This window comes from Holdemanella sp. MSK.7.32 (assembly GCF_024460475.1).
Taxonomy (GTDB): Bacteria; Bacillota_I; Bacilli_A; order Erysipelotrichales; family Erysipelotrichaceae; genus Holdemanella.
Genome location: NZ_JANFYN010000005.1, coordinates 1 through 57,671, shown reverse-complemented (window position 1 = coordinate 57,671; position 57,671 = coordinate 1). Strand labels below are relative to the sequence as shown.

At 34.6% G+C, this 57,671-nt stretch carries 45 protein-coding genes, 1 pseudogene and 1 riboswitch (1 of these 47 running past the window's edge); of the genes and pseudogenes, 31 read left to right on the top strand and 15 right to left on the bottom strand.

Going from position 1 to position 57,671, the window contains the following annotated elements; translation table 11 throughout:
• The 10 genes from NE544_RS02170 to NE544_RS02125 form a co-directional block, all read left to right on the top strand.
• Positions 1–312, top strand: the 3' portion of a protein-coding gene (locus NE544_RS02170) for a hypothetical protein (protein ID WP_256268168.1). It extends 135 nt beyond the left edge of the window; only the last 312 of its 447 coding nucleotides appear in the window; its start codon lies beyond the left edge, outside the window; its stop codon occupies positions 310–312.
• An 18-nt stretch (positions 313–330) separates the two neighbouring features.
• Entirely contained in the window at positions 331–1,494 is a 1,164-nt protein-coding gene (locus tag NE544_RS02165) for an IS66 family transposase (protein ID WP_256268167.1), read from the top strand.
• On the top strand, positions 1,470–2,216 hold the full coding sequence (locus tag NE544_RS02160) for a hypothetical protein (RefSeq protein ID WP_256268166.1): 747 nt from the start codon (positions 1,470–1,472) through the stop codon (positions 2,214–2,216). Before NE544_RS02165 ends, NE544_RS02160 begins: the two co-directional genes overlap by 25 nt.
• Positions 2,209–6,621: a hypothetical protein gene (locus NE544_RS02155; RefSeq protein ID WP_256268165.1), complete on the top strand. Its 4,413-nt coding sequence runs from the start codon at positions 2,209–2,211 to the stop codon at positions 6,619–6,621. Before NE544_RS02160 ends, NE544_RS02155 begins: the two co-directional genes overlap by 8 nt.
• A 39-nt stretch (positions 6,622–6,660) precedes the next feature.
• A complete protein-coding gene (locus tag NE544_RS02150; protein WP_256268164.1) occupies positions 6,661–7,809 on the top strand; it encodes a hypothetical protein in 1,149 nt (382 codons plus the stop codon).
• A 73-nt stretch (positions 7,810–7,882) separates the two neighbouring features.
• Positions 7,883–8,047 (top strand): hypothetical protein, encoded by a 165-nt coding sequence (locus tag NE544_RS02145; protein ID WP_256268163.1) that lies wholly within the window; start codon positions 7,883–7,885, stop codon positions 8,045–8,047.
• Positions 8,048–8,347: 300 nt separating this feature from the next.
• Positions 8,348–8,444, top strand: a riboswitch (TPP riboswitch).
• A 186-nt stretch (positions 8,445–8,630) separates the two neighbouring features.
• Complete coding sequence (gene thiW / locus NE544_RS02140; RefSeq protein ID WP_040466267.1) at positions 8,631–9,164, top strand: energy coupling factor transporter S component ThiW; 534 nt, start codon at positions 8,631–8,633, stop codon at positions 9,162–9,164.
• A complete protein-coding gene (gene thiM / locus NE544_RS02135; protein ID WP_256268162.1) occupies positions 9,145–9,915 on the top strand; it encodes a hydroxyethylthiazole kinase in 771 nt (256 codons plus the stop codon). The genes thiW and thiM overlap by 20 nt, the downstream gene beginning before the upstream one ends.
• A complete protein-coding gene (gene thiE / locus NE544_RS02130) occupies positions 9,912–10,541 on the top strand; it encodes a thiamine phosphate synthase (protein WP_256268161.1) in 630 nt (209 codons plus the stop codon). The genes thiM and thiE overlap by 4 nt, the downstream gene beginning before the upstream one ends.
• 46 nt (positions 10,542–10,587) lie before the next feature.
• Entirely contained in the window at positions 10,588–11,955 is a 1,368-nt protein-coding gene (locus NE544_RS02125) for a GGDEF domain-containing protein (RefSeq protein WP_256268160.1), read from the top strand.
• A 38-nt stretch (positions 11,956–11,993) separates the two neighbouring features.
• Here the strand turns inward: NE544_RS02125 and NE544_RS02120 are convergent, their stop codons facing one another.
• The 8 genes from NE544_RS02120 to NE544_RS02085 all read right to left on the bottom strand — a co-directional run bounded on the left by NE544_RS02120 (position 11,994) and on the right by NE544_RS02085 (position 24,403).
• The gene (locus NE544_RS02120; protein ID WP_118114251.1) at positions 11,994–12,278 is read right to left on the bottom strand and encodes an HU family DNA-binding protein; all 285 of its coding nucleotides are present in this window, start codon (positions 12,276–12,278) and stop codon (positions 11,994–11,996) included.
• 23 nt (positions 12,279–12,301) lie between these two features.
• Positions 12,302–12,847, bottom strand: coding sequence for an NUDIX hydrolase (locus tag NE544_RS02115; protein WP_256268159.1), 546 nt, complete (start codon positions 12,845–12,847; stop codon positions 12,302–12,304).
• A 68-nt stretch (positions 12,848–12,915) separates the two neighbouring features.
• A complete protein-coding gene (locus NE544_RS02110; RefSeq protein ID WP_040466264.1) occupies positions 12,916–13,551 on the bottom strand; it encodes an ECF transporter S component in 636 nt (211 codons plus the stop codon).
• Between the two features lie 149 nt (positions 13,552–13,700).
• A complete protein-coding gene (locus NE544_RS02105; RefSeq protein ID WP_118114254.1) occupies positions 13,701–14,696 on the bottom strand; it encodes a S1C family serine protease in 996 nt (331 codons plus the stop codon).
• Between the two features lie 61 nt (positions 14,697–14,757).
• Positions 14,758–16,212, bottom strand: a complete 1,455-nt coding sequence (locus NE544_RS02100) for a glutamate synthase subunit beta (protein ID WP_256268158.1) — start codon at positions 16,210–16,212, stop codon at positions 14,758–14,760.
• Between the two features lie 15 nt (positions 16,213–16,227).
• On the bottom strand, positions 16,228–20,667 hold the full coding sequence (gene gltB, locus NE544_RS02095; protein ID WP_256268157.1) for a glutamate synthase large subunit: 4,440 nt from the start codon (positions 20,665–20,667) through the stop codon (positions 16,228–16,230).
• Positions 20,668–20,683: 16 nt separating this feature from the next.
• Entirely contained in the window at positions 20,684–22,267 is a 1,584-nt protein-coding gene (gene asnB / locus NE544_RS02090) for an asparagine synthase B (protein ID WP_256268155.1), read from the bottom strand.
• Positions 22,268–22,312: 45 nt separating this feature from the next.
• Positions 22,313–24,403: a glutamine synthetase III gene (locus NE544_RS02085; RefSeq protein ID WP_256268153.1), complete on the bottom strand. Its 2,091-nt coding sequence runs from the start codon at positions 24,401–24,403 to the stop codon at positions 22,313–22,315.
• Positions 24,404–24,590: 187 nt separating this feature from the next.
• Between NE544_RS02085 and NE544_RS02080 the strand changes: the two genes are divergently transcribed.
• The 4 genes from NE544_RS02080 to NE544_RS02065 are packed head-to-tail and all read left to right on the top strand — an operon-like array spanning position 24,591 to position 28,105.
• On the top strand, positions 24,591–25,760 hold the full coding sequence (locus tag NE544_RS02080) for a glutamine synthetase family protein (protein WP_256268152.1): 1,170 nt from the start codon (positions 24,591–24,593) through the stop codon (positions 25,758–25,760).
• 6 nt (positions 25,761–25,766) lie between these two features.
• Positions 25,767–26,315 carry an ANTAR domain-containing response regulator gene (locus tag NE544_RS02075; RefSeq protein WP_256268151.1) on the top strand — a complete coding sequence of 183 codons (549 nt, stop codon included), beginning with the start codon at positions 25,767–25,769 and terminating at the stop codon, positions 26,313–26,315.
• Entirely contained in the window at positions 26,312–26,797 is a 486-nt protein-coding gene (gene ybaK, locus NE544_RS02070) for a Cys-tRNA(Pro) deacylase (RefSeq protein WP_118114261.1), read from the top strand. The genes NE544_RS02075 and ybaK overlap by 4 nt, the downstream gene beginning before the upstream one ends.
• A 6-nt stretch (positions 26,798–26,803) precedes the next feature.
• Positions 26,804–28,105: an alpha-amylase family glycosyl hydrolase gene (locus tag NE544_RS02065; protein ID WP_256268150.1), complete on the top strand. Its 1,302-nt coding sequence runs from the start codon at positions 26,804–26,806 to the stop codon at positions 28,103–28,105.
• On the opposite strand, the gene NE544_RS02060 is transcribed toward NE544_RS02065, so the two are convergent.
• Complete coding sequence (locus tag NE544_RS02060) at positions 28,102–29,652, bottom strand: AAA family ATPase (protein ID WP_256268149.1); 1,551 nt, start codon at positions 29,650–29,652, stop codon at positions 28,102–28,104. The genes NE544_RS02065 and NE544_RS02060 overlap by 4 nt on opposite strands.
• 74 nt (positions 29,653–29,726) lie before the next feature.
• Between NE544_RS02060 and NE544_RS02055 the strand changes: the two genes are divergently transcribed.
• From NE544_RS02055 to NE544_RS02010, 10 genes and pseudogenes are all read left to right on the top strand, one after another.
• Positions 29,727–31,451 (top strand): DUF5696 domain-containing protein, encoded by a 1,725-nt coding sequence (locus NE544_RS02055; protein ID WP_256268148.1) that lies wholly within the window; start codon positions 29,727–29,729, stop codon positions 31,449–31,451.
• 23 nt (positions 31,452–31,474) lie between these two features.
• Complete coding sequence (locus NE544_RS02050) at positions 31,475–31,732, top strand: hypothetical protein (RefSeq protein ID WP_256268147.1); 258 nt, start codon at positions 31,475–31,477, stop codon at positions 31,730–31,732.
• A gap of 15 nt (positions 31,733–31,747) precedes the next feature.
• Complete coding sequence (locus NE544_RS02045; protein ID WP_256268146.1) at positions 31,748–31,999, top strand: hypothetical protein; 252 nt, start codon at positions 31,748–31,750, stop codon at positions 31,997–31,999.
• Positions 32,000–32,150: 151 nt separating this feature from the next.
• Positions 32,151–34,907 (top strand): transporter substrate-binding domain-containing protein, encoded by a 2,757-nt coding sequence (locus NE544_RS02040; RefSeq protein WP_256268145.1) that lies wholly within the window; start codon positions 32,151–32,153, stop codon positions 34,905–34,907.
• Positions 34,908–35,107: 200 nt separating this feature from the next.
• A complete protein-coding gene (locus NE544_RS02035) occupies positions 35,108–35,422 on the top strand; it encodes a hypothetical protein (protein WP_256268144.1) in 315 nt (104 codons plus the stop codon).
• Positions 35,423–35,538: 116 nt separating this feature from the next.
• A complete protein-coding gene (locus tag NE544_RS02030) occupies positions 35,539–36,684 on the top strand; it encodes a hypothetical protein (protein ID WP_256268143.1) in 1,146 nt (381 codons plus the stop codon).
• Positions 36,685–36,766: 82 nt separating this feature from the next.
• Complete coding sequence (locus tag NE544_RS02025) at positions 36,767–38,632, top strand: DUF2075 domain-containing protein (RefSeq protein WP_256268142.1); 1,866 nt, start codon at positions 36,767–36,769, stop codon at positions 38,630–38,632.
• Positions 38,633–38,752: 120 nt separating this feature from the next.
• Positions 38,753–39,076 (top strand): hypothetical protein, encoded by a 324-nt coding sequence (locus NE544_RS02020; RefSeq protein WP_256268141.1) that lies wholly within the window; start codon positions 38,753–38,755, stop codon positions 39,074–39,076.
• 260 nt (positions 39,077–39,336) lie between these two features.
• Positions 39,337–39,621, top strand: a pseudogene (locus NE544_RS02015) (winged helix-turn-helix domain-containing protein); the annotation flags it as partial.
• Positions 39,618–40,883, top strand: a complete 1,266-nt coding sequence (locus NE544_RS02010) for a HAMP domain-containing sensor histidine kinase (RefSeq protein WP_256268140.1) — start codon at positions 39,618–39,620, stop codon at positions 40,881–40,883. The pseudogene NE544_RS02015 and the gene NE544_RS02010, both read left to right, overlap by 4 nt.
• Before the next feature lie 165 nt (positions 40,884–41,048).
• Here NE544_RS02010 and NE544_RS02005 read toward each other — a convergent pair whose 3' ends face one another.
• Entirely contained in the window at positions 41,049–41,936 is an 888-nt protein-coding gene (locus tag NE544_RS02005) for a tetratricopeptide repeat protein (RefSeq protein ID WP_256268139.1), read from the bottom strand.
• Between the two features lie 5 nt (positions 41,937–41,941).
• The gene (locus NE544_RS02000; protein WP_256268138.1) at positions 41,942–43,105 is read right to left on the bottom strand and encodes a hypothetical protein; all 1,164 of its coding nucleotides are present in this window, start codon (positions 43,103–43,105) and stop codon (positions 41,942–41,944) included.
• A 185-nt stretch (positions 43,106–43,290) separates the two neighbouring features.
• Here NE544_RS02000 and NE544_RS01995 point away from each other — a divergent pair, with 185 nt between their 5' ends.
• Positions 43,291–44,805, top strand: coding sequence for a hypothetical protein (locus NE544_RS01995; protein ID WP_256268137.1), 1,515 nt, complete (start codon positions 43,291–43,293; stop codon positions 44,803–44,805).
• A 10-nt stretch (positions 44,806–44,815) separates the two neighbouring features.
• Positions 44,816–45,739, top strand: a complete 924-nt coding sequence (locus tag NE544_RS01990; protein WP_256268136.1) for a hypothetical protein — start codon at positions 44,816–44,818, stop codon at positions 45,737–45,739.
• 46 nt (positions 45,740–45,785) lie between these two features.
• Here the strand turns inward: NE544_RS01990 and NE544_RS01985 are convergent, their stop codons facing one another.
• The 4 genes from NE544_RS01985 to NE544_RS01970 form a co-directional block, all read right to left on the bottom strand.
• Positions 45,786–46,955, bottom strand: coding sequence for an amidohydrolase family protein (locus NE544_RS01985; RefSeq protein ID WP_256268135.1), 1,170 nt, complete (start codon positions 46,953–46,955; stop codon positions 45,786–45,788).
• Positions 46,952–48,112, bottom strand: coding sequence for an amidohydrolase family protein (locus tag NE544_RS01980; protein ID WP_256268134.1), 1,161 nt, complete (start codon positions 48,110–48,112; stop codon positions 46,952–46,954). The genes NE544_RS01985 and NE544_RS01980 overlap by 4 nt, the downstream gene beginning before the upstream one ends.
• Positions 48,113–48,208: 96 nt before the next feature.
• Positions 48,209–50,296, bottom strand: a complete 2,088-nt coding sequence (locus NE544_RS01975) for a glutamine synthetase III (protein WP_256268133.1) — start codon at positions 50,294–50,296, stop codon at positions 48,209–48,211.
• A 364-nt stretch (positions 50,297–50,660) separates the two neighbouring features.
• Complete coding sequence (locus NE544_RS01970) at positions 50,661–52,274, bottom strand: CTP synthase (protein WP_227992576.1); 1,614 nt, start codon at positions 52,272–52,274, stop codon at positions 50,661–50,663.
• Between the two features lie 132 nt (positions 52,275–52,406).
• Here NE544_RS01970 and NE544_RS01965 point away from each other — a divergent pair, with 132 nt between their 5' ends.
• From NE544_RS01965 to NE544_RS01945, 5 genes are read left to right on the top strand one after another with little or no spacing between them, the layout of a single operon-like run.
• A complete protein-coding gene (locus NE544_RS01965; protein WP_256268132.1) occupies positions 52,407–53,564 on the top strand; it encodes an AI-2E family transporter in 1,158 nt (385 codons plus the stop codon).
• Between the two features lie 60 nt (positions 53,565–53,624).
• Entirely contained in the window at positions 53,625–53,963 is a 339-nt protein-coding gene (locus NE544_RS01960; RefSeq protein WP_117924810.1) for an ankyrin repeat domain-containing protein, read from the top strand.
• Between the two features lie 14 nt (positions 53,964–53,977).
• Positions 53,978–54,937, top strand: a complete 960-nt coding sequence (locus NE544_RS01955; protein ID WP_154556349.1) for a YafY family protein — start codon at positions 53,978–53,980, stop codon at positions 54,935–54,937.
• 33 nt (positions 54,938–54,970) lie between these two features.
• Positions 54,971–56,440: a DUF2779 domain-containing protein gene (locus NE544_RS01950; RefSeq protein ID WP_256268131.1), complete on the top strand. Its 1,470-nt coding sequence runs from the start codon at positions 54,971–54,973 to the stop codon at positions 56,438–56,440.
• Positions 56,433–57,407 (top strand): zinc dependent phospholipase C family protein, encoded by a 975-nt coding sequence (locus NE544_RS01945; RefSeq protein WP_256268130.1) that lies wholly within the window; start codon positions 56,433–56,435, stop codon positions 57,405–57,407. The genes NE544_RS01950 and NE544_RS01945 overlap by 8 nt, the downstream gene beginning before the upstream one ends.
• The last annotated feature ends 264 nt before the right edge of the window (positions 57,408–57,671 follow it).

Genomic DNA, 57,671 nt, shown 5'->3' with positions numbered 1-57,671 from the left:
GCGAACAGCTATCGTTTCGGAATACACGCAGAAACACTGGATTCCATAGACGGTCAGCTGTCCTTCTTTGATGAGGCAGAAAGCTGCTGTGATCTGTCTGTCCCGGAGCCTGCTGCGGAGAAAGTACTTCCATCCCGACGTAACCATAAGAAAAAAAGGCAACGGGAAATGAATCTGAAAGATTTTCCGGAAGAAATACTTCCTCCGTATCAGGTATCCACAGAAGAACTGGATACGTTTTATGGTGCAGGCAACTGGCGCAGAATGAAGGATGAAACCTACAAAAGGCTGCGTCATGAACCGGAATCCTGAACGGTGGAAGTCCATACCGTGGAAGTCTATGTAGGCACCGGCGGAGACCATCAGGATGAATTCTTACGGGGAAAGCGTCCCAGGAATCTTCTCCGGGGAAGTATCGTTACTCCTTCCCTGCTTGCCTCCATTCTGAATGTTAAATATGTGAATTCCTCTGTCCTGCACAGAGTCGAGCAGGAGTTTCAACGCAATGGTGTAAATATCTCCAGACAGACCATGTCGAACTGGATTATCCGGTGTGCTGAGAAATATTTCGCACCGTTTGTGGAACACATGAAGCAGGAGCTGCTGTCCCTGCCGGTGACACAGTCGGACGAAACACCTACGCAGGTGATCGGTGACAGTGACCGTCCGACCAGTAAATGCTACATGTGGGTACACCGTTCCGGGGAGTTCTATAAGGAACGTCCTGTGGTGATTTACGAATACCAGAAAGGCAGGGGTCACGAAAAGCCGCTGGAGTTTTACCGGAGCTACAAAGGAGTTTTGGTCACGGACAGTCTGGAGCAGTATCATCTGCTGGACAAAAAACTGCCGGGAGTGACAAACGCAAACTGTTGGGCACATGCAAGAAGAGCCTTTGCAGATGCCGTAAAGGCAGCGGATAAAAAGGGTCCCGGGGCAGTAAAAAGTTCCGTGGCATACCAGGAATTACAAAAGATTGCGGAATTCTACCGGATTGATACTGAACTGAAAGAACTTCCTGCAACGGATCGCCTTACACAGCGGCAGACAAGGATAAAACCGCTGGTTGAGGATTTCTTTGCGTGGGCAAAACAACAGGTTACAGAGTGCGCAGTACCTCCGAAATCCAGGACCGGACAGGGACTAAATTTCGTTATCCGTCAGGAAAAATATTTGAAAATATTTCTGACCGATGGGGATATCCCAATCTATAACTCCGCTTCCGAGCGGGCTATCCGGACTTTCTGTATCGGCAAGAAGAACTGGATGTTCCATAACACAGCAAAAGGTGCCGGAGCCAGCGCTCTTGTTTACAGTATTTCAGAAACAGCAAAGCTGAACAATCTGCGCCCATACTACTACTTCAGGCATTTCCTCACGGAGCTGCCTAAGTATTGTGACGAAAAAGGAAATATAGATCCGGCAAAACTGGACCATCTGATGCCTTGGGCAGAGGAGCTTCCCGAGGAATGCCGGAAACCACGCCGCTCATAAAAGCGGCGTTAAATTTAAGGGTAGGCGCAGGATTTGACGTTTACACAAAGAAGGTAATTTATATGGATTCAATATTAGTTTTTGATGATTTTAAGCATTGTTTTAGGGAATTAGACACCTCAAATTATAATGATGATTTAGTTGTAGGATCTGTTTTTTTTACAAGAGATGCTATAAATGTCATTGAAAAATATTACAGAATAATTGGTTACATAATATGCGATGAAAAGGGCGTTTATTATCCGATTGATGTGAGAAAAAATGATATAGCCATATTGGAAGGAACTTATAATTGCATAGAGGATGAATTAAAGAAGGAATTGGTGCCATATAATATAAAGATCGAACCAGCAGAGGTATGGAGTCCTTTCTTTTTTCGTTGGCAGTTCATGTGTGATTGGAATGTTTTTGAAACTTGTGGAGATTTTATAAATATAGCCTCAAAAATAATAGGAAATGAGAGGCTGATGAAGAAGATTATTGATGACAAAATTGATTATGTTCTTCCAGTAAATTATAAAGAATTATCTCAAATGGTACGAGGCTTGAATAAATTATTTGGAGTTGAATTTTATAATAAGGATTATTACGAAGAGATAAACTATTTATTTGATTCGCTTGTGAATGGATACCATATAAATATGTCTACAGAAGAAGTTGAGACGTATTGTTATCAATTATGTAATTACGTTTTGAAAAGAATAGAGGGAGAACATGTATAATTCGGGAATAGGTACACCTTATTGGTTTGAATGGGAAATTGGAATACTAGAATGCTTGAATATGCTACAAGATACATCGATTGAATCAGTAACACTTCAATCAACTGATTTTCAGGCATTAGATGATGTCGTAGTAAATTATAGTGATAAAAGCATTTTAAATATTCAAGTAAAACATACAGATGAAGATGCTAATTTCACATATTCTTTTTTAGCTTCTGGGAAAAAGCCTTTACTGAATGCGTTGGCTTTAGAATGGAAGAATAATAAAGATAATTATAATTTTAAAGGTATTCAAATTGTAACAAATAAAAAATGGGGTCCGCAGGAAACAGATGGAAAGTGTTCAATGGATGACTTTATTTCCAAGGTGTTTCCATGCTTACAAGATAATTATAATTATACTTCGGCAAAGCCTAATGAGCAGAAGGCTATCGAATGGTACAGAGAAAATTTGGAGATAAATTTAGATTCTAATGAGGCGGCGTGTTTCACTAAAATTTTCTCTTTTAGAAAAGAGTCGTGTCTTGCTGATGTGGAAGAAAAAATACGTGTGAAGATTGGCAAAATACTAGGAACAGATAATAGTGATGCGATAGATTTTTGCTTAAATAGTCTTCTTTCTAAATTGAATATATGGGCAACATCAAGAAGAGAGAAGCAGGAAATAACAAAAGAAAGTGTATATGGAGCATTATGCTATACCGAGCCGGATGTTCCTTCATATGAACTATGTCCAGAAAAACCGATACTTCCTTCTCGACAACGGTTTGGGGAGACCTTTATAGATGACATTAAAAAAAATGATAATCATATCATATTCTTAGAAGGATTACCAGGCTGTGGAAAAACAAATTTTATAAGTTATTTATCACAGATGAATGAGTCTATAGTTGATTTTAGATTTTACACATATCTCCCAGTAAATAAAGTAGATGGTTCATATAGTGATGATGAAGGCTTTTATTTGGGTAATATTTTGTGGAGAAGTATTCTCGTACAGCTTAAGAAAAAATTTGAAGAGAATAATTTATTATCTGTTGTAAAGTTTCCACTTATATACCAATTTATGTCTGTTTCTGAAATGCGGGAAACGGTAATACATTTCCTACCGGAATATGCAAAATGTATAGGAAGGCCTTGCTACTTTTTTATAGATGGATTAGATCATGCTGCAAGATCAAAAGATGCACGAAATTCATTTTTATCTCAATTGCCAAGACCAGAGGAATTCGGGGATGATTTTTATTTTGTCTTGGTCGGACAGCCTATAAATGATGGTTATCCGTCTTGGATGAAAGATAATAAAGGTATTACATATTACAGCATGCCGGCTTTGGATACAGATGATGTTGTTATATTATTAGAGCAAAGCGGTGTAGCAGAGAATACAGTCGATATGGAAAACTTGGCGAAAACCGTTATTTCAGTTATTGGGAACAATGTTCTTAATATAATATTTGCAATTCTGGAATTGAAGAAAATGGTATTGCCACTTTCCTTCGAGGCAATAGAGAAGGAACTAAATAGTAGGTTTTTAAATAAACAAATTGATAAATATTACGAATGGATTATTAGTTCGCAGGAAAAAAGCCTTTTGCTATACAAAATTAAGGCAATTATGGCGTTTTCAAGTAAACGTATTAACGCTTATGATGTGGCTCAAATGTGTGGAGTTGAACACGACGAGGCGGCGTTTGTTTTAAATGGCTTATATCCAATTATTGTATGTGAAGGCGATAGATACTTCGCTTTTCATAATGATGTAAGGCTTTTTTTACAGAATGCAGTTATTCACAATTCAAATATAAAAGGAATTACCGAATCAATAATTAATCGAATTAAACAGGATAGAGAATTATGGAAATATCGATATGATATCTCTTTTAATTTACTAGTATCTTGTAAGGCCACTGATGAGGTGTTGAAACTGATTGATGTTGAATATGTAATGGATTCAGCATTATATGGGATATCGTTTGATAGGATACTTCAGCAGTTTATACTAGCGCACCAATTGCCAATGGATAATCTTGAAGAAGTATGCATTCATTCAAGTGCAGTGTCTCTTTGTTTGGCACAGTATGCAAATTGCATACAGTATTATGCAAAAGAATCGGATTATTTTGAAGCACAAAGTATCAACAAAAAGACTAAAGCGGAAAAATATTGTTTGAATGTTAAAAATGATATAGAGCAAATCATTTTAGATATTGATTTTGCTGCTAAGGCTGGATTTGAACGAGGACATAAACTTTTCGATGAATACCTCAGTGGATATAATATAGAGGCATTGTTAAGTGGGGAGCTAAACAAAGAAACGCTTGTTAAGGCTGGATATATATTTCGATGCTATGGTGCAGATCATATGGATGCTCTTACTAGAAATTCTAACGATTATGTTTATTTTGTAGATGGATGGTTAGATGCCAGTGTAAGTCTTACATCAAAAGAAGATATCAGGCAAACATTCACTTTTAAATGGTATAATCCAGATTCATTGTATGCATATATTCATCAGATTACAGAAGAAAAGAATCTTGAAAAAAAATCATTTGACGAATTGTTGAATATTCTTTTAGGAATGTCTGCATCTATAGAAATAATTATAGAGACTTGCACATATGGACTGTTAAACTCATATAAATGCGAAGCTGGGATAGAATATATTGGCAACCATTTAAGTGATATTATAAAAATAGATAGAGATTATAAATACGAAGATTTAAGAATAATTTCTTTGATTAAGGCTAACTTGTGCCTGTTTGGTAGGATTGAGGAATCGTTAGTTGAAAAATGTTATAAAGAAATATTGAATCTAACTCATAATGGTGAATCACAAAGAGGTTATAAACCAGCATTGGCACAGTATGATATTGCAAAGCATGTTAGTGAACAATTTTATTCGGTGGACAGAAATGATGTATTATCTAAAGATGATATCTTTTCATTGATTTATTTTGCGGATAAGTACGGTGTTGGATCTGCTCATGATTGTAATGGATATACTGTTATGAGATTTTTACGTAAAGTATTGGTGAGCTTTTCCGAGCATAACCCCAAGGCAGGAATTATCGATACTATTTGTAAAGCGGTTGTTCAATGTTTGGAATGGGATAAGACTCGATTTATTCCGGAGTTTAACAAGTTGTTCTGTATATCAAATGCGCATGCTGATTTTCTAAAAGTTGCAGAATATTGGTGTGGCGAAGATGGAGTGGCTTGGAGATCAGAATATGATGAGATGGAAGATTTATGTAAAAACATGATACCTGCATTAGAATACTTTGGAGAAAACAAGTTTATAGAGGAAGTACGTGAAAAACAGAAATATAGAATGTTTGGCTATGTGGGAAGAAAAGACTATTCGTTAAATGGTTTACTTGATTGTTATAAAAAACTTCCTCTGAATGAAGAAAAATTATGCTGTTATGGCATGAGACTGTTTTCCGTTTCAAATTTAGCGGATTCTATTGGTGATAATAGGTTTTCAAGTGAAGTTGACCGAGAGTTGATAGAGGATGCCGTTAAATTGGGGTACAAGTACTGTAATGCATTATTTGAACTAAAAAATACTCCTAAAGATTTAGTTTATTGGAGAATGAAAGTTCTTGATTCTCTGTATTGCAATATAGATTTGATTTCTGATGATTCTGAATTAATTGCGTTATACAGACTTACAAATTCATGGATTAAAGAGTATATAGAGAATGATAGAGAATACAATCGATTGGAAACCTTAAGAAGTTACAATTATGAAATTATTTCTCGCATTTCAAGTTCTGAAATTCGGGAAAAGCTTATGGCAAAAGGATTGTATGATAAAGCGGAACATAAAGTTTTCTCTGTAGAAACAGGAAGGGACTATAATCTCGAAATTATCAATCTTTTAAAAGAAGATGGATATAATGAAAAGGCGGAAGGAGTAATTCTTACACAAATAGATAAAAGAGAAATCGGATTACATAAGCTGATTATGGAGGCAGGAGATATTATCGCCCAAAAACATGTGGAAGAATATGTAAATAGATGTGTTGTTAAATTTATTCTATCTGAAAGCAAGTATGGTTATATAGGCAGCGGAATTAGCGATGTATTTGAACGTTATTATGAAATGTTCAATGATAATACATGGAATCTTTTATTTGAAAATATAGTAACTCGATTCGCAGAAAGTGATTATGGCATAATTGCCTCGTTGTGGGGAGATTTTACAATTTTCTCAATTTATTATCTTTCAAGAATAGATAAAGATAAAATAAAAGCTTTATTCGATTGTTTATGTAAAACACATGAAAGTCTTTCTTCGGCGAATGGAAGAGTAAAAATAAAAGAAGAAAAACTGATTTTGGATGAGAATATTGCGTCGCTCTCTGATATGGTAAATTTTCAGCTTAATATATGACTTTGGGTAAAATACTTATTCTTAGAAAGGAGGGATTTTGTGCCAAAGCAGAAAAAAAGAAGGCTTGCTGATTATTCGACTTCAGAGATGGTAAAGCTTTGCGGAATGAAAGCCAGCAGTACTTTTGAAAACAAAAGAGATAAAGTCTTTGAGCGATATGAAATAGATCCAACTCTTTTTAAAATGGATTCTAGCATTGAGGGAGGAGAAAACTTTTATCCTGTTGTTTGTGCTGAATTATTGGCAATTCTAATAAAAAATTGGGATAAAAACCCTTCAAGTAGAAAAAATGCTAACAGAGATAATGTTACAGTGACTCAGATTTGTGATTTTTATAGGGCATTATTAAAAGATGTAGATGATCTTCCAAAAGAATTGAGAGGACTTATATATAAATCTTGCCAGAGTCATTTTACTACAAAGTGTCTTGTAATATGGGCGGAAAGAGTAGTAAATGTATTGGCATTATTTACAGAAACGCATATGGATCAACCAGAGGAAAATATAGGTAAGCTTTGTCAGGCTCTTGCTATTAATTTGGATAAAATGACATACATGGAATACATGAATAATAAGCTTATAGAGACTGTCCCTTGGATCGCTCAATTTGGTGTATTTCCAAATCCTTTTAACATGAGTTCTATGCAAAAACCAGCAATAGGTACTCAAAATGTTGGTCTAGACGTTGGCTTGGCAGAGTTGATTAAGGCTATTGCATTAGAGATGAATAGCGATAAGGAAGAAATACAGTATGAGTCTATAAAAGATGAGGAATCTGATGTTGGCGCTGTAAGGGATGTGTATTACAAAATGGTACAGTCATGGTATGTCTCGTCAGAGTTTGAAGAATATACAACAAATACATATTCCAAAGGAGCTTCTGCTTGGAAAAACTGGGCCGAAAAAATTGAATCTGGCGAGATGGAGGGTAAAGATGCAATTGTAGCATTTTATGAGAAGCAACTTGCGGAAGCAAAACTAGAAGTTATGGCATTGGAGCAGCGTTTAGAGGCAATAAAAAATGACGAGCCAGCTATTTTTCCAGTGACTGCTGAGGAAATAGAGGATATCAATGACGCATATGTAGAGTATTTTCATGATAAGTATGGTAAGCAAGCAAGTTATCAGCGGTATGCAGATGTATATGTTGGTCAAATGTTATGGGCTTTTTTAACTCAAGATTCTTAATAAATGTTGGAATTAAATATAAAGATAGTTTTCTGTTGTAAACTCTTTTTATAAAAACAGGAAAGGAGAGCTTATGATTGTAAAATTAACTACAGTTCAGGCAAAATCTGCTGTAAGAAAGTATGCTGATCGTCAAAAGACAATCAGGCAACTTGCAATCGAATATGATGTAACGTATGAACAAATGCACAAAATCATGGTTAAAGCTGGGTATTCGAATGGGCTGAAAGTAAGATGAGCGATTGCATATAAAGCCTGTCCTTATTATTTGACATTATGGCTTTGAATAATAGATACAATAAATAAATTGTATTAAGTACAAATGGGACAATGAGATTTGTAGTAATCATACTTTCAAAGAATAGAATACGCGAAAGTGAATTATCATATCCACTCACAATCACGTATGGAGATATTGCTAAAGTTAAAAGGATAAGTAGATATATGGTTAGGATAATCAAAAAATTCATTTTGATGTTTTCATGAATGAATTCCTCCTTGCACTTTAGTGTGTTTTGTACTAAAATTCTAAATGTAGTAAATAAATCTGGGGAGCTATTGCTGAGAGGAAGTTCGACTTCGACCCATTAAACCTGACGGATAATGCCGGCGTAGGAAGTATAGATGTTTTTTTGACCTGTCTTTTTACGTTGCAGGTCTTTTTATTTTATTGCCTTACTGTAGGGGAGCGCCTAGAGTATAGAAAACAAGCGAGGGAGCCTGAATTGACAGGATGAGAGAGGACTGTTTGTCTAATACCGAAACCACAGATGGTTTTTTGCGTGTTTTCTAGGCCATCTGTATCTGTAGGAGGTAGTATTATGAATAAACACAATTACTTATTAAGCTTAGTCTTTTTTTCAATGATGGTAGCTGTTGGAGTAGTCATTTCTCCAATCTTACGTGTAGAAGGAATGTGTCCTATGGCACACTTGATTAATATCACTATGGCTGTATTTATGGGGCCTTGGTATTCATTTCTTTGTGCTTTAGCTATTGGTTTAATTCGTATGACAGTTATGGGAATTCCACCATTGGCTTTAACGGGTGCTATTTTTGGAGCTACGCTATCAGGCATCTTATATCGTGTAAGTAAAGGAAAAATCTGGGCTGCCGTACTAGGTGAAGTCATTGGTACAGGTTTAATTGGTTCTGTTCTTTCATATCCAGTGATGACATATTTATGGGGAAGAACCGGACTTACATGGATGTTCTATGTACCTAGCTTTTTAATGGGTACAATCATCGGTGGAAGTATTGCGTATGTTTTATTAAAGTCGATGTCACGTAGTGGAATCCTAGAAAATATTCAAAGAAAGTTAGGAGTGCAAAAATTTGTTGAAACAAACGAATAATTTGATTCACTGTATCACAAATCCGATTTCAATCAATGATTGTGCAAATCTTATATTAGCTTTGGGTGCGAAGCCGATTATGGCTTGTCATCCGGATGAAGTTGATGATATCACTTGCCATTCTGCGGCTTTGGCATTAAATTTAGGTAACTTTGATGATGTAAGAGCTAAGTCTATGATGATTAGTGCTCAATGTGCCAAAGAAAATAAAATTCCATTCATTTTAGATTTGGTTGGAGTGGCTTGTTCAACATTAAGATTGAATTATGCCAAAGAACTTGTTTCTTTATATTGTCCAACCGTCATTAAAGGGAACATCAGTGAATGTAAAGCTTTTTATGGAATGACAAGTCATGCGCATGGTGTAGATGCGGATGTTCTTGATGAAGAGAATATCTATGAAAGTGCGAAATGGCTAAAGGACATGGCTTTACATCTTGGTTGTGTAGTTGTTTGTAGCGGCAAGGTGGATGTCATTACAGATGGTAAAGAAGTGAATTTAATTTCAAATGGTTGTGAAATGCTTTCAAGAATTACGGGGACTGGATGTATGTTAAATGTGGCAATCGCTACATTTTTAGCTAGTTATTCTCCATTATTGGCTTGTATTAAGGCAACTTGTTATTATGAAGTAGCTGCAGAAAAGACGAAATGTGAAGGTCCTGGAACTTTCCATATGCATTTTATGGACGAAATCTATAAGCTTACCAGTTTTGATGAATCTTTGTTTAAAATAGAGGTGTTAGAATGAAAAAAGTAGATTATACATTATATTTTATTACCAATTCAGATGGGTATGATGAAGAAACTTTTTTAAATAAAGTAAAAGGGGCATGTCTTGGTGGAGCAACCATTGTCCAGCTTCGTGAAAAGAATAAATCCACATTGGAATATTATGAATTGGCATTAAAGGTAAAAAATATAACGGATGCTTATAACATCCCATTAATTATTGATGATCGAATGGATATCGCAATGGCTGTAGGATGTGGTGTTCATTTAGGAAATGAAGATATGCCAATTTCTGTAGCTCGTAAAATCATGGGAAAAGATTGTATTATTGGGGCTACCGCAAAAACAGTTGAAGTTGCGAAAAAAGCAGAGGCTGATGGTGCTGACTATTTGGGTTGTGGTGCCATTTATCCGACAAAGACGCATGTGAAGACGAAGATTACAAGTGTTGAAACACTGAATGATATTTGTTCGGCTGTCAAGATTCCGGTTTGTGCCATTGGAGGATTAAATAAAGACAATCTTTCTGTTTTAGAAAAGAGTCCTATTCAAGGTGTTTGTGTTGTATCGGCTATTATGGATCAAGAGGATACAAAAAAAGCAGCTGAAGAATTGAAAGAATCGATTCAAAAAATCGTGGCATAAAAAATGCCACTTTTATTTTTGAAAAATATAACCTAAAATAGTAATTATGAGAAAAAGAAAAATATTAGTGCTTTCAATCACTATTGTTGCCATCGCTCTGATTCTTGAAACATGTATATTAAGATATGTAAATGAAAAGAATGCGCAAACAACATCCAATGTATTATTGGATCGTGTGATTGCGGTTCTTGATAAAAATGAGTCGAGTGAAGAGCGGTTTGTGAAATCATTGAAAGATGATTATATAGTTCGTGCTAAGGCCATATCTTATATTGTGGATGCTAAACCGGAAGTAGAATATGATATTGATGAACTTCAAAAAATCGCATCTTTAATGTCCGTGGATGAAATTCATTTAATTGATGAAACAGGAACGATATATTCGGGTTCAATACCTAAATATTTTGGATATAGCTTTGATTCTGGTGAACAAATGGCTTTCTTTAAACAAATGTTAAACAATTATGATTTAACATTATGCCAGGATGTAACACCAAATACGGCCGAAGCTAAAGAGATGATGTATGCGATCACTTGGAATGAATCTAAAACGCATATGGTTCAAGTGGGTATTACGCCAAAGCGTCTTTTAAAAGAGTTGAAACAAAACCAAATTTCAAATGTCGTAGCTGATATGCCTGTGTATAAGGGAATGGAAATTTATGTTGTAAATTCAAAGACGAATATAATTGAGGGAGCTACTGACAAAAATAAAATCGGGAAGAAGATTCTGACTTCTAATAAAAACTATCAATATATAACTCGAAAACACGGAAATTATAATGTATCTGTATCCATATCTGAATCGATGTTTTCTCAAAATAATATCGTAGCGATATTGATTGTCGGTATTTATTTAACTTTAGCTTCATGCTTACTTGTTCTTATGCTTTCTAGAGTATTAAAAGAGAAGTATGAAAAAGAAAAATATATGTATACTTCGAATACGGATGGACTGACGAAATGTTTCAATCGACGTGCGTATGATTCGGATATGGAAAAGTTAGATTTAAATACGGAATGGGCTTATATATCTTTAGACTTAAACGGTCTAAAACAAGCCAATGATTCACTTGGACATAGTGCTGGGGATGAGCTTATTTGTGCGGCTAGTAACTGCATGAAGTTTGCGTTTGCCTCTTATGGAAAGATCTATCGTATTGGTGGAGATGAATTTGTCGTATGGATTCAAAATTCTGTTTCTAATCTAGATTCTATATTACAAGTATTTGATGCGACTGTTCATGATTGGCATGGCAAGTACTCAAATTCGATATCTGTATCGTATGGTGTCGTCAAGTCTTCAGAAAAATCTTTTGATTCGGTTCAAGAAATAAGTAAATTAGCCGATGAAAGAATGTATCAAAATAAAAAGGATTATTATACAACGAGTTGTAATGATGGAAGAAGCTAATGAAAAAGCATCTCTAGGGATGCTTTTTTGTTTTGATATTATTTATTTACGGCTTCTTTTAGAGCTTTGGCAACTTTGAACTTAACAGATTTGCTAGCTTCAATTTGAATCTTTTCTTTCGTTAGAGGATTGAATCCTTCTCTAGCTTTTCTTTCAGTGATTTCAAATTTTCCAAATCCTGCAAGATCCACCGTTTTTCCTTCACTTAAACCTTCAAAGATTTGTGTTAATGCCAAGTCAACAACTTCAGTGATGTCCTTTTTAGATAAGTGAGAATCTTCGGCAATGTTTGAAATGATGTCCTTTTTAGTTAATTTTTCCATGTTTATAAGTCTCCTTTATATCCCTATAATACGCCTTTTTTCACCATTAGCCAACCCATTAGATGAATTGGTTGAACAAATTCGTTGTTTTTAATTAAATCATTGATTTCATCTTCTGTATATTCTTTGACTTCTAAAAATTCTGTCGAATCTAGATGCTGCTTCGATACTTTTTCACAATCATCGGCATAATATAAATACGCATAATTATCCGCTATTGTAGGATTACTAGGAATTGTATAAATATGTTTCCAGTGATCTGAAACGTAGCCTGTTTCTTCTTGTAATTCACGTTTGGCTGCAAGTAATGCACTGTCTTTTTCATCACCCTCAATGCCACCGGCACAAAATTCAGTGGTTACAGATTTAAGTCCATGTCTAAATTGACGAACTGTTATATACTTATCATCTTTTGTTCTTGCGATAATCACGACAAAGTTTCTTCTTGAATAGTTATAGAAAGGGGAGAATTCCTTTCCATCTGGAAGGATAAAAGATTCTTTACGAAAGTCGATCCATTCATCTTGTACAATATGTTCTGTTTTATTTAATTTCCAATTTAAATCCATTTTTATCACCTAGGTAATTATAAACCAAATAAAAAAAATAGTGCAACCAAAGTTACACTATTCATTGACTATGCTTGTTGTGCAATTCCAACGTATCTTGAACTTAATGCAGTCGCTAAAGCCATGTTTGAAACAACGGCTACGATGACTTCAGGAATCATATTTGTTCCGATGACACCAGCCATAACACCGTTCAATGCAGCTTGGCTAATGCCTAAAGCTTGTGAGTATTGAGGACCGAATAAGATAACGATCAATCCTAATACCATGATTGTATGGCATACTGTCGCAACAGCGGCTGCAATACCTGCAGCGACTGGCGTATTCTTTGCGTATTTTTTCGCAAATTTAAATACATAACCAGCAATCACACCTAATAAAATACGTGGAACTAAAGCTATAACTAAACTAAAGAAGTTACCAGAAATACCACCAACTGTGATAAATGGAGAGAAGACAAAGCTTGTGATTCCAGGTGTCATTGTAGCTCCAATGACTGAGGTACATCCAAATACAAATCCTAAGAAAGCACCGGCTGCAGGTCCCATTGTGCTAGCCAAAATAATAACTGGCACGTGCATTAATGTAACACTTAATGCGTTGATACGTAAGTATCCAATTGGTGTTAAATACATGATGATTTCGATGGCTAAAAATAAAGCCAACACGCACATCTGGCGTACTGATAGTTTTGATTTGTTCATATTTCCTCCTACTTTCGTTTCTTTTAAGAATACGATGTAACTAATCAAATGGATGCCTTCATACATAGATTATGGTCCTTAGATCCATATCCACAAAAAAACATCTTTAATAGTTTACAATAAAAAAAAACAGGAATCAAGTCCCTGTTTTAGTTCCAAAAATCGAATGGAAATGTAGAATCATTTTCATCATCTTCATTATTTTGTTGATAATATGAAGAAGAAGGTGTATTGCTTGATGTACTTACATCTTTTCCTTGAAGCATTGTGTTGATTGAATCTTTGACATCGCTGATCGCAATCGCATAGCCCATACCTTCTACATCCGTATCACTTAATTTGGCTGAGTTGATGCCAATCAATTCACCACTCATATTCAATAATGCTCCACCTGAGTTACCTGGGTTAATAGCTGCATCGGTTTGAATATACGATTGTGATTTGTCTGTATCTGAACTTGTTGAAACACTACGATTTGTAGCCGATACAATACCCGTTGTAACACTTTGACCATAACCTAATGCATTACCAATCGCTACGACTTGTTCACCGACTTGTAGTTTGTCGCTGTCTCCAATTGTCGCAATCGCAATTTGTTTTAAAGTATCTGAACTTAAATCTTTCGTTTTGATGGAAATCACAGCTAAGTCACGATCTTCGTCTACACCTTTTACTGTAGCTTCAACATTTGTATTATCCGCTAATGTACAAGTCAAGGTCTTGGCATTTTCAATAACATGATAGTTTGTCAAAATATCGATTTCACCATTCTTTTTATTGATGATCACACCACTACCTACACTTGTACTTTCTTGTTGCGTAAACGGATTGCTTCTTGAGTTATTTCCATACATACTGAAATAATTTTGTACATCCGATACTGAAACATTGGTAATCGATACAATGCTTGGCATACAATTTTTAGCTACTTCACTTATTGTGGATGTAGTCGAACTTGAAGTCTTCACAACATTTGTACTTTGAACCGTTGTATTTTGTTTATTATAGTTATCAACCACATAGTTGACACCTTGAAAACTTCCGGCCGCAACTACACCAAATGTGGCCGCACTCAATACAAGCTTTGTACCTTTCTTTAATAATTTATGATTTGAATTTGGAATTTTTGGCATTTCATTTTTCATGTCCTTGTACCTCCTTATTTACAATACAAGGATATCGCAATAAGCTTAAATGAACTTTAAATTATTCCATATTTGTGTAACCCATTAAATACGTATCCACTTCTTTAGCACACTCTTTACCTTCATGAATAGCCCATACAACTAAGGATTGACCTCTATGACAATCTCCAGCTGTAAAATATTTGTCTTTGACTTGATAAGAATTTGGTTGTGTCACAATCGTATTTCTTTGTGAAGTTTCCAATTTAAAGCTCTTCTTTAAATCATCTTCAACACCAATAAAACCAGCCGCAATCAATAATAAATCACAGTCTAAAATTTGTTCGGAACCATTTACTTCTTCAAGCTTACCATTGTTAAAGTGGACTTTTACCGTCTTGATCTGTTTTAGATTTTTCTTTTCATCTAAAATACATTCCTTAACTGTTGTTTCGTAGATGCGAGGATCCTTTTTAAAGACGGCAATCGCTTCTTCTTGACCATAATCTGTCTTACAGATCTTTGGCCATTCGGGCCAAGGATTACTTTGAAGTCTTTCATCCGGTGCTTTAGGCATCATTTCAATTTGAACAACACTTGCACAACCCTGACGAATGCTTGTACCAACACAATCATTTCCAGTATCTCCACCACCGACAATCACAACATGTTTATATTTGGCAGAAATTTCTTCTGTGTTATCCAACAAATGTTTCGTGGCCTTTGTAAGATAGTCCACCGCAAAATAAATGCCTGAACAATCACGATTCTTTACATTTAGATCACGAGCCTTTTTAGATCCAGTCGCAAAGACAATCGCATCATATTCTTTTTCCAATTCCTTTTTGGTGATGTCTTTACCTACATTCACATTGGTTTTAAAAATGATTCCTTCTTCTGTAAGTATTTCTAATCTTCTTTGAATGACTTTCTGTTCAAGCTTCATATTTGGAATGCCATACATCAATAAACCACCAATACGATCTTCTTTTTCAAAGACTGTCACAGAATGACCTCTTCGATTTAAATCATGCGCAAGGGCAAGTCCTGCAGGTCCTGAACCAATGATGGCGACCTTTTTATCGGAGCGCACACTAGGAACATAAGGTGTCATCCATTTGTTCGTATAGGCTGTTTCAATCGTATACAATTCATTTTCTTTGATTGTGACTGGTTCTTGGTCTAAACCATTCAAACAAGCCTTTTCACAAAGAGCAGGGCATACGCGACCGGTAAATTCAGGGAATGGATTGGTTTTTAATAATCTGGATAACGCTCTTTTGTCGTTGCCATTATAGATTTCATCATTCCATTCTGGAATTAAGTTATGTAATGGGCAGCCTGTCACCATGTTTTTTAACTTAATAGCTGACTGACAAAAGGGAACGCCACAATTCATGCAGCGCGCACCTTGTTTACGTCTTGTTTCTTCATCTAAAAAAGGATGAAATTCATTAAAGTTTGTGATACGAGAAAGAGGTTGGATGGCCTCGTTTTCTTGTCTTTCATATTCTAAAAATCCTGTTGGTTTTCCCATAATCTTTCATCCTTTCTAAGCATGTACTTGTTCAAAAGCCATTAGGCTGGCTTCATCATCATGATAGCCTTTGGCCTTTAATTCTTGAATCAATGTTGTGATCTTTTCATAATCTTTAGGTACGATCTTTTTAAAGTTGGATAATTCATGATTAAGATTTGATAAAATCTTTTCTGCAACATCTGAATTTGTATATTTGTAGTGATTCTTTAATAATTGCGTTAATGTTTCAATATCCGCTTTACCACTTACTTCATACGTATTGACTAATTGTTTATTTAAACGCGTATATAAATCATGGTTAGGATCATAAATATACGCAATACCACCAGACATGCCGGCTGCTAAGTTTTTACCAGTTTGACCTAAAATCACAACGGTACCACCTGTCATATATTCAAGTCCATGATCACCAACACCTTCGACTACAGCACTTGCTCCTGAGTTACGTACCGCAAAACGCTCACCGGCCATACCACGAATATAGGCTTCACCACTAGTAGCACCATATAAGGCCACATTACCAATAATGACGTTTTCATTTGGCTTAAATTTTGCTTCATTTTTTGGCTGAATAATCAATTTACCACCAGACAAGCCCTTACCAAAGTAGTCATTGGCATCACCATGAACATCTAATGTGATTCCTTTTTGTACAAAGGCACCAAAAGATTGTCCAGCCCCACCGTTACAATGAACAGTATATGTATCGTCTTGTAGAGTGTTATTAAATTGTTTTGTGACTACACTGGATAAAATCGTTCCGACTGTACGGTCTGTACTTGAAATTGAGATTGTTTCAGCATGAGGCTTTTTCCCATTGAAATAAGGCTCAAACTTAGGAAGCAATGTCTTCATATCTACCGTTTTTTCAAGTTCAAAATCGTATGTATCTTTTGGCTCATAATGAATATTGTAAGGTGTCATTAAAATGTTAGAGTAATCCATATTCGCATCTTCATCCACTTCTAGATTGTCCGTATGGCCCACCATTTCATTGATTGTGTGATAGCCAAGCTCAGCCATGATTTCTCTTAATTCACGCGCAATAAACAACATGAAATTCATGACATATTCTGGTTTTCCTTTGAAACGCTTTCTTAATTTTTGGTTTTGTGTAGCCACACCAAAAGGACAAGTATCTAGATTACATACACGCATCATCATACATCCCATAGTAACAAGTGGTGCAGTCGCAAAGCCAAATTCTTCCGCTCCAAGTAAGCATGCGATCGCAACATCTTTTCCTGTCATTAACTTACCGTCAGTTTCAATTAAAACACGACTTCTTAAACCGTTCTCGACTAAGTTTTGGTGAGCTTGAGCTAAACCTAATTCCCATGGAAGACCCGCATGATGAATACTGCTTTGGGAAGCAGCACCTGTACCCCCATCATAACCAGAAATTAAGACAACGGTAGCTCCGGCTTTGGCTACACCAGAGGCAATCGTACCTACACCGGCTTCACTTACAAGCTTAACACTGATTCGAGCTTTTGGGTTGGCATTCTTTAAGTCGTAGATCAATTGGGCTAAGTCTTCAATGGAATAGATGTCGTGGTGAGGAGGAGGGGAAATCAAAGATACGCCTGGCGTTGAATATCGAGTTTTCGCAATCCATGGATAGACTTTTTTGCCTGGCAAGTGTCCACCTTCACCTGGTTTTGCGCCTTGTGCCATCTTGATTTGAATTTCTTTGGCACTGACTAAGTATTCTTCGGTGACGCCAAAACGCCCACTCGCCACTTGTTTAATAGCGGAATTCTTTTCGGTACCTAAACGTTCTGGTTTTTCGCCACCTTCACCCGAATTGGATTTACCACCCAATCGATTCATGGCGATGGCCATACATGTATGGGCTTCTTCAGAGATAGAACCATAGCTCATGGCACCTGTCTTAAAGCGTTTTACGATTTCGTATTCACTTTCCACTTCCGATAATGGGATTGAATTTCTTGTCTTTTTAAAGTGTAATTGACTTCTTAAATGGTGCTTTTGATGGTTTGAATTCAATTCATTCGAATATTCTTTAAATAAATCGTAGTCATTGGTTTGTGTAGCTCTTTGAAGTTTCACAATGGTTTCAGGAGAATATAAGTGATCTTCTTTTCCATCACCCTTTCTAAGTTTATGGAATCCAATGGAATCTAGACTTGTATCGGTTGTAAGTCCTAATGGATCATAAGCACGATCATGATGATAGATCAAATCTTTTTCAATGTCTTCTAAAGTAATGCCTTCCACTTCACTAATGGTGTTTGTGAAGTAGGTATCGATGACATCTTTAGAGATTCCAATGGCCTCAAAGATTTGGGCGCCTTGATACGATTGAAGAGTCGAAATACCCATTTTAGCGGCAATCTTAACGATGCCTTTTAAAATGGCTTCATTATAGTCATCAATCGCAATGTTGACTTCTTTATCTAACATATTTAATTGAATCATTTCTTCAATGCATTCATGCGCTAAATATGGATAGATGGCGGTTGCACCATAGCCTAAAATCGTTGCGAATTGATGAACATCTCTTGGTTCACCACTTTCTAGAATGATGGATACATCGGTTTTCTTTTTCGTCTTAACTAAGTGTTGTTCTAAGGCAGACACAGCTAAAAGACTAGGAATGGCCATGTGACCTTCATCGACACCTTTATCGGATAGAATCAAAATGTTGGATCCATTTCGATAGGCTTTATCACATTCAATAAATAAGTTATCTAATGCTTCTTTTAACGATGTGCCACGATAGAATAATAGAGAAATCGTTTCATTTTTAAATCCTGTCTGATTTAATTGACGAATCTTATCCATATCGCGTGATGTTAGAATGGGATTGTTGACCTCTAAGACGGTACAGTTGTCGGATTTATCCTGAAGTAGGTTTCCATCACTACCAATATAGATGGTTGTATCTGTGACAACTTCTTCACGTAAAGAATCAATGGGTGGGTTGGTTACTTGGGCGAAGAGTTGTTTAAAGTAATGGAATAAACTTAAATGATTTTGGGAATAAATTGCCAAAGGAATATCGGTACCCATCGCACTTGTTGGTTCAAGTTTGACGCGGGCCATTGGTAAAATAATATCTTTTACATCTTCATAGGTATAGCCGAAGACTTTATAAAGAATATCCCTTTCATGTTGCGAGTGGATGTGTGTTTTTTTATCAGGAGCTGGTAGATCTTTCAGGTATAATAAGTGGTTATCTAACCATTCTCCATATGGATTTGAAGAGGCATATTCATTTTTAAGATCATAGTCTTCAATCAATTTCTTTTTCTTTGTATCCACAAGTAACATCTTACCGGGTTCAAGTCTTGATTTTTTTACGATTTTCTTTTCATCAATATCCAATACACCCACTTCACTTGATAAAATCAACATGTTGTCGCTTGTTAGGTAGTAACGACTTGGTCGAAGTCCATTACGATCTAAAACGGCTCCGACTTTTTGTCCATCACTAAATAAAATAGCGGCTGGACCATCCCATGGTTCCATCATTGTGGCATAGTAGTGGTAGAAATCTTTCTTCTTTTGATCCATGGTTTGGTGTTTCCATGGTTCTGGAATCAAGATCATAACAGCTTTTTCAAGTGGCATGCCATTCATGACTAAAAATTCTAGGGCGTTATCTAACATGGCAGAATCGGAACCCGAAGTATTGATGATGGGTAAGATCTTATTTGAATTTTCATCCAAGAATTTTGAATGCATACTCTCTTCACGTGCTAACATCTTATTGACGTTGGCACGGATGGTATTGATTTCACCATTGTGGGCAATATAACGGTTTGGATGCGCTCTTTGCCAAGATGGTGTTGTATTGGTAGAAAAACGTGAGTGTACGATCGCAATCGCAGACTTATAGTTTTCATCTTGTAAATCTAAATAGAATTTTCTTAATTGAGAAACGAGAAACATTCCTTTATAAACAATGGTACGACTGCTTAATGAGGCCACATAGGTTTCTTTACAACTCTTTTCAAATTCGCGTCGAATCACATATAGTTTTTGTTCTAGATCTGTATCGCCTTGGACAAAAGCTTGGTAAATGCTAGGCATACAATCTTTGGCTTTTTGGCCTAGGATGGATTCGTCACATGGAACTTTTCGCCAAGTAATGAATGCGCATCCTTCTTGTTCGACAAGTTTTTCAAACATTTTTTTGTGTTGGTTTAAAAGCAGTCTATTTCTTGGCAAGAAAAACATACCGACACCATAGTGTTCGGGTAGTTTAATGTTGTCTTTCTTTAATGTTTTACGAAAAAAGTCATCACTGATTTGAAGGAGAATACCAACTCCATCACCCACTTTACCGCTGGCATCTTTTCCTGCACGGTGTTCAAGTTTTTCTACAATGTGCAATGCTTTGTCTAAGACATCATAGCTTTGTTTACCATCGATTTGGACTACGGTACCAATACCGCAGGCATCGTGTTCGATTTCAAAATTCATAATTTACACAACCCTTCTATTTTCCGCTGTCTCCATAGTTTGATAAATAACGAGCACTCGGATCGTTGACGTTACATCCTTGCCAGTTTTTATTTGGCATCCAGAAATCTTTGATCATACCTGCCTGTTCAGGGTAGTAAGATTCAAAAATTTCACGATATAATAGAGATTCTTTTGTGAATGGAGTACAGAATTTGTATTGTTTGATTTTTTCTTCAAATTCAGCATCTGTATACTGCTTTTCGGCATATTCTTTAATATCATCACTTAATGAGTGACCGACCGCATCGGAGAAGGCGGCTTTTTCTCGCATTAAGATATCGTAAGGTAGAATTTCGTCTTTTTCAAAGGCATGACGAAGCAAATATTTTCCTTTATTGTACGTATTCATTTTCTTTTGTGGATCAATAGCCATAACGTATTTGACAAAATCTAAATCGCCAAAGGGAACACGGGCTTCAATGGAGTTTGTGGAAATGCATCGATCAGCTCTTAATACATCGTACATATACAGTTCATGTACACGTTTAACACTTTCTTGTTGGAATTCTTGGGCGCTTGGGGCAAAATCTGTATATTTGTAGCCAAACAATTCATCACTGATTTCTCCAGTTAGTAATACGCGAATGTTACTTTGTTCATGAATGGCTTTACAGATAAGATACATTCCAATGCTGGCGCGAATGGTTGTGATGTCAAAAGTAGCTAAAGTTTGAATGACGGGTTTGATCGCATTTAAGACATCTTCTTTATTGATAATGATTTCATGGTGGTTAGAGCCAATAAAGTCAGCGACTTCTTTGGCATATTTTAAATCAATCGCATCTTCTTCCATTCCAATCGCATAGGTTTCAATAGGTTTATTGAGTAATTTTTGACTGATGGCACATACTAGACTTGAATCTAATCCTCCACTTAAAAGGAATCCAAGTGGGGCATCGGCATCTAGTCTTTTCTTAACGCCTTCCACTAATTTATCGTGAATATTGGAACAGATGGTTTCAAGATCTGAAGTGATTACTTCATCAACTTTAGTAATGTCTAAGTAACAAGTGAATTTGCCATCGGCATAATAGTGTCCTGGAGGGAATGGAAAAATTTGTTCGACAATGGAAACTAGGTTTTTGGCTTCAGAGGCAAAGACAATATTATGATTTTGATCATAGCCATAAAATAATGGACGGATTCCGATTGGGTCTCTGGCGGCAATAAAATCGTTTTTCTTGGCATCATAAATAATGCAGGCATATTCAGCGTCTAGCTTTTTAAACATGTCTAATCCGTATTTTTCATAGAGTGGTAGAAGAATTTCACAGTCGCTTTGCGAAATAAATGTATAGCCGGATTTTTCGAGTTCCGATTTAATGTCTCGAAATCCATAGATTTCGCCGTTACATACCACATAATTGCCATCTCTAACAAATGGCTGCATGCCTAGAGGACTTAGTCCCATGATGGATAGTCTTTGAAAACCTAGATAGCCGCATCCGACTTCTTGAATTCTTTCATCGTCTGGACCTCTTGTATATGTCGCAAGTAATGCTTGATGAATGGATTCTTTACTTACTTTTAATGATTTATATCCAATAATTGTACACATAAATTACATCTCCTTTATAGACGGAAAAACCGGGCGTATGCCGGTTTATTGAATTCCAAATAATAATTTTCCATATGTTGGAAATGGCCAATCACTATTAGAAGTAATGACTTCAAGTTCGTCGCATGGTTTTCTTAATGAGGCCATATCTTGGATAATGAAGTCTCTTACATAGAAGGCTGATTTTTCAAAATCATCAATTTCATGTAGTTTTTTAACATCCTTTTCAAGTGTCATCATAGCTTGGTAAGCTTCGGTTAAATATTCACTGACTTTTTTAGCCGTTTCAAGTTCATAGATTAAGTCGATACCGATGGCTTTTTTATTTGCGATTGTATCTGTCAATTCTTTAGAGAACTTACTTGCAGCTGGTAAAATGTCTTTTTTCGCAATATCTAACATTGTCAATGCTTCAATGTTGATTTGTTTTTCGTATTCATCCATTAAAATTTCATATCTTGATTCCACTTCTTCTTTAGATAAAACTTTTTGTCTTTCAAATAGGGCAATGTTTTCATCGGTTTTGAAGTATGGAAGAGCATCTGGAGTTGTCTTTAAGTTTAATAAGCCTCTAGATTCTGCTTCTTTAACCCAAGAATCATCATATCCATTGCCATTGAAGATAATGCGCTTGTGGTTTTTGATTGTATCTTTGATCAAGGCATGTAATGTGCTTTCAAAATCATCGCTAGCTTCAAGAATGTCCGCAAATTTTTCGATTTCATCCGCAATGACTGTATTTAACACAATATTGCATCCGGCAATACTTGAGTTAGATCCGGGCATTCTGAATTCGAATTTGTTTCCGGTAAAGGCGAATGGAGAAGTACGGTTACGATCTGTTGAATCTTTAGGGAATTTAGGAAGAACGGTTGCTCCAATCTTCATCAATTCTTTTTCTTTTCCATCATATGGTTTATCTTCTTCAATGGCCTTTAATACAGCGGTTAATTCATCACCTAAGAAAATAGAGATAATAGCTGGAGGCGCTTCGTTAGCACCTAGTCGGTGATCGTTACCTGCAGTGGCTACACTTAATCGTAATAAGTCTTGGTGTTCATCTACAGCTTTAATAATAGCGGCTAAGAAGACTAAAAATTGTGCGTTTTCATGAGGTGTATCGCCTGGTTCTAGTAAGTTGATTCCTGTATCTGTAGATAAAGACCAGTTATTATGCTTACCACTTCCGTTGATGCCTTCAAATGGTTTTTCATGAAGTAGTGCAACCAATCCATGTTTTTTCGCAACTCTTTGAATCAATTCCATTGTCAATTGGTTGTGGTCTGTTGCGATATTTGTCGTTGTAAAGATTGGGGCTAATTCATGTTGAGCAGGGGCTACTTCGTTGTGTTCAGTTTTTGCCAAGATGCCAAGTTTCCATAACTCTTTATTTAAATCGGACATGAATTCTTGAACACGACTTTTGATTGTTCCAAAATAATGATCTTCCAATTCTTGTCCTTTAGGGCATGGTGCACCAAATAATGTACGTCCTGTATAGATCAAGTCTTTTCTTTGTTCATAATATTTCTGGTCAACTAAGAAATATTCTTGTTCAGGTCCGACGGTTGTTTTAATGGTTTGAACATCGTCATTGCCAAATAATTTCACAATACGTAAGGCTTGTTTATTAATGGCCTGCATACTTCGAAGTAGTGGTGTTTTCTTATCTAGGGCGTGTCCTGAGTAAGAGCAGAAAGCGGTTGGAATACATAGTACGCCGTTTTTAATAAAGGCATAGCTTGTTGGATCCCAAGCCGTATATCCTCTTGCTTCAAATGTGGCTCTTAAACCTCCATTTGGAAAACTTGAGGCGTCTGGCTCACCTTTGATTAATTCTTTTCCACTAAATTCCATGATGACTTTGCCATCTTTATCGGGATTGATAAAGCCATCATGCTTTTCAGCTGTAACTCCTGTCATTGGCTGGAACCAGTGTGTATAGTGTGTTGCACCTTGTTCTAGGGCCCATTCTTTCATAGCGTGGGCTACCGCGTTTGCGATTTTGATATTTAACTGTTTTCCATCGTGAATGGTTTTTTCTAATTCACGATATGTATCTTTTGCGAGCTTTTCTCGCATAACAGATTCATCAAAAACTTTACTTCCAAAAATTTCTTCTACGATCGATTTCATAATGGCTCTCCTTTACATAAAAAAAGGGCAAGGACACTAAAAAACTAGGGTTTGACCTATGTTTTCTTTGGCGTCCTTGCCATGTATGCATTCATTATAAACAGATATTTTGTGTTGTCAATGAAAAAATGTAAAAAGATTTGAAAACAGAATGAAAATAGTGTATTAATTATTCGAGGTGAATTGTATGACATATGAGGATGTATTAAATTTTTGTGAAGAACAAGACGTTCGATTTATTCGTCTTTCTTATTTTGATATGTATGGTACACAGAAAAATGTTTCTGTTTTACCAACCGAATTAAAAAGGGCATTTGTGGAGGGAATTAGCTTTGATGCCAGTGCCATTGATGGTTTTCTAGATGAAGTGCATAGTGATCTATTCTTATATCCTGACCCGAACACTATGAGTATCTTGCCATGGCGCAGTATGGATGGAAGTGTTATTCGTATGTATTGTGATATTAAATATCCGGATGGGACGCCTTTTGAAAGGGATGTGCGTTACATATTAAAGAAAGCGGTCAATAAAGCGAAAGAAATGGGAATCAGTGTTAACTTTGGTTCAGAATTTGAATTCTATTTATTTAAGCAGGATGAAGATGGAGAAAATACCTATGTTCCATTGGATCATGCGGGGTATATGGATATTTCGCCATTAGATAAAGGGGAAAATGTTCGTCGTGAGATTTGTTTAACATTATCGGAAATGGGAATAGATCCAGAGGTTTCGCATCATGAGATGGGTCCTGGGCAAAATGAGATTGATTTTCGTTATTCAAGTGCTTTACAAGCAGCGGATAATGCGGCGACATTTAAGTGGGTTGTTGAAGCTATTGCGAATATGCAGGGTTTAGTAGCTGACTTTTCACCAAAACCTTTAGAGGATCAGCCCGGTAATGGAATGCATATTAATATGAGTGTGGATCAACATGAAGAGTTGTTGATGCCTTTTATGGCGGGTATTTTAAATCGTATTGAAGAGATGACAGCCTTTTTAAATCCGACAAAACACTCCTACAAGCGTTTAGGTAAGGATAAGGCGCCAAGCTATATTTCCTGGTCGTATCAGAATCGTAATCAATTGATTCGTATTCCGGCTACGCATTCGACAAATCGTATGGAGTTAAGAAGTCCGGATTGTAGCTGTAATATTTATTTGGCCTATGCCTTATTGATTTATGCCGGTTTAGAGGGGATTGAAAAGAACATGGTACCCGATCCTTGTACGGATATTGTATCGAGTGATACAAAAAAGCTTCCTCAAAGCTTAAAAGAGGCAAAGGTAAAGGCTTTGAATTCGGATTGGGTAAAACAAGTTTTAGGAAAAGATGTAGTGGATATTTATGTTGGGTAAGTGCGTATGGAGGCAAGTAAAGTATTAGTACTTGGAAATGAGAATTTCTTAGCTTTATTAAAAAATACGGCCAATTATCAATATGTGCTGTCAAAGACATATAATGATGCGTTAAATAAGTTGAGAAATACGCATTTTGAGATTGTTGTGATCTTATATTCGCAAACGACAAGTGGGCTTTTAAATTTTGCGAAGAGTTTAAATACACAAGTTCTTTTGGTGTGCAATAAGGAAATCTATGATCAAGTTTCATATCAGTGTAAAGATAGTGGTATAATAGTTCTGTCGTATCCCATCAAGAAGCAGTTGTTGTATGAAGCATTTCAGATTCTTATGAGTGTGAATAGGCGAATCCAGCTTTATGAAAAGAAGATCAGTAAGCTTGAACAGAAATATTTAGAGTTGAAGATGGTGGATCATTGTAAGTTGGTTTTGATTTCAAATTATCATTGGAGTGAAGACAAGGCGCATCACTATATTGAAAAGATAGCGATGGAGCAGAATAAGACGAAATTCTTGGTGGCTAAAGAGTTATTAGAGGAGTTTCAAACATGAAAAAGATTCAAAAGACCAATGCGATGCGTTTTTTAGATCAGCATAAAGTGGAATATGAAGCGCATACGTATGAACATAAAGAGGGGGATCCCGTAGATGGTGTGCATGTTGCGAATATGTTACATCAGCCAGTGGAAGCTGTGTATAAAACTTTAGTTACACAGGCAAACACAAAGGAATATTTAGTGTATATGCTTCCAGTTGAAAAGGAACTGGATTTAAAGAAGTGCGCAAAAATAGCTGGAGTCAAATCTTGTGAAATGATCCATGTGAAGGATATCAATAAGATTACGGGCTATATTCGTGGTGGTTGTTCTCCATTGGGTATGAAAAAACAATTTCGTACCTTTATTGAAAAGGATTGTTTAAATCAAGATAAGATCTATTTTAGTGCAGGTAAGATTGGTATGCAGATTGAGATGGATCCAAAGACATTGATGGATTTAATTCATGTTCAAGCAGGCGATATCACAAAGGAGTAACATATTATGTGGGCGAATGAGAGTGTATTTTATCAAATCTATCCTTTTGGAGCTTGTGGAGCGCCATTTGAGAATGATCATGTTTTAGAACATAGAATTCATAAATTAGAGGATTTTATTCCTCATTTAAAGAAATTAAACATAGACTGTATTTTATTGAATCCAATTTTTGAAAGTCGTACGCATGGCTATGATACAACGGATTTTAAAACGTTAGATACAAGATTGGGTACCAATGAAGACTTAAAGGAAGTTGTAAATCAATTCCATGAAAATGGTATTCAAATTATTTTAGATGCCGTGTTTAATCATGTGGGACGTGATTTCTTTGCATTTCAAGATGTATTAGAGAAGAAGTGGGATTCACCTTATAAGGATTGGTTCTATATTGATTTTAATGGAAACAATCACTACAACGATGGCTTCTGGTACCAGGATTGGGAAGGTAATGACATCTTAGTGAAGTTGAATCTTCAAAATTCACAAGTAGTAGAATACATTTTGAATGTAGTGGATTTCTGGCAAGAAGAATTTAAAATTGATGGTTTAAGATTGGATGTCGCCTATTGTCTAGATAAAAACTTCCTTCAAACATTACACAATCATGTAGATAGAGATTTCTTCCTTTTAGGTGAAACTTTACATGGTGACTATAATCAATGGATGAATGAGAATATGTTAGATTCTGTCACAAATTATGAGTGTTATAAGGGGTTGTATTCGAGCTTTAATTCAGCTAATTTCTATGAGATTCTTTATTCATTGAATCGTCAATTTGGCAAAGATCCATGGTGTTTATATACGGGTAAGCATTTGTTTAACTTTGTGGATAATCATGATGTAGAAAGAGTTGCGTCGATTTTAGAGGATAAAAAACAATTGCCTTTAATTTATACGATGTTGTTTACTATGCCAGGTATTCCATGTATCTATTATGGCAGTGAATGGGGTATGGAAGGTACAAAAAATTGGAATGATACGGATCTTAGACCGGAAATCAAAGTGTTTGAGTGGAATGAATTAACGAATCGTATTCAAAAGTTAATCAACTTGAAACATAATCATTCCGCTTTATCTTATGGAGACTATACACAGATTGGTATCACAAATACGGCTTGTATTTATCAAAGACAAGATGAAAAGGAATGTCTATGGATTTGTATGAACATGAAAAATGAAGCTCAAACATTAGGCTTTAATGGTCAAGGTAATTTCATCGACATCGAAACAAATGAAGAGGTTCCTGTTAATAACTCACTTGAGTTCAAGCCTTATGAAGTAAGAATCTTAAAAAGATCGAGCGATTAAAGTCGCTCGATTTTGCATATGTGTTTTCTTGTTTTCTTGTCGTAAGTAATACCAACGAGTATTAAGTTGTCTTTGTATTTTTCTAAAACAGAAGGATACTTTTTTTCTTTGATTTGTGTAATGGCTGTATTTATATCTTGGTTCCATTTTAATTCAACCAATATGGCTGGCTTATCTGTTTTAGGGATAAAGGCTAGATCCGCAAATCCTTTGCCGGTTGGAAGCTCTCGAATCACAGTATAGTGATCTCTTGCGGCATAGTAGGCAAGATCAATTGTATAGCTTAACGCATTTTCATCATTATATTGAATGTGGCTAGTTTCTAGATGGGCTTGTTCAATATAATCAGCTACTTTTGTTTCGTTCATATTAAACGTAGCATCTAATAAGTTTCGTGAATTTTGAATGGCTTTTGTGGTTGCGTCCCAATTTGAATTTTTAATGGATGTAAAGAATGAGTCGCTGACTTCCTTGTTTGGAATGTAGCATGTTTGATCTTTTTGGTTGTATCCCAAATATCCTAAATGAATCAGTAATGTAAGAACATCATCTTTTGAACCAAATGTGGACATATCGTTTTCAAATGAAGATGTGTCGATATATACTTCTTTTCCTGCCATCATTTGAATAATATTGTCTTTTAATCCATCAAAGTTTAAATCGATATATATTTTTAAAGCTTCAAAAGATTCTGTTTTAGTCCAATAATTTGAAAAATCATGTTTTGAAATAGCTGCAACTACAGATCTTGGTGAAAAAGTTGAGATGGTGTCTGTCATATGGTATCCATCATACCAATCTTTCATTTTTTGATAATCTACATTGTGCTTTCGACATAAATTCGATACTTCTTCTTCGGTAAATCCCATGTAGTTTGCCAGTGGTTTTGATTGCGTCATAGATATTTCATCAAACATATTTAAGGCACTGTGAGTTCCGTATTTTTTGATTGGTAATATTCCTGTCATGTAACACATTTCAATATAATTCTTATCTTTTAAAAGGCTTCTTAAGAAATCTAAATATGTTTCTTGTGCAGTTTTGTCTTCTTTGAATTCTCTGAAGATACAATCCCATTCATCAATAATAAAGATAAATTTATTTTTTGTATACGCATAGACTTCATTGAATGCATCGATGATTTCGGTTTCAGTTATGACATCTTTAAATTCAAATTTCAAGTCTTTTAAAATCATTCGATTTATTTTAGAAAGCATTTCATCAATTGAATTTGTGGTACTTAAAAAGTCTTGTATGTTTAAATGAATCAAATTGTGCTTGTTTAAATGTTCAAGAAAAGAAGGACAGTGATTGATATTTAATGTATTAAACAAGTCTTTTGAATTTGTACCCTTTGAATAATAAGCTACCAACATATTCGCATCTGTACTTTTCCCAAATCGTCTTGGACGAGTTACACAAATACAATCATTAGAAGTATTTATAGCTTTATTTGTGTATTCAATCAATAATGATTTATCTACAAAGATGGGACTGTTACACAATCTTTCATATCGATCACTATCTGGATTTAAATAAATGCCCATAGTTGCACCAACTTTCTTATACTATTCTAACATATCATATATGGTATAATGACTAAGACAAGAGGTATTTGCGTATGGAAAATTGGATTCGAAATCAGGATTCGTTTTATGTAACGAAAGATGATCAAAAAATAAATTTTAGTGATGATTACATCAAGTCAGAAGAAAGAGTGACAGGCTTAGGTAAGGGTATTTATAGTACTTATAAATATTTTGATACATATATCTGGAAAGAAGATAGTACGAATCATTATTATTTTGAGTGGATACCTAAAGTGTATGAGAATATTAAAGAGGTACATTTTCCCGATAGTTTTGTATGTGAAGACAAGGATGGTTATTCAACCATTCCTTATATGCAAGGTTTATTGATTCCCAATCGTTATGAGTATGATTATAGTCATATTGCCTTTGATGGTCAGTTTACTAGTTGTGCTGCCTATATGCCTTGGCTTAGTCAAACCAATAATGGAAAAGGGTATATCGCAATCAATGAAACGCCTTGGGATTCTAAATATACAATTGATCATGATGATAAGGGAACAAGACTTCAATTTGTATGGTTAACAAGTCTAGGTAAGATGCGATATAAGCGTGTTGTTCGATATTCTTTTGAATCGAATATGGATTATAATCGTGCTGCTAAGATTTATCGAGAGTATGTTAAAGAAACCGGTTTATTTAAGAGTTTAAAAGAGAAAGAAGTAAATCTTCATAAAATATCAGATCTTCAACAGTGTGCTGTTGTACATACGGGTATTAAGGCACATACGGAAAAGGATTCTAGATTCTATAATGGGCAAGAGGATGTAATTCATTCTTTTGATTCGGTAAAAGAGATGATTCAAAGTCTTCATGAATTTGGTTCACACAAACTATATCTTCATTTGGATGGCTGGGCAGATCCTGGCTACGACAATTGTCATCCGGATTATTTGCCGGCATGTATTGAAGCTGGTGGATGGGCTGGTTTAAAAAGACTTCAACAGAGTTTAAGTGCGTCTAATGATTTGTTTGGCTTACATGATCAGTATCGTGATTATTACTATACGGCCAAAACGCATGATGAAAACCAAGCTATTCAATTAGAGGATGGTAGTGTGTATGAGCATGCCAATTGGGCTGGTGGAAGACAGAATTATTTGTGTGCAAGTCTAGCACCGAAGTATGTAAAAAGAAACTACACTGAAATCTTAAAGCATATTGATTTGGATTGTGTGTATTTAGATGTTTTTTCTTGTAATGAAATGGATGAGTGTTTTAATCCAGAACATTTGATGACAAGAAAAGAGTGCATGGAATATAGAAGGGCTTGTTTTCAATATATGATCTCAAAGGGAATCATTCCTTCAAGTGAGGAGTGTAGTGATTGGGCAATGCGAGAACTTGTATTTTCGCATTATGGTCCTTATGAGTTTATGATGAAAGATGAAAATGAGAAGAAGATGGGTATACCTGTACCTTTATTTAATCTTGTGTATCATGATTGTTTTATTTTGCCTTGGCCAATGGATCAAAAAAATGAAGACTACATGTTGTATGCATTACTAAATGGTGGTATTCCATATGTCGTAAGGAATGCACCTTATGATAATGTGGATGGTAATTTTGGAAGTGATGGTTTGTCCATAGAGGACAGAATTACTAGAGCCAATATTGTTCTAGATTTTTATCAAAAAATTAAAAATGAAGAAATGGTAGAACATAAAATCATCAATGATCATGTTCAACAGACCACTTTTAGTAATAACATCTCAGTTGAAATCAACACAAAGGAGAACACGTATAGAATTGTATGAAAAGATTAGGATTAATATTACTAATGTTACTAACAGGTTGTACACAAGCACAGCCGGAACTTAGAGAAACTAAAGAAGTTCAAACATCAATCCCTTATTCAGATGAGGAATTGATTGAAAGTGCAAATGATCAAATTGAGGATGAAGCATATTATGTGGATTCAATCACTCAACAGTCGGATACAGAAGTGTGGTTTTCATTAAAGAATAAAGATTTAAACAAACAATATGTCTTTAAATATGAGGGTAATGAATTAATTCCTGATAGATTAGTGGATTAAATGGAGTGTTATATTATGATACCTAAAATACTTAATTTTGAAGAGATGGTTTCTTTATATATTAAGATTTTAAAGAAAACAATAACAGATACAGAACTTGAATTGTTTAAGTATAATTTGGAAATTTCTTGTTGTGTGCCAAATGCTATATTTTTTAAATTAAATAGTGAGGCAAAGAAAATATTTGGTAAAGATGAGTGGAGTAAACTATATAGTCCAGATATTGAAAGAGAATTTCATAGTGGTCCAATAGAAACAAAGAGCTAGAGTCTTTATGATTCTAGTTTTTTTATTGGTGGTGGAATTGAACTGAATGGTTAGTTTTTTTGAAAAACATTCTGCGTTTTATTGACTGAAATTTGTGAAATAATATATAATTTTAACATAGATTAGGGCTATGTTGGTTATGGAGAAACTTATGAATAAAATAATGAAAAGGTTTGGGGCAGTATGTATAAGTATATTTATGGTATTCACGCTGTGTATGCCTTGTTTTGCGGATGAGACACAGAAGACAATTCGTGTGGGATCTTTTGAAGATACATTTAATTATGTGGATGATCATGGTGTTAGGCGTGGTTATGGTTATGAGTTAATGCAGGCTTTGGCTGGGTATACGGGTTGGAAATTTGAGTATGTGAAGTGTGATTGGTCAAACTGTTTTGATAAGCTTGAAAATGGTGAGATTGATATCATGGGTGATATTTCGTATACGGATGATCGTGCTATAGAAATGCTTTATTCTGAGGAAACGATGGGTGAAGAAAATTATGTTTTGTATGCAAATTTATCGGATACGGATATTGTGTCTTCGGATTTTAAGTCTTTGGATGGTAAGCGTATTGGTGTACTTAAAGGTGCTAAGCCTGAATATATGCTTACAGAATGGGAGAATAAGTATGGTATTCATACTGAGCATGTGAATGTAAGTGGTAATGAGGATGTTAAAAAGAAATTAGAGAATAATGAGATTGATTGTTTTGTGTCTTTAGAAGAGTCAATTTGGTCTGAAAGAGGGATTTCTAGTGTAACTACAATTGGAAAGTCTGATATATATTTTGCGATCAATAAAGAGCGTAGTGATATTAAACAAGAATTGGATTATGCGATGCGCCAGTTGGATAGTGATAGTCCTTTTTACAAGGCGGATTTGTATAAAAAATATTTTACTTTGGATTATACGCAGTTTCTTACAGGAAATGAAAAGTCATGGTTAGAAGAGCATGGTGGTATTCGAATTGGTTTTTTAAATAATGATCCTATTGTGTTTTCAATGGACAAAAAGAGTGGAGAGATTCGTGGTACACTGTCTGAATATATTTCGTATGCCAAAGATTGTTTGGGAAATCATACTTTAAAATTTGATATACAGGCTTTTGATGATTATGACAAAATGATTGAAGCTTTACAGAATAAAGAGATTGATGTGATTTATTATGCGAGTCGAAATTCAAATGTTGCCGAAAAGAAGGGGTATGCACTTTCGAATACGGCTTGGACGTATAGTTTAATGGCGGTTACGGAAAAGGAAGATTTTAATGAGAATGATTCATATGTGGTAGCTGTACCAAAAAACAAGGTAGCTTTAAAACAACATATTGCGTATTATTATCCACAATGGAAACTCGTCGATTGTGATACAATCAACGAAGCTGCGAATATGGTTGTACATGGTAAAGTAGATTGTTTTATCAAGGGATCGAGTCAGGTATTGAAATTTGATGGTAATAAGAATTTTAAAATTATTTCTTTGACAAAGACAATGGAGGCTTGTTTTGGGGTTAAAGATGGGCAGGCAACACTATTATCCATATTGAATAAGACGATAAAGGCTATGCCTTCGGATATGTTGACAAGTGCGATTGCAATGTATGATAGTACGGCTTATAAAACGACTTTTTATGGTTTTTTAAAAGATCATTTGGCTGTTGTTCTTATTTTAGGCTTTAGTATTATTATTGTAATTCTTCTACTTTTAAGAAAGGCAAGACGAGCAGAGGCGAGTGCTAAGGAGGCAAATCTTGCCAAAACGCAATTTCTGCATAATGTGTCACATGATATTCGTACGCCTATGAATGCGATTTTGGGCTATTCTGAACTTATGAAGAATGAGTTGAAAGATAATGATTTGTCTAAGGTTGTAGAGCATTTAAATAAACTTCAAAAGGCGGGGAATATTCTTTTATCAATTATTAATAACGTTTTAGATATGGCTCGCATAGAAAGTGGTCATATGGAATTGGATGAAAACTATGCGAATATTGAGGATATAAGACAAAGATTGTTTGAAATGTTTGAGGATGAGGCGAAGAAAAAGAATATTCATGTGAGGTACACGTTTAATGTTGAGCATAAACATGTCATGGCCGATGTGACAAAGGTTGAAGAAATTTTTGTGAATATTTTAAGTAATGCCGTTAAATATACACCTTCGAATGGTTCTGTTGATGTTAATGTAGATGAGCTTTTATGTGATGAGCCTGGATATATGATTGTTCGTACAAGTATTACGGATACAGGTATTGGTATGAGTCAGGAGTATTTGGATAAGATTTTTGAATCTTTTTCAAGAGAAAGAATGACATCCAGTAAAATTAGTGGTACAGGTCTTGGTATGGCCATTGTTAAAAAATATGTGGATCTTCTTGGTGGTACGATTGATGTGAAGAGTGTTCTTGGCAAGGGTAGTACGTTTATTGTCACGTTGAAATATAAAATTGCGGATGAAAAATATTATCTGAATAAACAAGAAGAGAATTGTGAAGTTGATAATGCAATTTTTAATGGTAAACATATTCTTTTGGCTGAGGATAATGATTTAAATGCAGAGATTGCACAAACCATATTAGAGCGTGCAGGACTTTTTGTTGATCGTGTGAAGAATGGTATTGAATGTGTGAATAAGGTCATAGAAAATCCGGTTGGTACATATGATGTCATTTTAATGGATATTCAAATGCCTAAAATGGATGGATATAAAGCTACGTGTGAAATTAGAAACTTACAAGACAAGGCAAAAGCATGCATACCTATAGTAGCAATAACAGCCAATGCGTTTGATGAAGACAAGAAAAAAGCGATAGATGCTGGTATGGATGGTCATATCGCAAAGCCTATCAATATTGAAGATTTGTTTGTGGTATTAACGGATATTATAAACAAACACAAAAGCTAGAGTATATCTCATTCACATTAAGGAATGAAGAAGGTTTATCTTTTGTAGAAGTAAGTCAGGATCGTATGGAGTAACGTACAATAGAAATGCCGAAAATAGATTTAAAAAAACCGCTTGAAGACATTAATGAACAGGAAACGATGATTTAACAAAGTGATAGTAAAATAAAGATGATGATAGAGAGGGATGGGGTGAATCAAATGTTAGAGAAGCATGTAGAAACAAGATCGGATGATTATTGGAAGAAAATAATAGAAGATTTTCAAAAACTGCATGAAAATGAAGAGCGAATGGAACGACAACTTGAACTTGAAGAGATTCAAAGACTAAAAGAAGAAACTCGAAAATTACAAGAAGCCAATAAACAGATTGAAGATGCAAATAGACAAATTGAGCAGATGAACCAAGTAATGAAACAAGGGATTAAAGCGATGCTTGCAAATGGGATGAGTTTAGAGCTTATTTCTAAGTCATTGTCGAAGAGTGAAGATGAAATTATGGAGTTATTGAAATAGTCGTTTTCTAGAATTAAAACAAATGATGTTTTTAAGTACAAAATGAAGTTGATAATTGAGTCGCCTATAATATGGCGGCTTTTTTGTGTATAATTGAATAAATGGAATTTAGGATTATGATTAGTAGAAAAAGAATATTGGGGTTTGCGATTGGTAAAATGTTGCGGCAGGATGGATGGGCTGAGAAATATAATTCTAAGAATCAGTTTAATGTAAATCAATATGATTATTCAACTTGTAAAGAATATGTAAATGTACTAAAAGAGAAGTGGCAAGAATATGAGGATCCTGAATATGAACTTGAAGGGTATGTAGATGTATCTAAATATTCAAATTATGAGGATTATGCTTATGATGTCGATGTGTATAGAACAAGATTGGAGTGGCGTGATGAATGGGATTGTGATAGTGAGTTTGATGTGAATCCATGTGATTTTGAGTATGAAGAACATTATGTTAAGGCTTTAAAAAGGGCATGGAAAAAAGAGTATGATCCTTATGATGAGTTTGAATATATTGATTTAGAATTAATTGATGATGTAAATGAGTATACGGATCGAATAGATGAGTGTCGAGAGTGGAAGGACGAGCATGATTCAAATGATGAATATAATATAGATCCAAGTCAATTTGATGATGAAGAAGAATATGTGGATGAATTAAGAAAGTTATGGAAGCAAAAGTATGATTATTTTAATGAATTTAGTTCCATAGATCCAAGTAATTACATACATGAGGATGCTTATGGTAAAGCAATTGATAATAAGAACAATTGGATGAATAAGTATGATAAGAATAATGCATATAAGCTAGATCCAAGTGATTATGAGTATGAAGAAGGGTATTTAGATGCGTTAAGGTCTTGTTGGCAAGATAAGTATGATCCAAGCTTTAAAACAAATGTTGATGTATCGGATTATGATCATGAAGAAGATTACAGAAATGCACTAGTACTAGATTGGCAAGAGACATATGATCCCAAACATCAATTCAATGGTTTTAAGTTTAATAAATTCACTACGATTGATGATTATTTGGTTGAACTTCATGATCGACTGAATTGGATCAAAGAATGTGATGCAGAAGGCAAGTATTCTAAAATTGATGCATCGAATTATGATAATCTTATTCAGTATAAGCATCAGATCAATTTAAGAAAGGCTTGGAAGAATAAATTTGATCCAAATAATGAACATAAAAATGTTGATCCTTGTGACTATAGTAGTGTAGAAGAGTATCATGAGGCATTAAAGTACACATAATCTGTTACTTTTTAGTTGGTTAGATTACATAGTAACTAAATGGGTGTATAATTTATTCAAGTATCAGAAAAGGGTTGTTTTTATGTTAGTTTATGAAGGATTAAAAAAGGATTTTTTAAATAGTGTTGAGATGGATACCATTGCAGAAGAGATTGAGAGTACAATACTAGAAAAAATGGGTAGGCATACACCTCACAGTGAATTTGAATCGTGGATGAATTCAATGGAATATATGTATAAAGTACTAAATGATGATACTATTCCTGAAAATGCTGGTGTCGCGATTGAGTACAATATTCCTCAAACTGCCAAGCGTGTTGACTTTATGATTTCAGGGTATGACGAACAGAATAAGCCAGGTATGGTTATTATTGAATTAAAGCAGTGGCAAAAACTTGAAAAGGTTGATAATACTGCTTTAGTTAATACTTTTACAGGTCATGCGAATAGAAATGTGGTTCATCCTTCATATCAGGCTTGGTCATATGCACAGTTAATATCAGACTATAATACTTCGGTTCAAAAGGATGATATTGTACTATCACCATGCTCGTACCTTCACAATTATGTTAGAAAAGATAACGATCCTTTAGATGATGACCAGTATTTAGAATTTACTTCAGAAGCACCTGCATTTACTAGAGGTCAAGTTTTTGATTTAAGAGAGTTTATAAAAAAAACTGTTAAGTATGGTGATAATAAAGAAATTCTTTATTTAATTGATCATGGAAAAATCAAGCCATCAAAAAGTTTACAGAATGCGATTGCTTCAATGATTAAGGGAAATCCTGAATTCATTATGATTGATGAACAAAGAGTTGTTTACGAAGAAGTAATTCAGCTTACTGAGCAATGCCAAAAAGATAAAAAGAAACGAACTATAATTTGTGAAGGCGGTCCTGGTACAGGTAAGAGTGTTATTGCGATTCGGTTATTGTCTGAATTAACTCAAAGAGACCAATTTGTACAATACGTATCAAAAAATAGTGCTCCTAGACAGGTATATGCATCAAAATTAAAGGGGACCATTCGAAAAAGTAGTGTAGATAACATGTTTAAAGGATCTGGTTCTTTTACTGACGTAGGAAATAATGCCATTAATACGTTGTTGGTAGATGAAGCACACAGATTAAATGAAAAATCAGGTATGTTTTCTAATTTAGGTGAAAATCAGATTAAAGAGATAATTCACTCGTCTTTGTGCTCAGTATTCTTTATTGATGAAAGTCAACGTGTGACCATGAAGGATATTGGTTCTGTTGATGAGATAAAGAAATGGGCCAATGAAGAAAATTCAGAAGTTTATGAAATGAAGTTGTTATCACAGTTTAGATGTAATGGTTCTAATGGCTATTTAGCATGGATTGATGATGTTTTACAAATTAGAGAAACCGCTAATTTTAATTTAGAAGGAATGGATTATGATATAAGAATATTAGATGATCCTCAAGAAGTTTTGGATTTAGTTATTGAAAAGAATAAGGTAAATAATAAATCAAGACTATTAGCTGGCTATTGTTGGCAATGGCCTTCAAAATACAGAAAAGATACAACTTATCATGATATTAAGATTGGTGATTTTAGTATTAGTTGGAATTTGGAAAATGGTCAAGCTTTTGCGATAAGTGAAAATTCAGTTCATGAAGCAGGATGTATTCATACTACACAAGGGTTGGAGTTTGATTATGTTGGTGTGATTATTGGTGATGATATGCGTTATGAAAACGGGAAGATTATTACTGACTTTACAAAAAGAGCATCAACAGATCAGTCTATAAAGGGCTTAAAAAAATTATATAAAGAAAATAAAGAAGAAGCTTTAAATAGAGCGGATGAAATTATAAAAAATACATATAGAACATTAATGACACGTGGCATGAAAGGTTGTTATGTGTATTGTACAGATAAAAATCTAAGAGACTATATGAAGCAAAGAATTAGTAAATAAACAACCAATAAAGATGCGATAATTAAATAGTTAAAGAAAAGAGTCCATTACAAAATAATTTAAAAATGGAAAATTGAATGTATTCGTAAAGCTAATCTAACAAAGAAGGAGAACTAATCTATGGGATTACGTGATTTACTCATAAATATAAAAACTGAAGTATATTCTGAAATTACATATCATTCAGGAGCAATTAGTTTTTATACAGAAGATGCTAAAGATACAGCAAAAAAATTTGGTAGTGAAATAGTTGATTTAAGTAAAGAAATTGCAGAAGAAGCAGTTGATTTATGTCAAGATGGAATAGGATTGTATTTAGACTATAAAGCAGAAAGATTTGAAAGATTTTTTGAGAATATTGAAATGCTTTTAACAACAGATCCATATGCTCAAGGAAAAAAGAAGGATATAATTTGGCTGCGGAAAGTTATGAAAAAATTTTAAATTTCTACAAAAGATGAATATGAAAAAAATAGAAAATTAAAGAAATATAGTTAAAGAGCTCAAAAAACTCAAAGGGATGAAATAAAGAGGGTTGTTAAAATTAAACAATGCACTCCAAATGATTTAGAAGGTTTTACAGCATTTCCTAAAAATATATCATTGTTAGATATGATTTCATCAAAGAAAGTACGACAATATAGAAAAGGCCAATTAAATGGGTATAGGGAAGCAGAGCGATTATATCAAAATAAACTTAATATTTTGAATATAAAAATGTTTGTGTGAATTTCAAAAGCTACACGGCCAAAATAGATGGTAAAACGATTGATATCAATGCCAAAGAACTAGAAATATTAAAATACCTTTTAGATCATGCAGGTATCGCATTATCTAGAGCACAAATTCTAGATCATGTTTGGAAGGAAAGTGAAGACATTCCTTATGATCGTGTTATTGATGTATATATTAAAGAATTACGTAAGAAACTAGGTTTAGATTGTATTACCACCATTCGTAATGTGGGCTACAAATTGGAGAAAGCATGAAAAAATTAAAGATATTTCCTAAAATATGCATACAAACATTCAGCATCATCGCAATTATTGTCTTGTTTATCCATCTCTTTGTATATTTGATTTTTCCTAGAACCTATTTGGATGTAAGAAAAGAAGAAATTTATACTAAGGCCAATGAAATTACGGAAAACTTAAATGGCAAATCTGAAGACTATATTGAACAAGCTTTAGATTTCTATTCCAACACCAATGAAATCAAAGCGTTTATTAAAAAGAATACTACATCGAATGAAGTTGAAATCAAGAAAGATTTAAATGTCGACTTAAAGAGTTCTAATAACTCTTTGATTATTGAAGAAAGACAATTAAAGCTGGATACTGGTGTAGAAATTAGGCTTCAATTTGTTTCAACAGCTGACATGCAAAGCCAAGCTAAAAATCTAAGTCTACAATTTCTTCCTTACTCCTTAATTATATCCCTATGCTTTTCAGCCATTGTCTCTTTGGTGTATGCCAAATCCATTAAAAATCATGTAGTTGAAATCAAAAGTGTAACCGATCAAATGATGGCATTAGAAAAGAAGGCTCGTCTAGAAATTGATTCGAGTGATGAAATTGGGCAGTTGAAGGCGCAAATCAATGATTTGTATGAAACACTTCTTGATTCGATTTCCAATCTTGAATTTAAAAATAAAGAGATTCTAAGATTAGAGAAAATAAAATACGATTTCTTTAAAGGGGCCAGCCACGAATTAAAAACGCCTTTGGCAAGTCTTAAAATTATCTTAGAAAATATGAAATACAATGTGGGAAAATATAAAAATAGAGATGTTTATATTGATGACTGTATTGATTTAGTCGATCATTTAACAAAGAATATCCAACAAATTTTATCGGTATATTCCATAGAAAATCTAAAAGACGATGAAGAAGTGGTTCAAATCAAAGATATCTTGTCTAGTGTACTTGAAAAATATGATGTATTGATTCACCAAAAGGAATTAAGAATTCAAAATGATGTAAAAGATGAAACAATGTATATTGGCAAGACAGCTCTAAATATCATTTTGTCTAATCTTATTAGTAATGCGATCAATTATACGCATGAAAAGGGTATGATTCAAATTGGAATCGAACAAGGCTATTTCTTTATTCAAAACAAACAAGATTCAACCCAACCTAAAGGAAATGGTCTAGGTTTATATATTGTTCGTAATCTATTAGATAACTATAAAATGAAATATGAAACGATTGAAGGAGAAAAATTTATCTTCAAGATTAAATTGAAGTAACAGCTCTTTTAAATTTGTTGGATTTCACCTTATACTAACATAAAATGTAAGTTAGAGGTGAAAACATACTAATTATGTATGAGATATTAAAATAATTACTGCTTCAATCTCTCAAAAAAAAATAAAGTGGTAAAACTCATTTTGTTTGAGTAATTACCACTTTTTTTAGTCTAACATTTCTAGATAGTTCACATTTACATATTGACTATATAATGGCTCATCATGGATCATGGCATTTTGAAAGAATTGATCGACATCTTCATAGTTTTTATCATCCATCGATATATAGAATAAATCATCCTCGTATTTGGCTTCGATAATATAATCTTCTCCATTGATTTCTAAGGCGAGTTTACAAGGCTTTTGTAGAACATAATATAAGTCAAATAGATCCATATAGTCCGAATCAAATTGAATCAAAGAATATAAGTCGAGTACGATATGTTTAATGATTGTTAGATCACCAAAGAAGTCCGAATAGATCAATCTTTGCGACTGGAATTCCTTCGCAATCAATAATAATTGAATGGCTTGATCTTCGTTGCCTTCTTCTACATAGATCTTTGCAAGCCTAGAATAGACTTCGGGAACAGGATCAAACGTATTCGTTGCTCCTTGTAGTAAAGGATATAAACTCTTAATGATTTGTACATACTTGGGATAATCTTTTTGTACATAATAGCCATTCTTATACATATCCGCCAATTTATAGGCTGCCACAATATTTCCTTGATCACTCGCAAGTTTATAGTAGTGAAAGGCCTTCTCATAATCGGGTTGTCCCACGCGTCCATAATAGTAAATGTAGCCTAAACATTCATAGGCATCAACATAGTTTAATTTAGCGGCCATTAAATAATAGTCTTCCGCAAGATCAAACTGTTTTTGTCCATAATACCAGCCACCCAGTTCCACCATATATTCTGGATTGTTTGTTTCTTGAATTAAAAATTCTAGGGCATTTATAAATTGGATATCATCTTCGTATTGGGGATGCACCAAATCATAATAATCATCTAGAACTTGTTTTGCACTTTCGATTGTGAATGCCATACTATCTAAACCTTCTTTATTTTCTTATATTCGATTTCAAAAATTGGAATAAAAGGTTTGTTGATCTCTTTATTCCGTGATTTCTTGCTTAAGAAACCCTCCAACATCTCTTTCATACCATTTTCAGTTAATTCATCCTCCACACAATAATATTTTGGAGAATATTGCCAAATTGAATAATTATCATTATACATTTCTTCTAGCCTTGCACAATAGGGGCGCTTGCGATAATTAAATAAATATACAATTTCTTCATCTGTGTTGATATCCCTTAATATGGTTCCTAGTGGATAATAATTGTAGTATTGTACATTTCTAGAAACGTAAACATCTTCTTTTAGTTTCAACACTTCTTTGTTTTCTTTCTTTAACTGTTTATTCACATAACGATTCACATTCGTGTTAAAAATATATTTTAAACTATGTGGATTCGGCTCGATTTTTCTTTCTATATCTGTATTGATGAATAGATTTAAACCTTTTAATTCGATATCACCATTTGTATTTGAACACACATATCCATATATTTTATCGCCTTGAATTTTTGATAAAAAGTAAAGGGAAGTATTATATTCCACTATATCTCCTATTTCAAATGTAAATTCAATGTTTTCAAATAAATCAATATGATGTACATCACTATTTTTCAATAATTGAATCTTTCTTTGGATTTGAATCAAATCTTTGCTTGAGACTTGTTTTAAAATTCCTTTGATATTCTGGATGGGAATTCGATACACATTGTTTAAATATAGATAGGAATCGCTAAAAGCACCAGTTTCCTTATCTTTATGTCCATCTTTTAAAGTATATTGAATCTTTGGATTCTTTTTCTTTGTGCTTCCGGCATACCCATATAAATAGTCTTTATCTTTTTTGATGATCAAATAGGGTCGAATACGATGGGGGTGATTGATATCCACTAAATTGTCTTCGCAAACGGGCATACGACAAAAGACAAGATATCCAGGCTGAATGGTTTGAAATAATTCGTATTGTTCATCCAAATAATTGGTAGATTTTGCGACATACGTTTGTTTCATCTTTTTTGGCGGATTTAAATCCTTCTTTTGTTTCATCTTTTTTGGTGGATTTAAATATTTCTTTTGTTTGATTTCAATTGGTTTTTCACGATGAAATAATCGTTTAAGAAATTCTATGATTCGCATACTTCTTCCTCTTAGGTATAATTCTAACACATAGGTTCAAATTTTTTCGATATCATACTATAATAATTATAACAATCTTAAGGAGAAATAAAAATATTGCCAAAGCATTCGTTTTGGCTTCTCATTGGATTGAAAAAAGGGTGCGATGAATCCCTTTGAAGATATATAAAGGAGGAGTTTTTTTGGTGCGATTATTGGAAAACGCAAATCGTTATAGTAAAGAAAAGGTTTTTGATTGTTATAAAAGAACATGTCAAAACGATTATTGGGACTATGATTCCATGACAAGAAAAGAAATGTTAGAACGCATGATTGAAACTTATACCCCTGAGTATTTAGTTTCTATTTGCACAACATGGGAATTAAAGGCATTAAGAAGATTATTACGCAACCAAGACTTAGAAGACGATCGTTATCGTTTTGAAAAACATGCATTAAGCTCTAAGTTTTTATATTTTGATAAAGAATTACCTGAAGAATTCAAAAAGAATGTCAAATTAGCTGTTAAAGATATTGATTTAGATTATAAGGCAGAAAAAGATGAACCAAGCCTGGTCATTCTTGGAATTATACGTGCTTTTGGCATCATTGAACCATCTTTGATTCAAGCCGTATGTAGTGCTTGTGCATACGATTATAAAGCCATTATTGAGGGGGAACTCTTCAATTTCTGGGCGTATTTAAAAGAAGATTATGAATTAATTGATCATAGTTTAGCCAATGAATATGTATATTGGGATTATAAAGATCTATTGTATAACATTCGCAATTGTCGTGTTGAACGCGAAAGATTCGAACCAAAATTCTTAGATCGAGACAGCTACATTTCTATTTTTTATCATGGTTTTGATGCGACAAATCCAGATATTAAAAAATTCTTTACGGCTGTTAAAAAAGAAGTGCAGGACATCACAAAGTTTAAAGATGAATTGTTCAACAATTTGCTTCGTGGTACTGTGAATGAAGAAAAGATCGATTTAATTCCATTCTTTAATGGATTCTCCGATTCTTTGACAAAGCGCTATCGCAAAGCTGTTGTACAAATTTCATTACCAAATTATTATGGGCTTAGTATGAAAGGCTATAAAGAAGCACATGAGCATGTATCTTTTAATGATAAGCTTCGTGCTCTAAATGAGAAACAAACGTATGCTTATTTAGATCAAAAAGATACACGCCTATTCTATAAGTTATACTTTAGCGTCTTAGATTATGTGAATGCTTTGGAACAAATTATCCCAAATAAGAAAATTGATCCCAATAATTATATTGAACCCGATGAATTGGTCAATCTCATTGAGGTGTTCTGGAAAGAAAAAGATCGTTTTATTGATGACTATGTTCAAAAGAATCCTTTAAATCTAACATATCGTAATTTGAATATTATAAAAGATTTTAAATATGGCATGCGCAAAAACTTTTTATTGGCTGTCTATGAAAAGAACTATACGGTATTAAATGATGAAGGAATCAACTATATGGTCAAGGGTTTAAATGAAAACTTAGATAAATTTATTCCGGCAGAAAAAACGCCTATGTTGATTCAAACCGCTATTATGCCATTTAATGGGATGATCATCTATGATGGTTTTATTTCAACGGCCGATATGCAGCTTAGCCAGGAACTCGTTTCAAAGGCATTTGAAGATTATAGTTACGGACAAAAGATTTATTCGTTGTTGCCAAAAAATATGAATTAAAAGGAGTATTATGAGCTCATTAATACAAGAAATCAATCATTATCCAAAAGAATCTGTGTACAATCATTTTTTTCGGATTTGTTTTCCGGATGATGTGTTTTATGAAAAAATTACTCGTAAACAAATTGTTGAGCTAATTATTCAACAATATACACCAGAAAATATTGTAGATGTTTGTACAGTAAAAGAACTAAAACTTTTAAAACGAATTGTTGAAAACAATTATAAAGAAGTGGATGTTCATAGTATGCCATTTGAAAAAGTGGCGCTTTATCGAAAATATTTATTATTTGAAAATGAAATTCCAGATGAGCTGAAGGAAAGTGTTATAGAAGCTTTAAAATTTGTGGATTTTGATCAAAAAGAAAAACAAGATGAACCTTTACTTTGTTTAATTGGATTTATTCGCAGTTGTGGAGTTATTGATCCCATGGTTGTTCAAAGGCAAGCACAAAAGTATGGCTTGGATCTTAGAAATTTGGAAACCAATCCATTGTTTAATTTCTGGACATACTATACATTTGATTATTTGATGCCAGATGATACTTATGGAGAAGCTATATTATATTATGATTCAATTCCATATATGGATGTGATCGCAAATACGCGTCTAGATTACGAATTGATGGCTCCTGTGTTTTTAAAACCAGAAAGCTATATGTCTATTTTCTATAATGGGTATGATGATACGGATCCAGATGTTCATGCGTTATTTGATCATTTTAAAAAGAGTGAAGATGCATTTGATTTTCTAAAAATGCAACGCATTCTTGAATGTATTGAATCATGTCGTATGACCGAACGTTTGATTCCGTTTTTTCCAAAATTAGAACAATTCGATCCGAAAACAAAAGAATTATTCGAAAAAGCTATATATAAAATGCCGATGCCATATTTAACAGGCATGACACTGCAGCGTTATCCGTCAAAATGAAAAGGTAGAAATCTTAAAACTTGATTTCTACCTTTTTCTAATAGTTTTAATTGTTGTTTACCACAATCTTACCTGATTGAATGACTCTATTAATTTTTCTTACGTTTGAAATGTTTTCTAATGGATTTTCATTTAGACAAACTAAATCCGCCTGTTTACCAACTTCAATCGAACCATAGTCCTTTTCAACTCCAACACATCTGGCGGAATTGATCGTGGCCATCTTTAAGATATCCATGTTTGAAATATCAAGTCGAGCCAAAAGTTCCATTTCATAAGCTGTATTTGAATGGTAATTAAATGGCGTTCCTGCATCTGTACCTAATGCAATCGGAATCCCTTTTTCATAAGCTTTCTTAACACTTTCAACATGGGCATCCTTGACTTTTAATGTCTTATCCACCATATATTGGGCTACACCATTTTCTACACCCTTATCGATAATGCATTGGGGAGCACAAAGGGTAGGAACTAAGAATGTGCTTTGTTCTTTCATACGTTCAAGACATTCATCATCTAAAAAACAACCATGTTCTATAGAGTCAATACCTGCATATAAGGCGTTTTTAATACCCTGCAAGCCTTGGGCATGCGTAGCCGTTTTTCTTCCTGCTTTATGGGCTTCTTCAATCATGACCTTCATTTCATCTACAGTAAACTGAGCATTGCCAGGCTCAACCCCTTTGGTCATAACACCGCCTGTCGCCATTATTTTAATTAAGTCTACGCCGCTTCTTAGCTGAGTACGAACGGCTTTTAAACATGCATCTTTTCCATCGGCTTCAATGCCTTCTTGCCATCCATGACCACCTGTCATGCAAATGACTTTACCGGCACAATACATATGAGGTCCTTCAATCACATGATTTTCAATAGCTTCTTTAATTTGAAGGTCATAGTTTTCTTCCGTACCCACAACACGAATAAAAGTAACGCCGGATTCTAGATATTCTTTGCAGTGTTTTTGGGCATAGAAAGCTTTTTCCATCAAGGTAAATTCTTTATTTGCGCCAAAACCAACTGGATACATAATATGGACGTGACAATTAAAGAATCCTGGAGTAACCACATTTTCATGAATGACATCTTCATTTATTTCATGATACTCTTCAATTTGAATAATTTTGTCATCTTCAATAATGATTAACTGATCTTTTTTTGGAGCATCACTTATGCCATCAATTAATGTTTGGGCATGAATATAGAGTTTTGTCACTTAACAATCACTCCATCCTTGATGACTTTATCAATTTTACGAACATTTGAAATATCATCCAATGGATTTTCTGCAAGACAAACTAGATCGGCATGTTTACCGACTTCTAAAGTTCCATATTCATCTAAAACACCTAAACAATCGGCTGAATTGTGAGTCGCAATTTTTAAAATGTCCATACGATCTACACCGTATTTTTCCATTAATTCCATTTCATAGGCAGTGTTGTTGTGGTAGTTGAATGGGGTACCACCATCTGTACCTAGGGCAATCTTTAATCCTTGGGCATAGGCCGCTTTAAAACTTTTGACGTGTGCATCCTTTACATAAATGGCTTTTTTGACCATGTAGTCAGCAATACCTGCTTCAATACCATTTTCTACAATACATTGAGGAGCAACTAAAGTAGGAACTAAATAAGTACCGTGTTCTTTCATAAAATCCAAGCATTCTTGATCTAAGAAGATTCCGTGTTCGATTGAATCAATACCGGCATATAGAGCATTTTTGATGCCTTGTGTTCCTTGGGCATGGGTAGCTGTTTTTCTTCCAGCTTTATGGGCTTCTTCAATAATGACAGCCATTTCTTCTTGTGTTAATTGAGCACTTCCTGGCTCAACCCCTTTGGTCATAACTCCACCTGTAGCCATGATTTTAATTATATCGACACCTTCTTTAAGAAGGGTACGAGCTGCTTTTCGACATTCATCCTTGCCATCGGCTTCGATTCCATCTTGCCAACCATGACCGCCTGTCATACAGATGCATCTTCCAGCACACAACATATGTGGTCCTTGAATGAGTCCAGAATCGATACAGTCACGAATCTGCATATCATAATCGTTGGCAGTACCTAAAACACGGATAAAAGTAACTCCTGAATACAGATAGTCTTCACAGTGTTTTTGCGTATAGAATGCTTTTTCCATCAAACTAAATTTTTTATCGGTCCCAAAGCCGACCGGTTCCATAATGTGAACGTGGCAGTTAAAAAAGCCAGGGGTAACGACGTTGGCATGAATGACTTCTTCATTTGTTTCATGATATTCTTCAATGGAAACAATTTTTCCATCTTCAATTGAAATCAATTGATCTTTCTTTGGTGTATCACTCACACCATCAATCATTATTTTTGCGTGTACGACTAATTTACTCATAATAAAACTCCTTTTTAAGTGATTATGAACCTTGAAAGAGAAATATGCAAGTGGTTTCAGAAAATAAATGTAAAAAAGAGGGAATCCTTGGATTCCCTACAACATAGATTTAAATAAAATGTCGTTATAGTCTGGTAAAGGCCAGTCTTCTTTAGAAACATTGGTTTCAATCACATCCGTCAATTGGCGAATCGTTTCCATCAATGGAAGTAATTCATCGGCCGCAAAACGAGCCGCTTGTTTTTCTGTTGTGGTTTCTTTGTTGATCAAAACTTCTAATGTATCTAAGTGATTGGATACTAATTCTAAAGGCGTATTGATGTTTTTTAAGATTTTAACTTCTAATGGAGCATCAATTCCACTTGATTTCTTTGTTTGAATGATTTGAGCCAATTTAGCTTCATAACTAAAGATAGCAGGTAAGATTTGTTTTCTTAACATATAAGCCATTGTCTTAGCTTCAATTTGAACCACTTGGTAGTAGTTTGTGAGTAGGATACTTTCACGAGCATGCAATTCACTAGCTGAATATACATTGTGTTTTTCAAATAATTGTAGGTTCTTTGGATCTGTATAGTGAGGAAGTGCATCCGCTGTTGTCTTAAGCTCTAATAAACCACGTTTTTGTGCTTCCTTTTTCCATTCATCGGAATATCCATTTCCAGAGAAAATGATACGCTTATGATTCTTTAATGTCTTTTGAATCAACGCGATTAAGGCTTTTGTCATATCTTCTTGTTTAACACATTCCAATTCATCCGCAAACTGTGTTAATTCTTCGGCTACGATTGTATTTAAAATAGTGTTTGGACAAGAAATGTTTAAGTTGGATCCAAGCATTCTGAATTCGAATTTATTACCTGTAAATGCGAATGGAGAAGTACGGTTACGGTCTGTAGAATCTTTTGCGATTGGAGGAAGGGTAGAAACACCAAGTTCCAATTTACGATCGATTGTATCTACATATTCATTTCCAGCTTCAATGGCTTCAAGAATGGCTGTTAATTCTTCACCTAAATAGATAGAGATAATAGCGGGTGGAGCTTCATCTGCACCTAAACGGTGGTCATTTCCTGCACTGGCAACAGAGATTCTTAATAAATCCTGGTATTCGTCTACACCTTTGATGATGGCAGCTAGAACGGTTAAGAAACGAATATTGTCTTTTGGAGAATCACCAGGTTCTAAAATGTTTTCTCCTTCTTCTGTACAGAAAGACCAGTTGTTGTGTTTACCACTACCATTGACACCATCAAATGGTTTTTCATGTAGTAAGCATACCAATCCATGATGAGAAGCTACTTTTTGTAGAACTTCCATAGTCAATTGGTTTTGGTCATTCGCAATATTTGTTGATGTAAATACAGGCGCCAATTCAAACTGACATGGAGCTACTTCTTTGTGTTCGGTCTTGGCATAAACACCTAATTTCCAAAGTTCTTCATCGACTTCTTCCATATAAGCTTTTACTCGTTCAGACAAACTACCAAAGTAGTGATCATCTAATTCTTGGCCTTTTACGGGAGCCGCACCAAATAATGTTCTTCCTGTTACTAATAAGTCTAGACGTTCTTTGAACATTTCTTCATCAATCAAGAAATATTCTTGTTCTGGACCAACCGTTGTTTTGATTTTATGAATGTTGTAACCCATAATGTTCAATAAACGAACAGCAGCTTTGTTTAAGGTATCATTACTTCTTAATAACGGTGTTTTCTTATCCAAAGCACTACCATCGTAAGAACAGAATAAAGTTGGAATATATAAAGTCTTTTCTTTGACAAAAGCTAGAGAAGTTGGATCCCATGCGGTATATCCTCTGGCTTCGAATGTGGCACGCAATCCTCCACTTGGAAAACTTGAGGCATCAGGTTCACCTTTGATTAATTCTTTTCCTCTAAAATCTGAAATAACAGATGTTGGCCCTGTTGGATTGATAAACGCATCATGCTTTTCAGCCGTAATACCTGTCATTGGTTGGAACCAGTGCGTATAGTGAGTTGCACCCTTATCCATAGCCCAGTCTTTCATGGCGTTTGCGACGACATCTGCGATTTCTTTAGGAAGTTCCTTTCCTTTTTCCATCACATCCATCATTTGTTTGTAGACGGCATGAGGCAAGTATCTTTGCATAGCAGATGTACTGAATACGTCACATCCAAAATATTCATCGACAATTTTCATTTTTCTAGTATCCTCCTGTCGCGTATATAATATCATTATTTTCACAAATGTTTTGAGAAAATTTTCTTTTTTTCAAAAAAACTCTAATTTTTTTCGTATATAAGTATGTAGGAAAACTCCTACTAGAAAAGAGGTGCGTATGAGATACGCCAATTTATTAAATGATTTTGCCTTTAAGTATGTTTTTGCGAAGACTGCAAAGAGGCTAACACTGAGTTTTAAACAAATAGAGTGGATGCTGCAGAAAAACAGATTAAAGCTATGATACTTTGTCTTTCTAGTTCAATGGATAAAAAGTTTTTGGTTTCCGTATTAAATATGTTTGTCCATAAAATTAAAAAGTATATATAAAAAAGAAAAGTCACTATTTGTGACTTTCTCTGTTTTCTAGACTGGCCTTAACTAAACCCACAAATAATGGGTGTGGACGGTTTGGCCTAGATTTAAATTCAGGATGATATTGTACACCAATGTAGAATGGGTGATTCTTATACTCAATAGCTTCAACCAATTGTTTATCCGGACTTGTTCCGACAATCATCATATCGTTACGTTCAAATTCAGAACGATATTCATTGTTGAATTCATAACGATGACGATGTCTTTCATCAATCATATCTTTTTTGTAGCAAGACCAAATATTTGTATCAGCTCTTAATGAACATGGATAAGATCCTAAACGCATGGTTCCGCCTTTACGAATATCATTACTTTGATCTTCCATGAAATCAATGATTGTATGTTTACTTTGTGGATCAAATTCAAAAGAGTTGGCATCCTTTAAACCTAATGCACTGCGGGCAAAGGCAATGGCTGCAATCTGCATACCTAAACAGATACCTAAATAAGGAATTTGTTTTTGTCTTGCGTAAGTGGCTACACTGATCATACCTTCAATACCACGATCGCCAAAACCACCTGGCAAGATGATTCCATCTGTATCTTTAAAGACTTCATCTAAGTTGGCATTTTCTAAGCCTTCCGAATCAATCCATTGAATATTGACTTTGGCATGATTTTCAAAACCACCATGATACAAGGCTTCACTGACAGATAAATAGGCATCGTGTAAGGCAACGTATTTACCAACTAAGGCAATATTTACAGGTTTGGTGCTTGCTTTAATGTTATCGACAACTTGTTGCCATTCACTTAAATCTGGCTTACGTATTTCAAGGCCTGTCTTTTCACAGACAATATCTGCAAGATTTTGTTCTTCTAACATAAATGGTACTTCATATAGAGAAGGAAGTGTCTTGTTTTGGATGACACAACGTTTTTCAACATTACAGAATAATGAAATTTTGTCTAATACAGACTGAGGAATCGTTTCATCACAACGCGCTACAATGATATCTGGATTGATGCCATAAGATTGTAATTCTTTTACGGAATGTTGAGTTGGTTTTGATTTATATTCCTGTGAACCCGAAATATAAGGGATGTAAGTGACATGGATGAACAGACAGTTTTTACGACCAACCTCTAAGGCAACCTGACGAATAGATTCTAGAAATGGCAAGCTTTCAATATCGCCAGTCGTACCACCAATCTCGGTAATTACGACATCGGCAGCCGCATGTTCTCCTGCACGAATTACGAAACTCTTGATTTCATTGGTAATATGAGGAATAACTTGAACGGTTTCACCAAGATATTTTCCATCACGCTCTTTATTAATGACATTCCAATAGACACGTCCAGTGGTAAGGTTGGAATACGTATGGAGGTTTTCATCAATAAAACGCTCATAATGACCTAGATCCAGGTCGGCTTCTAATCCATCATCTGTGACATATACTTCACCATGTTGAAAAGGAGACATTGTTCCGGGATCCACATTGATATAGGGATCGAGCTTTTGACTTGTTACCTTGTAGCCACGGGACTTTAAAAGGCGGCCAAGACTGGCTGCACTGATACCTTTACCCAGGCCAGAAACAACACCTCCTGTTACGAAAATGTACTTTGTACTCATTTGTTTCACCTCTACTTTTTTCTTTTAACTCGTGAATTTTACACCTATGAAAAAAAGATGTAAATAAAAAATTTAAAAAAATGATTTTAAATGTAAAAGATAGTATAATAAATTCGATTTGAGGTGGTTTTGATGGACCTACATGAAAAAGAAAAAATGTACCAAAGACTCATTATTTTTACCTTATTAATTGGTATGGTTATCTATTATTTTGAAAAAATCATTGGTTTTTTGGCATGGATTGGGGCCATGTGTCTGCCATTTTTATTTGGTGCAGGGCTTGCCTTTGTGTTTAACATTATATCGAACAATCTCATGCGCTATTTAATTAAATGGTTTGATATAAAAGATACAAAAATTAAAAGAGTCCTATCCAACATTTTAGCCATCTTCATTGTGCTTGCCGTATTTGCCGCCTTTGTCGGTATTGTCATACCTAAGATTCTATTTTCGATTCAATTGTTGATGTCAAACTTCCCACAGATGATTTATGAATTCTACATATGGCTTTTAGATATCACAAAACATGTAGATGTAGTGCACAACTTTTTACAACACTTAGATATCAATGCCTTTAGTACATTTGCGATTGATAATGTGAGTAAAAAAATCAGTTCCTGGCTTGTTTCTGGAGGAGCCAATGATATATTTGGATCCATTTTTATGATTTTATCCACTACATTTTCTTGGTTTGCGCAAGCCTTTATCGCAATCGTATTCTCGTTTCTATTGTTGTTTAATAAAAAACAAGTGGTTCGTGAAACAAAATCTTTATTAAAGGCCTATCTTCCAGAAAAGGATTATGAAAAAACACGCCACGTATTAAAGCTGATCATTCGTATTTTTACAAGTTATGTAGGCGGAACTTGTTTGGAATGCTTGATTTTAGCCAGTTTAGTTACTGCAGGATCTTTGATCATGAAGATTCCATATGCATTTTTAATAGGTCTAGTCGTAGGTATTGGAGCTCTTGTGCCAATGTTTGGCGCCTTGGTTGCCGCTCTATTATGTACTTTCTTTATTGCGATAACATCTCCTGTACAAGGATTTACATTCATTATTATGTTTATCTGTATTCAACAAGTTGAAGGAAACTTTATCTATCCGCACGTAGTTGGTAAGTCTGTAGGCTTTCCACCTATGTATATCATTGTGGCCATCACCATTGGAGCCAATGTAGCAGGTATTATTGGAATCATCATTTTTATTCCAATTTGTTCGTGCATCTATCAGCTGGTAAGCGAAGATGTGTTAACTAGACTTCAAAAAGTGAAAGAAGTATCCGATTAATTTGACATAAATGATGTCTATATAAGATGTATCCTTTGAGTATAGAAAGAAGGGTACAATATGAACGCAGAAAAAAGATTAGCTATGGATTTATTAGATGCTGTATGGAAAGAAGATGTACAAGGAGTAGAAAACTGCCTAGAACTTGGAGCAAGTCCAAGTTGGGTATTTAATGGATATCCTATCTTGATGCATGCCATCAGCATTGGAAATGAAGAAATTGTAAATATTTTAATTGATGCCGGAGCCATTCAGAAACAAGAAGCTTTAGGCTTTGCGCTTGAAAGAGGGATTGGTCAAATGATACGTCCACTGGTATTTCGTGGTATTGTTCCTAAACATTTTGAACCAAAAAAAGGCTTTGGCTACTATCCCCAAAGATTTTGCAGCACGCACTAAAAGGAGATAAAAAAATGAATCGAACAAATCTATGCATTCGCATGTTACAACTATTAAAGGCAAGAGGGAAAATGAACACAACACAGCTTGCGACAGAACTTGAAGTTAATCCACGTAACATTCGTGAATTTAAAAAAGAGCTTGTACTAGCTGGATATAATGTAGAAGAAGTAAAGGGACGTTATGGAGGATACATCTTAAATGATGAATACGATCTTCCTGTCACTATTTTTAGTGACGAACAAAAGGATGCTTTGGTGCAATCCTATAAGTTTATGCGTACACAAAAAGACTTTAAACCCCTTCCGCTATATTGTGATGCGATGGATAAGATTATTTCGACAAGCAAGATTTCATCCAACGATTCCTTACACTATATGTCCAATTCTATGGAATTAGACGAAAAGATCTCCCACATGATTGATAAGACGCAACAAGCCATGAACCATGGTCTTTGCGTTCTTTTGTCGTACCAGTCTTTACAGGATGAAGCCCCTAAACAATTTGAGGTTGAACCCTATGAAATCATTCACTACCATAAGTCGTATTATTTAATTGGTTTTTCTTTATTAAGAAAAGACTATCGCATGTACCGTTTTAGTTCGCAACGTATGTTTTCATGTGAAATTTCATCGAGACACTTTATTCGTGACAATCACTTTCATTTAAGCAACTACATCGGAGAACATTCTTTGATTCCTTTAGATTTAAAACTTGTGAAAGTGAGAGTCTACCATGAAAATAATGGGCTTCGCTTATTTAAAGAAAAATATTGGGGCAATAAACTACAAGCCATTAATAAACAAGAAGCGTACACAGACTTTGAATTCTATACAGACGACATGTCAAACTTGTATCAGTCCTTGTTTTCTATGAGTGATCAAATGGAGATTTTAAATCCTGAAGATGTAAAAATTGCTTATTTGTCTCGTGTTCAAAAAATATTAAATGCGTATAGGGATGAAAAGAATTAAAAATTGAAGTACAATAGATATGGTGAATTTTTTATGTTACATGTATCAGATTTAATGCGTGAAATGAAATGTGACTGTTTTTGTTGGAACAGCGCCCACAATTCACTTCACCAGGAAAGTTTTTATAAAATGGATTGTCCATTTTCCGATCTATGGCGAAATTATTTAAATGCGAATGAATGTGGCTTAGGTCATTCCATGGATTCAAACGAACAATCTTTAAAATTATTAGAAGAAAACGAAGTTGTATGCTTTGCACGCTTTGAATATAAGGAGTGTCGTACAAAGATTCCGTATCTTAAAAAATTAGAGAATGGATATATGGCCGTGTACCCACATTTGAGTGCATATCCCAAAGAAAATGAAGCGTTGGTCATGAAGGTCAATCAAATTATTTTGGCACATTGTGATGTTCGTGTGGTTGAAAATCGCATTGTCTATTTAAACAAAGAATATGTTCGTCAGGATGCGTTGGATTTAAATGAACTCTTATGTATCAGCGATAAGCTATTCAATAAGCGCAACCATTTGTCTAAAACAATTGCCGAATGTATGGATGAAGTGGATGTGGATTTGGATGGTTGGATTGAAAGAACAAAAGAAATTTTAAATCGACCAAGTGTTATGCCAGTACGCACAAAACAATGTACAGCTTTAAGAAGGTGCAACTACTATTCTGTATGTTTTGATGAATCTAATGAACCAGACGACTCGATTTTATTCTTTACAACCAATCAACATAAGCTGGATGCGTATGAACGTGGTATTCGTCATATTCATGAGTTGCCATTGAATCAAATTGAAGGATTCCGTCTTCAATATGCGCAATATATGGCTAGTAAAACGCAAAAACCATTTATGGATCGTGCCGCTTTACAGGTGTGGATGAAACAAATCAAATATCCAATTTCGTATTTGGATTTTGAATGGGATACCTTTGCCATACCACCCTATAAGAATATGAAGCCTTTTGACGTACTGTGTTTTCAATATAGTCTTCATGTAGAAACTTCGGATGGAAATTTAACCCATTATAACTTCTTTGAATCCAAAGATTGCCGTCGTCATTTTGTTGAACAATTGATCAAAGACCTTCCTAAAACGGGAACGATTCTTGTTTATAATATGGAGGGAGCTGAAAAGCTGAGATTGAAACAATTAGCGAGTCAATTTGAAGAATATAGGGAAGAATTAGAGTCGATTTGTTCAAGAATGGTGGATTTATCAAAACCATTTGAGGCAGGACTCTACTACAATTCAAAAATGCGTGGTCATTATTCATTGAAGAGTATATTGCCTGTATTCTCAAAAGATGTTTCTTATCATGATTTGGATATTCAAAATGGTTTAAATGCTGTATTTGCGTATCGTACATATGATGAGAAGGACGAAAAAGAGAAAAAAGAAGTAAAAGAAGCCATTTCAACATATTGTCAGATGGATACTTATGCAGAATATGTTGTATATCATGGCTTGATCAAGGAGGTAGAAAAAGATGCCTAATATTATTACTCATACTTTATTTGCACAGGAAATCTTTGATAAGGTGGATGAAAATACGCATGATTTATTTGAACCTAGACTTCACTTATTGGAAATTGGTTCGAATGGACCTGACTTTTTATTCTTTCATGGTATGAATCCAAAAGATTTCTTTAAAAAGAGTGATTTACGTGTTTCAGGAAATATGTTTCATGCGGGTCATGTGAATGAATTTTATCAAAAAGCTTTGATTTCCATTCGCAATGAAGCGGATGAAGAAATAAAAAAAGATATGATCACTTATGTTTGTGGGCATTTATGTCACTGGGCATTAGATGCGACAAGCCATCCATATGTGTTTTATCGCACGGGAACTTGCAAAGGCAAGAGTGCGTGGTATCACCATCGTTTTGAATCGTTGATGGATGCGATCATGTTGAAAGTGAAAAAAGAATGTACGATTGAAGATTTTAAATTCTATGAAATCAGTGATGCATCGAAAGAAGAAGCTCGTGCCATTGCACGTATCTATGTGCCTGCAATCCGTCAGATTCTAGGTTTTGAAATCAAGCCTCATCAAATCATGGAAAGCTTGAAGGATTGGCACTTTATTGAATCCTTATTCTATGATGCTTCTGGAGATAAGCTAAAGGCACTTCAAACATTAGAGACTTTCACCAAAGCCTACAATTCATTGTCTGGATATATCGTACCGAATGAGCCAGATGATCCATATGATGTGATGAATTTATTACATACTCGTTGGGTACATCCAAGTGATGATACGTTGGTTTCAACAGAAAGTTTCTTCGACTTATACGATAAAGCCCAGCTTCTTGCGATGGAGGCAATTCGCTTATTCTTAGCGGCATGTGAGAATCCTGATTTAGATGATGATTTATTAAATTTAATTAAAGATCGAAACTATAATTTGGGTACAAATGATCATAAGGAAATGATAAATTTTGATTTAATTTACGAAAAGTAACTGGAAGGGTTTACAAGTTTTGCGATTAGGCGTATTATAAGGGTGGTAAGAGAAAGAAAGTATGGCTCACCTTTCGACTCAATATCCATCTTGTGTGTATATATCCTTCCTTAAAACACATAAGAAATTACTTTATCGATCCTTTCGATGAGAGAAAGCACTTCGGTGCTTTTTTTCTTTTTCTTGACAATTTTTTTGCGTGATATAAAACCTGACTTTAGAGGCTGAATAGTAAAAAATGGTGCAACACTCGATATTTGATTA

Excerpts from the sequence above, each read along its gene's own strand:
- NE544_RS01950 (WP_256268131.1), top strand. The coding sequence starts at position 54,971 with ATGTTACATGTATCAGATTTAATGCGTGAAATGAAATGTGACTGTTTT.
- NE544_RS02020 (WP_256268141.1), top strand. The coding sequence starts at position 38,753 with ATGGGATTACGTGATTTACTCATAAATATAAAAACTGAAGTATATTCT.
- NE544_RS02000 (WP_256268138.1), bottom strand. The coding sequence starts at position 43,105 with ATGCGAATCATAGAATTTCTTAAACGATTATTTCATCGTGAAAAACCA.
- NE544_RS02110 (WP_040466264.1), bottom strand. The coding sequence starts at position 13,551 with ATGAACAAATCAAAACTATCAGTACGCCAGATGTGCGTGTTGGCTTTA.
- NE544_RS02050 (WP_256268147.1), top strand. The coding sequence starts at position 31,475 with ATGTTACTAACAGGTTGTACACAAGCACAGCCGGAACTTAGAGAAACT.
- NE544_RS01965 (WP_256268132.1), top strand. The coding sequence starts at position 52,407 with ATGGACCTACATGAAAAAGAAAAAATGTACCAAAGACTCATTATTTTT.
- NE544_RS01955 (WP_154556349.1), top strand. The coding sequence starts at position 53,978 with ATGAATCGAACAAATCTATGCATTCGCATGTTACAACTATTAAAGGCA.
- ybaK (WP_118114261.1), top strand. The coding sequence starts at position 26,312 with ATGAAAAAGATTCAAAAGACCAATGCGATGCGTTTTTTAGATCAGCAT.
- NE544_RS02025 (WP_256268142.1), top strand. The coding sequence starts at position 36,767 with ATGTTAGTTTATGAAGGATTAAAAAAGGATTTTTTAAATAGTGTTGAG.
- NE544_RS02055 (WP_256268148.1), top strand. The coding sequence starts at position 29,727 with ATGGAAAATTGGATTCGAAATCAGGATTCGTTTTATGTAACGAAAGAT.
- NE544_RS01975 (WP_256268133.1), bottom strand. The coding sequence starts at position 50,296 with ATGAAAATTGTCGATGAATATTTTGGATGTGACGTATTCAGTACATCT.
- NE544_RS01990 (WP_256268136.1), top strand. The coding sequence starts at position 44,816 with ATGAGCTCATTAATACAAGAAATCAATCATTATCCAAAAGAATCTGTG.
- NE544_RS02155 (WP_256268165.1), top strand. The coding sequence starts at position 2,209 with ATGTATAATTCGGGAATAGGTACACCTTATTGGTTTGAATGGGAAATT.
- NE544_RS02005 (WP_256268139.1), bottom strand. The coding sequence starts at position 41,936 with ATGGCATTCACAATCGAAAGTGCAAAACAAGTTCTAGATGATTATTAT.
- NE544_RS01980 (WP_256268134.1), bottom strand. The coding sequence starts at position 48,112 with ATGAGTAAATTAGTCGTACACGCAAAAATAATGATTGATGGTGTGAGT.
- NE544_RS02120 (WP_118114251.1), bottom strand. The coding sequence starts at position 12,278 with ATGGAAAAATTAACTAAAAAGGACATCATTTCAAACATTGCCGAAGAT.
- asnB (WP_256268155.1), bottom strand. The coding sequence starts at position 22,267 with ATGTGTACAATTATTGGATATAAATCATTAAAAGTAAGTAAAGAATCC.
- NE544_RS02100 (WP_256268158.1), bottom strand. The coding sequence starts at position 16,212 with ATGGGAAAACCAACAGGATTTTTAGAATATGAAAGACAAGAAAACGAG.
- NE544_RS02010 (WP_256268140.1), top strand. The coding sequence starts at position 39,618 with ATGAAAAAATTAAAGATATTTCCTAAAATATGCATACAAACATTCAGC.
- NE544_RS02145 (WP_256268163.1), top strand. The coding sequence starts at position 7,883 with ATGATTGTAAAATTAACTACAGTTCAGGCAAAATCTGCTGTAAGAAAG.
- NE544_RS02115 (WP_256268159.1), bottom strand. The coding sequence starts at position 12,847 with ATGGATTTAAATTGGAAATTAAATAAAACAGAACATATTGTACAAGAT.
- NE544_RS02080 (WP_256268152.1), top strand. The coding sequence starts at position 24,591 with ATGACATATGAGGATGTATTAAATTTTTGTGAAGAACAAGACGTTCGA.
- NE544_RS02075 (WP_256268151.1), top strand. The coding sequence starts at position 25,767 with ATGGAGGCAAGTAAAGTATTAGTACTTGGAAATGAGAATTTCTTAGCT.
- NE544_RS02040 (WP_256268145.1), top strand. The coding sequence starts at position 32,151 with ATGAATAAAATAATGAAAAGGTTTGGGGCAGTATGTATAAGTATATTT.
- NE544_RS02125 (WP_256268160.1), top strand. The coding sequence starts at position 10,588 with ATGAGAAAAAGAAAAATATTAGTGCTTTCAATCACTATTGTTGCCATC.
- NE544_RS02085 (WP_256268153.1), bottom strand. The coding sequence starts at position 24,403 with ATGAAATCGATCGTAGAAGAAATTTTTGGAAGTAAAGTTTTTGATGAA.
- gltB (WP_256268157.1), bottom strand. The coding sequence starts at position 20,667 with ATGAATTTTGAAATCGAACACGATGCCTGCGGTATTGGTACCGTAGTC.
- NE544_RS02030 (WP_256268143.1), top strand. The coding sequence starts at position 35,539 with ATGATTAGTAGAAAAAGAATATTGGGGTTTGCGATTGGTAAAATGTTG.
- NE544_RS02160 (WP_256268166.1), top strand. The coding sequence starts at position 1,470 with ATGCCGGAAACCACGCCGCTCATAAAAGCGGCGTTAAATTTAAGGGTA.
- NE544_RS02065 (WP_256268150.1), top strand. The coding sequence starts at position 26,804 with ATGTGGGCGAATGAGAGTGTATTTTATCAAATCTATCCTTTTGGAGCT.
- NE544_RS02105 (WP_118114254.1), bottom strand. The coding sequence starts at position 14,696 with ATGAAAAATGAAATGCCAAAAATTCCAAATTCAAATCATAAATTATTA.
- thiW (WP_040466267.1), top strand. The coding sequence starts at position 8,631 with ATGAATAAACACAATTACTTATTAAGCTTAGTCTTTTTTTCAATGATG.
- NE544_RS01970 (WP_227992576.1), bottom strand. The coding sequence starts at position 52,274 with ATGAGTACAAAGTACATTTTCGTAACAGGAGGTGTTGTTTCTGGCCTG.
- NE544_RS02035 (WP_256268144.1), top strand. The coding sequence starts at position 35,108 with ATGTTAGAGAAGCATGTAGAAACAAGATCGGATGATTATTGGAAGAAA.
- thiE (WP_256268161.1), top strand. The coding sequence starts at position 9,912 with ATGAAAAAAGTAGATTATACATTATATTTTATTACCAATTCAGATGGG.
- NE544_RS02045 (WP_256268146.1), top strand. The coding sequence starts at position 31,748 with ATGATACCTAAAATACTTAATTTTGAAGAGATGGTTTCTTTATATATT.
- NE544_RS01945 (WP_256268130.1), top strand. The coding sequence starts at position 56,433 with ATGCCTAATATTATTACTCATACTTTATTTGCACAGGAAATCTTTGAT.
- NE544_RS01960 (WP_117924810.1), top strand. The coding sequence starts at position 53,625 with ATGAACGCAGAAAAAAGATTAGCTATGGATTTATTAGATGCTGTATGG.
- NE544_RS02060 (WP_256268149.1), bottom strand. The coding sequence starts at position 29,652 with ATGGGCATTTATTTAAATCCAGATAGTGATCGATATGAAAGATTGTGT.